At 41.1% G+C, this 57,671-nt stretch carries 50 protein-coding genes, 6 tRNA genes, 4 pseudogenes and 1 riboswitch (1 of these 61 running past the window's edge); of the genes and pseudogenes, 30 read left to right on the plus strand and 30 right to left on the minus strand.

Features of this window, described 5'->3' with window-relative positions; genetic code table 11:
- Window positions 1-117: 117 nt before the first annotated feature.
- A pseudogene (locus FTV09_RS00005) lies at window positions 118-1,457 on the minus strand (histidine kinase dimerization/phospho-acceptor domain-containing protein); the annotation flags it as partial.
- Between the two features lie 42 nt (window positions 1,458-1,499).
- A complete protein-coding gene (locus FTV09_RS00010; RefSeq protein WP_067763139.1) occupies window positions 1,500-2,135 on the minus strand; it encodes a response regulator in 636 nt (211 codons plus the stop codon).
- A 211-nt stretch (window positions 2,136-2,346) separates the two neighbouring features.
- Here FTV09_RS00010 and FTV09_RS00015 point away from each other — a divergent pair, with 211 nt between their 5' ends.
- Window positions 2,347-3,399 carry a serine hydrolase gene (locus FTV09_RS00015; protein ID WP_167348720.1) on the plus strand — a complete coding sequence of 351 codons (1,053 nt, stop codon included), beginning with the start codon at window positions 2,347-2,349 and terminating at the stop codon, window positions 3,397-3,399.
- Window positions 3,400-3,511: 112 nt separating this feature from the next.
- On the opposite strand, the gene thrC is transcribed toward FTV09_RS00015, so the two are convergent.
- The 4 genes from thrC to xerD form a co-directional block, all read right to left on the minus strand.
- The gene (gene thrC, locus FTV09_RS00020; protein ID WP_180056187.1) at window positions 3,512-4,651 is read right to left on the minus strand and encodes a threonine synthase; all 1,140 of its coding nucleotides are present in this window, start codon (window positions 4,649-4,651) and stop codon (window positions 3,512-3,514) included.
- Window positions 4,652-4,708: 57 nt separating this feature from the next.
- Window positions 4,709-6,013, minus strand: coding sequence for a homoserine dehydrogenase (locus tag FTV09_RS00025; RefSeq protein WP_067763268.1), 1,305 nt, complete (start codon window positions 6,011-6,013; stop codon window positions 4,709-4,711).
- A 130-nt stretch (window positions 6,014-6,143) separates the two neighbouring features.
- Entirely contained in the window at window positions 6,144-6,956 is an 813-nt protein-coding gene (locus FTV09_RS00030) for a DsbC family protein (RefSeq protein WP_180056188.1), read from the minus strand.
- Window positions 6,957-7,052: 96 nt separating this feature from the next.
- A complete protein-coding gene (xerD, locus tag FTV09_RS00035; protein ID WP_180056189.1) occupies window positions 7,053-7,970 on the minus strand; it encodes a site-specific tyrosine recombinase XerD in 918 nt (305 codons plus the stop codon).
- Between the two features lie 173 nt (window positions 7,971-8,143).
- On the opposite strand from xerD, the gene FTV09_RS00040 reads away from it, so the two are divergent.
- The 5 genes from FTV09_RS00040 (at window position 8,144) to ftsW (ending at window position 13,297) form a co-directional block, all read left to right on the plus strand.
- A complete protein-coding gene (locus FTV09_RS00040; RefSeq protein ID WP_180056190.1) occupies window positions 8,144-8,407 on the plus strand; it encodes a FeoA family protein in 264 nt (87 codons plus the stop codon).
- Window positions 8,404-10,266, plus strand: coding sequence for a ferrous iron transporter B (locus tag FTV09_RS00045; protein WP_067763126.1), 1,863 nt, complete (start codon window positions 8,404-8,406; stop codon window positions 10,264-10,266). Before FTV09_RS00040 ends, FTV09_RS00045 begins: the two co-directional genes overlap by 4 nt.
- Before the next feature lie 42 nt (window positions 10,267-10,308).
- Window positions 10,309-10,560, plus strand: coding sequence for a DUF6587 family protein (locus tag FTV09_RS00050; protein ID WP_180056191.1), 252 nt, complete (start codon window positions 10,309-10,311; stop codon window positions 10,558-10,560).
- Between the two features lie 173 nt (window positions 10,561-10,733).
- Window positions 10,734-12,080: a UDP-N-acetylmuramoyl-L-alanine--D-glutamate ligase gene (murD, locus tag FTV09_RS00055; RefSeq protein WP_180056192.1), complete on the plus strand. Its 1,347-nt coding sequence runs from the start codon at window positions 10,734-10,736 to the stop codon at window positions 12,078-12,080.
- Between the two features lie 20 nt (window positions 12,081-12,100).
- Window positions 12,101-13,297 carry a putative lipid II flippase FtsW gene (gene ftsW / locus FTV09_RS00060; RefSeq protein ID WP_067763122.1) on the plus strand — a complete coding sequence of 399 codons (1,197 nt, stop codon included), beginning with the start codon at window positions 12,101-12,103 and terminating at the stop codon, window positions 13,295-13,297.
- Here the strand turns inward: ftsW and FTV09_RS00065 are convergent.
- The 7 genes from FTV09_RS00065 to FTV09_RS00095 form a co-directional block, all read right to left on the minus strand.
- Entirely contained in the window at window positions 13,286-13,546 is a 261-nt protein-coding gene (locus tag FTV09_RS00065) for a zinc ribbon domain-containing protein (protein WP_180056193.1), read from the minus strand. The genes ftsW and FTV09_RS00065 overlap by 12 nt on opposite strands.
- Before the next feature lie 91 nt (window positions 13,547-13,637).
- Window positions 13,638-14,570 carry a tRNA glutamyl-Q(34) synthetase GluQRS gene (gluQRS, locus tag FTV09_RS00070; RefSeq protein ID WP_180056194.1) on the minus strand — a complete coding sequence of 311 codons (933 nt, stop codon included), beginning with the start codon at window positions 14,568-14,570 and terminating at the stop codon, window positions 13,638-13,640.
- Window positions 14,571-14,572: 2 nt separating this feature from the next.
- On the minus strand, window positions 14,573-15,100 hold the full coding sequence (dksA, locus tag FTV09_RS00075; protein WP_067763116.1) for an RNA polymerase-binding protein DksA: 528 nt from the start codon (window positions 15,098-15,100) through the stop codon (window positions 14,573-14,575).
- A gap of 209 nt (window positions 15,101-15,309) precedes the next feature.
- Complete coding sequence (cpdA, locus tag FTV09_RS00080; protein WP_067763114.1) at window positions 15,310-16,113, minus strand: 3',5'-cyclic-AMP phosphodiesterase; 804 nt, start codon at window positions 16,111-16,113, stop codon at window positions 15,310-15,312.
- A 10-nt stretch (window positions 16,114-16,123) separates the two neighbouring features.
- Window positions 16,124-16,744 (minus strand): NUDIX domain-containing protein, encoded by a 621-nt coding sequence (locus FTV09_RS00085; RefSeq protein ID WP_180056195.1) that lies wholly within the window; start codon window positions 16,742-16,744, stop codon window positions 16,124-16,126.
- A gap of 76 nt (window positions 16,745-16,820) precedes the next feature.
- Window positions 16,821-18,716: a phosphomethylpyrimidine synthase ThiC gene (gene thiC / locus FTV09_RS00090; protein ID WP_180056196.1), complete on the minus strand. Its 1,896-nt coding sequence runs from the start codon at window positions 18,714-18,716 to the stop codon at window positions 16,821-16,823.
- Window positions 18,717-18,810: 94 nt separating this feature from the next.
- Window positions 18,811-18,937, minus strand: a riboswitch (TPP riboswitch).
- A 173-nt stretch (window positions 18,938-19,110) separates the two neighbouring features.
- Window positions 19,111-20,064 (minus strand): hypothetical protein, encoded by a 954-nt coding sequence (locus FTV09_RS00095; RefSeq protein ID WP_180056240.1) that lies wholly within the window; start codon window positions 20,062-20,064, stop codon window positions 19,111-19,113.
- Window positions 20,065-20,396: 332 nt separating this feature from the next.
- On the opposite strand from FTV09_RS00095, the gene FTV09_RS00100 reads away from it, so the two are divergent.
- Both FTV09_RS00100 and phoU read left to right on the plus strand, forming a co-directional pair.
- Window positions 20,397-21,752 carry a TolC family outer membrane protein gene (locus tag FTV09_RS00100; RefSeq protein ID WP_180056197.1) on the plus strand — a complete coding sequence of 452 codons (1,356 nt, stop codon included), beginning with the start codon at window positions 20,397-20,399 and terminating at the stop codon, window positions 21,750-21,752.
- Window positions 21,753-21,835: 83 nt separating this feature from the next.
- Window positions 21,836-22,552 (plus strand): phosphate signaling complex protein PhoU, encoded by a 717-nt coding sequence (phoU, locus tag FTV09_RS00105; protein ID WP_067763104.1) that lies wholly within the window; start codon window positions 21,836-21,838, stop codon window positions 22,550-22,552.
- Between the two features lie 73 nt (window positions 22,553-22,625).
- On the opposite strand, the gene FTV09_RS00110 is transcribed toward phoU, so the two are convergent.
- Complete coding sequence (locus FTV09_RS00110; protein ID WP_180056198.1) at window positions 22,626-24,422, minus strand: ABC transporter ATP-binding protein; 1,797 nt, start codon at window positions 24,420-24,422, stop codon at window positions 22,626-22,628.
- Window positions 24,423-24,580: 158 nt separating this feature from the next.
- Between FTV09_RS00110 and FTV09_RS00115 the strand changes: the two genes are divergently transcribed.
- A complete protein-coding gene (locus tag FTV09_RS00115; protein ID WP_180056199.1) occupies window positions 24,581-25,201 on the plus strand; it encodes an alpha-ketoglutarate-dependent dioxygenase AlkB in 621 nt (206 codons plus the stop codon).
- A 250-nt stretch (window positions 25,202-25,451) separates the two neighbouring features.
- Here the strand turns inward: FTV09_RS00115 and FTV09_RS00120 are convergent, their stop codons facing one another.
- On the minus strand, window positions 25,452-26,228 hold the full coding sequence (locus FTV09_RS00120) for an IclR family transcriptional regulator (RefSeq protein WP_067763097.1): 777 nt from the start codon (window positions 26,226-26,228) through the stop codon (window positions 25,452-25,454).
- A 457-nt stretch (window positions 26,229-26,685) separates the two neighbouring features.
- Here FTV09_RS00120 and FTV09_RS00125 point away from each other — a divergent pair, with 457 nt between their 5' ends.
- The 3 genes from FTV09_RS00125 to FTV09_RS00135 are packed head-to-tail and all read left to right on the plus strand — an operon-like array spanning window position 26,686 to window position 30,018.
- Window positions 26,686-28,776, plus strand: a complete 2,091-nt coding sequence (locus FTV09_RS00125) for an FUSC family protein (protein ID WP_180056200.1) — start codon at window positions 26,686-26,688, stop codon at window positions 28,774-28,776.
- Entirely contained in the window at window positions 28,776-28,982 is a 207-nt protein-coding gene (locus FTV09_RS00130; protein ID WP_180056201.1) for a DUF1656 domain-containing protein, read from the plus strand. The genes FTV09_RS00125 and FTV09_RS00130 overlap by 1 nt, the downstream gene beginning before the upstream one ends.
- Before the next feature lie 31 nt (window positions 28,983-29,013).
- Window positions 29,014-30,018, plus strand: a complete 1,005-nt coding sequence (locus FTV09_RS00135; protein ID WP_180056202.1) for an HlyD family secretion protein — start codon at window positions 29,014-29,016, stop codon at window positions 30,016-30,018.
- Between the two features lie 111 nt (window positions 30,019-30,129).
- On the opposite strand, the gene ruvX is transcribed toward FTV09_RS00135, so the two are convergent.
- Window positions 30,130-30,573: a Holliday junction resolvase RuvX gene (ruvX, locus tag FTV09_RS00140; RefSeq protein WP_067763090.1), complete on the minus strand. Its 444-nt coding sequence runs from the start codon at window positions 30,571-30,573 to the stop codon at window positions 30,130-30,132.
- Window positions 30,566-31,120: a YqgE/AlgH family protein gene (locus FTV09_RS00145; RefSeq protein WP_067763263.1), complete on the minus strand. Its 555-nt coding sequence runs from the start codon at window positions 31,118-31,120 to the stop codon at window positions 30,566-30,568. The genes ruvX and FTV09_RS00145 overlap by 8 nt, the downstream gene beginning before the upstream one ends.
- Before the next feature lie 281 nt (window positions 31,121-31,401).
- Between FTV09_RS00145 and FTV09_RS00150 the strand changes: the two genes are divergently transcribed.
- On the plus strand, window positions 31,402-32,127 hold the full coding sequence (locus FTV09_RS00150; protein WP_180056203.1) for a hypothetical protein: 726 nt from the start codon (window positions 31,402-31,404) through the stop codon (window positions 32,125-32,127).
- An 86-nt stretch (window positions 32,128-32,213) separates the two neighbouring features.
- Here FTV09_RS00150 and recN read toward each other — a convergent pair whose 3' ends face one another.
- Window positions 32,214-33,875, minus strand: a complete 1,662-nt coding sequence (gene recN, locus FTV09_RS00155; RefSeq protein WP_180056204.1) for a DNA repair protein RecN — start codon at window positions 33,873-33,875, stop codon at window positions 32,214-32,216.
- A 698-nt stretch (window positions 33,876-34,573) separates the two neighbouring features.
- On the opposite strand from recN, the gene FTV09_RS00160 reads away from it, so the two are divergent.
- The 3 genes from FTV09_RS00160 (at window position 34,574) to FTV09_RS00170 (ending at window position 36,766) form a co-directional block, all read left to right on the plus strand.
- Window positions 34,574-34,897: a pyrimidine/purine nucleoside phosphorylase gene (locus FTV09_RS00160; RefSeq protein WP_067763086.1), complete on the plus strand. Its 324-nt coding sequence runs from the start codon at window positions 34,574-34,576 to the stop codon at window positions 34,895-34,897.
- Window positions 34,898-35,072: 175 nt separating this feature from the next.
- A complete protein-coding gene (gene rlmB / locus FTV09_RS00165; protein ID WP_067763084.1) occupies window positions 35,073-35,822 on the plus strand; it encodes a 23S rRNA (guanosine(2251)-2'-O)-methyltransferase RlmB in 750 nt (249 codons plus the stop codon).
- A gap of 23 nt (window positions 35,823-35,845) precedes the next feature.
- Complete coding sequence (locus tag FTV09_RS00170; RefSeq protein WP_180056205.1) at window positions 35,846-36,766, plus strand: DMT family transporter; 921 nt, start codon at window positions 35,846-35,848, stop codon at window positions 36,764-36,766.
- 15 nt (window positions 36,767-36,781) lie between these two features.
- On the opposite strand, the gene coaE is transcribed toward FTV09_RS00170, so the two are convergent.
- The 4 genes and pseudogenes from coaE to pilB all read right to left on the minus strand — a co-directional run.
- Window positions 36,782-37,384, minus strand: coding sequence for a dephospho-CoA kinase (coaE, locus tag FTV09_RS00175; protein ID WP_180056206.1), 603 nt, complete (start codon window positions 37,382-37,384; stop codon window positions 36,782-36,784).
- Between the two features lie 9 nt (window positions 37,385-37,393).
- On the minus strand, window positions 37,394-38,254 hold the full coding sequence (locus tag FTV09_RS00180; RefSeq protein WP_180056207.1) for an A24 family peptidase: 861 nt from the start codon (window positions 38,252-38,254) through the stop codon (window positions 37,394-37,396).
- Window positions 38,254-39,480 (minus strand): type II secretion system F family protein, encoded by a 1,227-nt coding sequence (locus FTV09_RS00185; protein WP_180056208.1) that lies wholly within the window; start codon window positions 39,478-39,480, stop codon window positions 38,254-38,256. The genes FTV09_RS00180 and FTV09_RS00185 overlap by 1 nt, the downstream gene beginning before the upstream one ends.
- 32 nt (window positions 39,481-39,512) lie before the next feature.
- Window positions 39,513-40,958, minus strand: a pseudogene (gene pilB, locus FTV09_RS00190) (type IV-A pilus assembly ATPase PilB); the annotation flags it as partial.
- An 88-nt stretch (window positions 40,959-41,046) separates the two neighbouring features.
- Between pilB and FTV09_RS00195 the strand changes: the two are divergent.
- On the plus strand, window positions 41,047-41,451 hold the full coding sequence (locus FTV09_RS00195) for a transposase family protein (RefSeq protein WP_180056209.1): 405 nt from the start codon (window positions 41,047-41,049) through the stop codon (window positions 41,449-41,451).
- A gap of 37 nt (window positions 41,452-41,488) precedes the next feature.
- Window positions 41,489-41,899, plus strand: a pseudogene (locus tag FTV09_RS00200) (transposase family protein); the annotation flags it as partial.
- Here FTV09_RS00200 and FTV09_RS18230 read toward each other — a convergent pair.
- Window positions 41,893-42,174: pseudogene (locus tag FTV09_RS18230) on the minus strand (type IV-A pilus assembly ATPase PilB); the annotation flags it as partial. The pseudogenes FTV09_RS00200 and FTV09_RS18230 overlap by 7 nt on opposite strands.
- Window positions 42,175-42,449: 275 nt before the next feature.
- Between FTV09_RS18230 and tpiA the strand changes: the two are divergent.
- From tpiA to FTV09_RS00260, 12 genes are all read left to right on the plus strand, one after another.
- Complete coding sequence (tpiA, locus tag FTV09_RS00205) at window positions 42,450-43,241, plus strand: triose-phosphate isomerase (protein ID WP_180056210.1); 792 nt, start codon at window positions 42,450-42,452, stop codon at window positions 43,239-43,241.
- 13 nt (window positions 43,242-43,254) lie between these two features.
- Entirely contained in the window at window positions 43,255-43,584 is a 330-nt protein-coding gene (gene secG / locus FTV09_RS00210) for a preprotein translocase subunit SecG (RefSeq protein WP_067763070.1), read from the plus strand.
- Between the two features lie 52 nt (window positions 43,585-43,636).
- A tRNA-Leu gene (locus FTV09_RS00215) sits at window positions 43,637-43,721 on the plus strand.
- A 48-nt stretch (window positions 43,722-43,769) separates the two neighbouring features.
- Window positions 43,770-43,846: transfer RNA gene (locus FTV09_RS00220), tRNA-Met, on the plus strand.
- 75 nt (window positions 43,847-43,921) lie between these two features.
- A tRNA-Met gene (locus tag FTV09_RS00225) sits at window positions 43,922-43,998 on the plus strand.
- Between the two features lie 59 nt (window positions 43,999-44,057).
- Window positions 44,058-44,134 (plus strand) — tRNA-Met (locus FTV09_RS00230).
- Window positions 44,135-44,194: 60 nt separating this feature from the next.
- Window positions 44,195-44,271 (plus strand) — tRNA-Met (locus FTV09_RS00235).
- A 90-nt stretch (window positions 44,272-44,361) separates the two neighbouring features.
- Window positions 44,362-44,438, plus strand: a tRNA-Met gene (locus tag FTV09_RS00240).
- Window positions 44,439-44,653: 215 nt separating this feature from the next.
- Window positions 44,654-45,178, plus strand: coding sequence for a ribosome maturation factor RimP (rimP, locus tag FTV09_RS00245; RefSeq protein ID WP_180056211.1), 525 nt, complete (start codon window positions 44,654-44,656; stop codon window positions 45,176-45,178).
- Between the two features lie 35 nt (window positions 45,179-45,213).
- On the plus strand, window positions 45,214-46,698 hold the full coding sequence (gene nusA / locus FTV09_RS00250) for a transcription termination factor NusA (protein ID WP_180056212.1): 1,485 nt from the start codon (window positions 45,214-45,216) through the stop codon (window positions 46,696-46,698).
- A 10-nt stretch (window positions 46,699-46,708) separates the two neighbouring features.
- Window positions 46,709-49,402 carry a translation initiation factor IF-2 gene (gene infB, locus FTV09_RS00255; RefSeq protein ID WP_067763061.1) on the plus strand — a complete coding sequence of 898 codons (2,694 nt, stop codon included), beginning with the start codon at window positions 46,709-46,711 and terminating at the stop codon, window positions 49,400-49,402.
- A complete protein-coding gene (locus FTV09_RS00260) occupies window positions 49,402-49,809 on the plus strand; it encodes a ribosome-binding factor A (RefSeq protein ID WP_067763059.1) in 408 nt (135 codons plus the stop codon). Before infB ends, FTV09_RS00260 begins: the two co-directional genes overlap by 1 nt.
- Before the next feature lie 228 nt (window positions 49,810-50,037).
- Here the strand turns inward: FTV09_RS00260 and FTV09_RS00265 are convergent, their stop codons facing one another.
- The 7 genes from FTV09_RS00265 to FTV09_RS00295 form a co-directional block, all read right to left on the minus strand.
- A complete protein-coding gene (locus FTV09_RS00265) occupies window positions 50,038-50,439 on the minus strand; it encodes a Na+/H+ antiporter subunit G (protein ID WP_067763057.1) in 402 nt (133 codons plus the stop codon).
- A 12-nt stretch (window positions 50,440-50,451) separates the two neighbouring features.
- Window positions 50,452-50,727: a monovalent cation/H+ antiporter subunit F gene (locus FTV09_RS00270; RefSeq protein ID WP_067763056.1), complete on the minus strand. Its 276-nt coding sequence runs from the start codon at window positions 50,725-50,727 to the stop codon at window positions 50,452-50,454.
- Window positions 50,724-51,245, minus strand: a complete 522-nt coding sequence (locus tag FTV09_RS00275) for a Na+/H+ antiporter subunit E (RefSeq protein ID WP_180056213.1) — start codon at window positions 51,243-51,245, stop codon at window positions 50,724-50,726. The genes FTV09_RS00270 and FTV09_RS00275 overlap by 4 nt, the downstream gene beginning before the upstream one ends.
- Before the next feature lies 1 nt (window position 51,246).
- Window positions 51,247-53,055: a monovalent cation/H+ antiporter subunit D gene (locus FTV09_RS00280; protein ID WP_180056214.1), complete on the minus strand. Its 1,809-nt coding sequence runs from the start codon at window positions 53,053-53,055 to the stop codon at window positions 51,247-51,249.
- On the minus strand, window positions 53,055-53,420 hold the full coding sequence (locus tag FTV09_RS00285; protein ID WP_067763051.1) for a Na+/H+ antiporter subunit C: 366 nt from the start codon (window positions 53,418-53,420) through the stop codon (window positions 53,055-53,057). The genes FTV09_RS00280 and FTV09_RS00285 overlap by 1 nt, the downstream gene beginning before the upstream one ends.
- A gap of 1 nt (window position 53,421) precedes the next feature.
- On the minus strand, window positions 53,422-56,262 hold the full coding sequence (locus tag FTV09_RS00290) for a monovalent cation/H+ antiporter subunit A (RefSeq protein WP_180056241.1): 2,841 nt from the start codon (window positions 56,260-56,262) through the stop codon (window positions 53,422-53,424).
- Between the two features lie 349 nt (window positions 56,263-56,611).
- Window positions 56,612-57,671: the 3' portion of an AAA family ATPase gene (locus FTV09_RS00295; RefSeq protein ID WP_180056215.1), read on the minus strand. Its footprint extends 353 nt past the window's final position; only the last 1,060 of its 1,413 coding nucleotides appear in the window; its start codon lies beyond the right edge, outside the window; its stop codon occupies window positions 56,612-56,614.

Consider the following 57,671-nt stretch of genomic DNA (forward strand, 5'->3'; position numbering starts at 1 on the left):
TGTGTATATAGAAATCGTCGTAAAAGATTAAACCTGCGGTTTAATTTACTTGCTGGCATATACAATTTAGATTGGGTGAAAGATAAACAATTAAATTGATTGAAAAATGATTTATGAAGGAAGTCTATTGATTTCAATATAAGGGTGTGTTGGATCATTATGCCGAATGGCATTACGCACTAAATTAATTAAGATTTGGCGAAGCTGGGCTTCATCAAATCGAATACTGAGTTCAGGCTGGATATTCAAACGAATTTGATTTTGAATATCAGATAGATCTTCTTGAATAAATAATGGAATAAATTGTTCTAATTTCAGTACTGCTGGATGTGTTTCTTTGTTACGCACCATGTTTAGCGTATCTTGAATAATACGATCAATTCGTACGGTTTGACGTGAAATCATGCCGCTGAGCATTTTTTGTTGTTCAGTATCACTGCCGGGTAATAAATCATTCGCATGTACAATTGCGGCTAAAGGGTTGCGGATTTCATGGGCAATACTGGCAGAAAGTTGCCCGAGTGCAGCCAGTTTTAATTGTTGAACCTGTTGGTTAAGTTTCTGTGCATCTTCTAGAACCAATAAGGTTAGAACTTGATGTGGTGCAATTAATTTTTGTACTACGACTTGAATGTGATAACGGCTTTGTTGGGATTGGAATTGAAATTTTTCACCACTTTTTAATTCTTCGAATTTAAGTAATTCAAATAAGTCAGGTTGTGTGGTGTAAAGCGGATATTTATCGCTGTGGTATGAGGTTGGCATCCCGAGTAGGTAACAGGCAGCAGGGTTACTCAATACCACATGGCAATTTTCATCGAGGACTAAATAGCCTGTATCAATCTGCTCCAAGATATAGCGGTTAATATTTTGCAGGCGATGTAATTCGAGAGATTGTGAAAATTTAAATTTTCCATCAACTGGAAGCGGCGAACAGCGACTTGTGCACTGCCGTACACTACGCAAAATAAAAAGGCCAATATGGCGCTATTGGTTAAATTTTTAAGTGACGTAAATTCAAGAATTGAACCTAAAAATAGCTGATAGACCACACAGATCACGGCAACTAAGGTCACAATCAGGGCTTTTTTAGCATCTAGTAGTAAAGAGGCAGCAAAAATGGTGATCACAAATAACAAGCTAAGGTGCAGGTTGGGCCCATCTGTTGCTAAGGTCAAAAGACTTAAGGAAATGACATCGACCACAAACAACATAAGCAGTTGATTGGCAATGTAGACTTTTAAGGTCTTGAGCGACATAAACTGAATACTAGTAAGTACTAAGTATGCAGTTAAGACATAAAGATAAAGCCGTGGATAGGCATATTCGGCATTGAGCTGAGGGTAAGTCAGTAAAAAAACCAGCAGCAAACAAGCACTGATGATAAAGCGATATGCGCTGTACCAAAGCCCCAAATGATACTGGTTCAATTCAGTATGAATTGAACGCTCTGTCATGAAATTAACTACGTGTTATTAGAATGTACGTGTGAGTAGCAATTAAGGTTTGATTAAACCGTAGCGGATAGCCAAGTGAGTGAGTTTGACATCACTATCAATATTCAGTTTTTCAAAAATACGATAACGATATGTATTGACGGTTTTTACACTGACAAAAAGTTTGTCTGAAATTTCCTGTGCACTGATACAGTTGACCACCATCATCGCCACTTGCATTTCACGTTCCGACAAAGCATCAAAAGGGGATTGCTGGGTATCGGATAAATATGAACTAGCCAATTGCTCTGCAATATCGGCACTAAAGTATTTCCCACCTTGCATTACTTTATTTATGGCACGAACCATCTCAGTAACTGGAGCACCTTTGGTGATATAGCCTTTTGCACCCGCTTTTAATAATAATGAAGGGTAGGGTTCTTCCGCTAAGCCGCTCACCGCAACGACTTTGGTTTCAGGTGCTGTTTGTAATAAACGACGCGTGGTTTCTACACCGCCAATGCCAGGCATGTTGACATCTAACAGAACAACATTCGGATGATGTTGACGCACCAAAGTGATGGCATCTTCACCAGATTCAGCTTGTCCAATGACTTGTACTTCAGTGTGGTCTTCGAGCATACGGCAAATACCGGTACGTACCAATTCGTGGTCATCCACCACTAAAACTGTGATCACCTATACTCTCCCTTCAATATAAAACTGTTTTTTTGTTACATAAAGCAAAATAAGCTTGCAATGAAACGACAAAATTAGCAATGCTATTCTTATATGTAATGAAAAACTTCATCCACAATATGTGAGCAAAATATGTTCTTGATTGTGGTAAATGTACGGCATATTGTGGGTAATACGCAAATGTTTAGCATCTTGAGTTGAGTGAGTAATGGTGAAGAAAACAAATAAGTTCCTAATGCACATGTTAGGCATGTCAATTGTATTGGGTATGAGCAGCATCAGCTCTGCTGAAATTGTCATGAATAATGCTGCAAGTCAGCAGTCTAGCCTGAGTTGGTCTTCGGAAGATGCCGAGCAACTTTTAAATGGTGATGTGTCTTCGAGTATTGATGAGCCATCTCCTCAGGGATCAACAAAAGTTACGACATCCGTCCGTAGTAGTAACGGTGTGGTAGCACAATCTGCGCCTTCAAAAACGGTGCGTATTGTTGATACTAATCAATATGCTGGTCAGCCATCAGTTAATGCGCGTGCTGCATTGGTCATGGATGGTCAAACAGGTGAAGTGCTTTACAGTAAAAATAGCAATACGGCACTTCCAATTGCGTCAATTACCAAATTAATGACGGCTGTTGTCATTTCTGACGCACGCTTGAACATGTCTGAGAAAATTACACTACAACAAGCGGATTTTTCTTGCTCTGGTTGTAAAAGTTCGAGTTCAACTTTACGTGCTGGTGACAGCATGAATCGTGCAGAAGCACTGTTATTTGCTTTAATGAAGTCTGAAAATCCAGCTGCATCTGCATTAGCAAGAACCTTCCCAGGTGGCCGTTCTGCCTTTATTTCTGCAATGAATGCGAAAGCACGGTCATTGGGGATGAACTCGACACATTATATGGAATCAACTGGTTTGCATCCTGGCAATGTCGCTTCGGCACGTGATTTAGGTATTTTAGTGAATACTGCATCTCAATATGGCTTGATTCGTCAGTTCTCAACAACACCAAGTTATGACTTTAATTTGGGTTATCGTGTATTAAAATCTAATAATACCAATGCTTTAGTGCGTAATGGTGGTTGGAATATCAATATTTCTAAAACTGGATTTATTAATGAAGCTGGGCGCTGTGTGGTGATGCATACCACTTTAAATAACCGCCCAGCAGTTGTGGTGCTATTGGGAGCAGATTCTTCTGCTGCACGTACTAGTGATGCAACACGTTTAATGAATTGGGCAAGCCAGCTACCAAAACGTATCTAACATGACTTAAGTTTCATAGCAGGATTTGGATTTACTCAACGTCTAAATCTTGTAGTGAAACAAAGCAAATAAAAAGCCCTGCATTTGCAGGGCTTTTTATTTCAATCAAATATTACATATTTGAAAGAATAGAATCACGAACTTGATCCAATGTTGCATCAATTGATAGCATTACTGCATCAGAACATTGTTTGATTGCAGTATCAGGGTCTTTCAAACCATTACCTGTCACAGTACATACAATCACAGAACCTTCAGTAATTTTACCTGCTTTGATATCACGGATTGCACCACCAACAGACGCTGCAGAAGCAGGCTCAACAAATACACCTTCGTACATCGAAAGTAGACGTTGTGCTTCTAAGATTTCAGCATCAGTTAGTTCATCGAACCAACCTTTTGAATCACGTACAACAGCTTTTGCGTGGTTCCAGCTTTGTGGATTACCAATACGGATTGCAGTTGCTACAGTCTCAGGATTTTCAACTGGTGCGCCACGTAAGAACGGTGCAGCACCAGAAGCTTGGTAACCCGCCATGATCGGCAAGCCAGCAGGTTTTGGACCAGTAAAGGCATCAGTTGCAGGGTCATAAACCACTTGCTCAAATTCTTCTTTTGATTGGTTCGCAACTGCTTCGGTATACCCCATCCAGTGAGCAGTGATGTTACCTGCGTTACCTACTGGTAAGCAGTGGTAGTCTGGTGCACGGCCCAATTCATCCACGATTTCGTAAGCAATGGTTTTTTGACCTTGCAAACGGTACGGGTTAATTGAGTTTACAATCGTTACCGGTGCTTTATCTGCAATTTCTTTCACGAGGCGCATACCATCGTCAAAGTTACCGCGAATTTGCATCGTGATCGCACCATACATCATCGCTTGCGCCATTTTACCCATTGCAATTTTGCCTTCAGGGATTAAAACGAACGCTTTCATACCTGCACGTGCAGCATAAGCTGCTGCAGCAGCTGAAGTGTTACCAGTAGATGCACAGATAATGGCTTTAGAGCCTTCTTCAGCAGCTTTTGTTACTGCCATGGTCATACCACGGTCTTTAAATGAACCAGTCGGGTTTAAGCCCTCGTACTTCACATAAATTTCAACATTTTTGCCAATAATGCGCGGAATATTCGCAAGCTTAATCAGTGGGGTATTACCTTCGCCTAAAGAGATTGCTTTAGTGGTGGCAGACACTGGTAAACGGTCGCGATAGCGGTCAACTAAACCAGTATAACGATTGGCATTCGACATGATGATGTTCCAATTGTGTGTAGAGCTTGGCAAGGGGAGAGTGTCCCCTTGACCCGATTAATTATCAAGCGATTCTAAACGAATTCGTACAATTTCGCCATGAATGACGGGCAATGCTTGAATTTGTTGAAGGGCTTCATCCATTTTTGATTCTTTAACTGGATCAGTCAGAATCACGATAGGAATAAGGTCTTTTAAGCGTGGCTGTTGCATGATGGCATCAATACTGATTCCCGCACGGCTTAAAATAGTCGTCACATCAGCAAGAACGCCTGTTTGATCTTCAGCATTAATGCGGATGTAGTATCCAGTGGTCATTTCTTCACGTGGAAGAATGGTCAAATCACTTAAGCTTTCAAAAGCTAATTGCGGAATTGTACCTGAACCATCTTCGGTATAAGAAATGTCACGAACAATATCAACAACGTCAGCAACGACAGCAGATGCTGTTGGTCCAGCACCAGCACCAGCACCGTAATACAGCGTTGGACCAACTGCATTGGCCTGTACTAGTACGGCATTTTTCACACCATTAACATTAGCAATCAGTTGTTCTTCTGGAATCAATGTTGGGTGAACACGAAGCTCAATTCCTGTTGCGGCACGACGAGCAATACCTAGATGCTTAATACGGAAGCCAAGGTCTTCTGCATATTTTACATCTTGTGCTGTGACTTTGCTGATGCCTTCAGTGAACACCTTGTCAAACTGCAATGGAATACCAAATGCAATCGAAGCCAGCAATGTAAGTTTGTGAGCTGCGTCGATGCCTTCAACATCAAAAGTCGGGTCAGCTTCGGCATAACCGAGTTCCTGTGCTTCTTTCAGCACATCGGCAAAGGCACGACCTTTTTCACGCATTTCAGTCAAAATGAAGTTGCCTGTGCCGTTGATGATGCCAGCTAGCCAATCAATTTTGTTTGCAGCCAAACCTTCACGCATGACTTTAATAATTGGAATACCACCAGCAACAGCTGCTTCATAGGCAATTTGTACGTGATGATCATCAGCCAATTTGAACAATTCATTACCGTGTTCAGCTAAAAGTGCTTTGTTGGCAGTCACCACTTGTTTGCCATGAATAATCGCTTCGCGAATCACTTCATAGGCAGGGTGGATGCCACCCATGACTTCAACCACAACATCAACGTCAGGTTGACGAACAATATCTAATAAATCAGCACTTTGTTTTACAGAAGCAGGAAGATCTAAATCAGGACGAGGGCGACGCGTGCCCACATGGGTAATTTCAATTTCACGACCGGTGCGACGTTTAATCTCAGCAGCATTTTCTTTTAGTAGTTTAAGGGCACCACCACCCACAGTACCAAGACCGAGGATTGCCAGACGAACTGGTTTCACGTCACACTCCATTTAATTCATCAATTTCTTAAGTGAGTTTAGATCATAGCTAAAAAAACGCTTGGACTCTAGGGTAGAAATAACTTTATTCCCACCCATAAAAAACATTCATTTAGCCTATAAAAATTAGTTATTTAAGTGCGCTTTCTAGTTCCGCTGCAGACATGTAAGCACCGATATGAACACCTTCAGCATTGTAGATTGCTGGTGTGCCATTTACCCCAATATTTAGCCCCATTTCATACATGCTACGCACAGGGTTTTTGCATGAAGCAGGTGCAATTTGTTGACCAGCAATCGCTTGATCAAATGCAGCATGGCGGTCTTTGCTACACCAAATTGCTTCCATCATTGGCATGTGTTGTTCGCCACGAGGCCAAGCGATGTAACGTACTTCAATACCACGGGCATTGATATCATCCATTTGCTCATGCAATTTGTGGCAATACGGACAGCTCACATCGGTGAATACATAAACCACATGTTTAGTTTTACCTTTGGCTTTATAAACCAGTAAATCTTCAGATTTTAAGTTGTCGAATAATTTTTTATTGGTTTCAGCTTGTAAGTTGTCACCGACATTAAAAAGTTTTTTATCACCTAAACGAACCAAGTCACCTTGGAAGATGTATTTGCCATCGGCTGTGGCATATACCGCAGGCATACCTTCGAAGCTTACCCAAAAAATATTAGGAACTTCTGTAGCTTTCACGCCGATTACTTTGGCATTGATATTGGCTTTTTGAATATTTGACTGCAATGTGTCGATGAGACGTTGTTGAGCATTACGTTCAGACAAGGTTGATGCTTCACCAGTCGCTGGTGTGCTCGCCGTTAATGTTGAGTCTTTCTTTTCGTCGTTATTTGAGTTGGAGCAAGCCATAAGTGCCATGCTTGCAGCAAGTGTAGATGCGAGAAAAAATTTTGAACGGGTAAATAACATAAACAACCCTTTTCTTTTAGCTATATCAAACAGGTGAGTAAGCATAGCAAAAAATAAAGGGCGCGATAGAACTTCTTGGTCTGATATTTACAGCCGTTAAGCTCTTGGATGGAAACTTGCGTGAAGTTGTTGCATGCGAACTTGTGCTACATGGGTATAAATTTGCGTGGTCGATAAATCGCTATGGCCCAGCAGCATTTGTACTACACGCAGATCAGCGCCATGATTCAGCAGATGGGTTGCAAAAGCATGTCTAAGTGTATGTGGTGAGAGTTCAGTTTGTACACCGGCTTGTAAGGCATAACGTTTGATAGCGTACCAAAAATTTTGTCGGCTCATCATACCGCCATGTTGGGTGAGGAAAAGGGCATCGGTTGAACTTTTATATAACTGTGGTCGCGCTTGGGCCAAATATTTTTCCACCCAGTCACAAGCGACTTGACCTAAAGGGACGAGACGTTCTTTATTTCCTTTACCAGTAATACGTAAATAGCCTTGTTTTAGATTAATCAATTCCAAACGTAAATTGAGTAGCTCACTGACACGTAATCCGCATGCATATAAGACTTCAAGCATCGCGCGATCACGTAAGCCAAGTGCGCTGTTGATATCGGGTGCATTAATTAATGCTTCAACATCAGCTTCAGATAAATCTTTGGGCAGGGCACGACCCAGTTTAGGTGTTTTATGTGTTGCAACTGGATTGTCGCTGCGCAATTTTTGTTCACGTAGAAATTTAAAGAATGAACGTAGTGCAGAAAGTGAACGAGCGATAGATCTTGGACTTTTTCCCTGTTTTGTGAGGTTCAACAGCACATCGGCTACATCATCACTGCTCCAGTCTGTCATGCTGTGGTGATGACACTCACTGCATTGAATTAAATCAGATAAATAGGCATTTCTAGTGTGTGGGCTGACTGTCTGAGCCACCAAATAATCACGATATCCTTGTAAGAAACTTAAATTTTCTGGAATGGTTACAGGGGCAGGGATACGTGGTTTTTTATTTAACATGTAAAGCTCATTTGGGTGAATTAAACCAATAAATCACAAGGGTTTAATGCAATGTAATTTAAATTTTCTATACTGTCGATCTTTGAAAGCGAAATGCGAATTGAAATCGAATCCGATTTGTTAATTATTCTCATTTGTTTGTATAATGTTCAAAATTTTTTAGGGTTAGTTGCGTGCGATTATCTGATTTGAAAGTGAAACAAAGCGCGGTCATTCATAAGGTACATCGTAACCAGAATGGCAACGGATCTCATACTGATATGGTGGCGAGCCGTTTGGAAACATTAGGTTTTGTTCCCGGAACCAAGGTACAGGTGATTACCAAAGGTATTTTTGGTGGTGATCCTATTTTAATTCAGGTCGGGTTTACCCGTTTCGCACTCCGTAAGATAGAAGCTGAAAAAGTGGAAATAGCAATGGAAGGGGCATCGGTATGAGTGATGCTTTACGTATTGCCCTTGTTGGTAATCCAAACTGTGGTAAAACCTCATTATTTAACCATTTAACTGGTACACGTCAAAAAGTTGCCAACTATGCAGGGGTAACGGTTGAGCGTAAAGTGGGGCAATTTACTTTACCTTCGGGCAAAGCTGTCCGTGTTTTGGACTTGCCAGGTACATATAGTTTAGACGCCACCAGTCCGGATGAAGAAATTACCCGTGATGTGGTGCAAGGTAAAATTGCAGAAGAAGGTCATCAAGACGCATTTCTATGTGTAGTCGATGCGACCAACTTGAAATTGCACCTCGGTTTGGTCATGGAGATGATTGAGCTTGGTCGTCCTGTTTTACTTGTGCTGAACATGATGGATGAAGCACGTCGTCGTGGCATGCAAATTAATACGCAGAAATTATCGCAACGTTTGGGTATTCCTGTTGTGGAAACGGTTGCTGTGCGTAATGCAGGCATCGAAAACCTGATGGGCGCTTTAGATGCACAAACCTACCGAACACCTAATGTTGAACTGAGTGACATTAATCTGTCAGGCAGCAACCATGAAAAAATCGAACAAATTTTAAAAGATGTCGTCGTGTTTGTTGAACACGAAGACAAACGTTCTGACTTCCTCGATAAAATTTTCTTACATCCTGTGTTGGGTCTAATCAGCCTTGCAGTGATGATGTTTATTATTTTCCAAGCGGTATTTGCTTGGGCTGCGCCATTCATGGATGGAATTGAAACCTTCTTTGGCTGGCTAGGCGAAGTGGTGGGTGAGCATATTGCCCATCCATTGCTGAATAGTTTGGTGGTAGACGGGATTATTGCTGGTGCGGGTGGTGTTGTGGTGTTCTTGCCGCAAATTATTATCCTATTCTTCTTCATTTTAGTGCTTGAAGAATCAGGCTATTTACCACGTGCGGCATTCTTGCTTGATAAGTTGATGTTTAAAGCAGGTTTAAGTGGCCGTGCTTTCATTCCATTACTTTCAAGTTTTGCCTGTGCCATTCCGGGCATTATGGCAACGCGTAGTATTAGTGATCCACGCGATCGTTTAACCACAATTTTGGTTGCACCATTAATGACGTGTTCAGCACGTTTACCCGTGTATGCGTTATTAATTTCAGCATTCATTCCAGAACAAACAGTTTGGGGTGTCTTGAATCTACAAGGGCTTGTGCTGTTTGGCCTGTATATGGCTGGTATTGTGAGCGCATTGGCAGTTGCTACTGTAATTAAAATCTTCCAAAAAGATAAATCGCAACATGCTTTATTGATGGAATTACCAAGTTACCGTTTCCCTGACTTGAAGAGTGTTTGGATTGGTTTATTAGACCGTGCCAAAATCTTCTTAAAACGTGTGGGTGGCATCATCTTCGCGTTGTCTATTTTGCTTTGGTTCTTATGTACTTTCCCACAACCACCAGAAGGTGCGACCTTACCTGACATTGATTATTCATTGGCGGGGATGTTGGGTCATTTAATGCAACCAATCTTTGCACCATTAGGCTTTAACTGGCAGATTTGTATTGCATTGATTCCTGCAATGGCTGCACGTGAAGTTGTGGTTGCTGCACTAGGAACGGTATATGCCTTGTCTGCAACAGATGAAGATGCAATGTCGCAAGGCTTAGCAAGCTTAATCAGTAGTGATGGTTCATTAGGTTGGTCATTGGCAACGGGCTTGTCATTGTTAGTGTGGTTTATTTATGCACCGCATTGTTTGGCAACGCTCGCAACAGTAAAACGTGAAACGGGTTCAATGAAAACAGTTGGGTTCATGACCATCTATTTATTTGGTCTGGCTTATCTGATGTCATTCCTGACGTATCAAATTGCTTCACATTACTTTGGATAATTCAATTTGGGCATGTGGCCTAAATTGTCAGAGGAGATTGAAATGATTGAAATTCTAATAGTCGCTGCTCTCGTGATTTGGAGTGCTGTCGTGGTGTTTAAGAAAGTATTTCCTAAAACATCGAACTCAGTTTTCAACTCCTTGTCCTTATGGTGTGAACGCCAAGGTTGGCATGCACTGGCAAAACGTTTGAAGCCTAAAATGGCGATCGGTTGCGCCGGTGGATGTGGTTGCTCAGAATCTGAGGAACCTGTAGCTAAAAAAGTTGAAGTACAAGCTGTGAAGTGGAAATAATCCTGCGTTGAACTGCTCGTACTAGATTGTTTAAAAACCGTCATTTTAATGGCGGTTTTTTTACGAGCGGACACAAAAAAAATGTGAGAAAGTGAAAACATAAAAAGCATTCAAAACAGCAAAGTGCTAACATTTTGTCAGTTTTAAAAACCGACCAAAATAATGGGGCAGAAATGTTAATACAGCGTGGTGGATTGAAGGTTGTTGCCGGATTGGGTATCTCTGGTGTTGCCGCAGTTAATTTTTTACATAGCCATGGCTACCGCGTTGCAGTCACCGATTCACGAGCAAATCCGCCGGGTCATGATCAGATTCCAAGCGATGTACAAACGAGTTTTGGTCAGCTTGACCAAGAATTATTGCTCCAAGCAGAAGAAATTATTATTAGCCCCGGACTTGATCCTAAACTGCCAGAAATTCAAGCAGCTGTAGCAGCGAATATTCCTGTTGTTTCAGAAATTCAAATTTTACGTCGCGCTACAGACAAGCCCATTGTGGCCATTACAGGTTCAAATGCCAAAAGTACCGTAACCACTTTATTTGGTCTTATGGCTGCAGATGCTGGTAAAAAAGTAGCGGTCGGTGGCAACTTAGGTCGTCCTGCACTGGACTTAACCAAAGACGATCCTGAACTTTATGTGCTTGAATTATCGAGTTTTCAATTAGAAACCACTTCAAATTTAGCGGCTGAAGTTGCTGTTGTATTGAATATGAGTGAAGATCATCTTGATCGCCACGGCGATATGATGGGTTACCACACAGCGAAACATCGTATTTTCCAAGCCGTGAAAAAAGTGGTGTATAACCGTGATGACTCTTTAACTCGTCCCTTGGTTCCAGATGCAACCCCAATGCAAAGTTTTGGTTTAAATGCACCTGATATGAATCAGTTTGGTATTTTAAAAGATCAAGACGGTACGATTTGGTTGGCACGTGGACGTGAGCGTTTACTAAAAAGTGCAGATATGTACATTCAAGGTACGCATAATGTGGCGAATGCCTTAGCATGTCTTGCTTTAGGTGAGGCGATAGGTTTACCACTTGAAAGCATGTTAGACACCTTAAAAACCTTTAAAGGTTTAGAGCACCGCTGTGAATTTGTTAAAGAATTACATGGTGTTCGTTATTATAACGACTCTAAAGGTACAAATATTGGCGCAACACTTGCCGCTATTGATGGTCTCGGTGCTGCAATTGAAGCCAAAGGCGGTAAAGTGGCGATTATTTTAGGTGGTCAAGGTAAAGGGCAGGACTTTACAGCATTGCGTGATGCGCTTTCAAAATATGCCAAAGTTGCTGTTTTGATTGGTGAGGATCGTCCTATTATTGAAAATGCGATTTTAGATACAACGACTTTAATTCACGCTGAAAGTTTGCAGCAAGCGGTTGAGTTATGTCAGCAAAATTCTATTGAAAATGACGTGGTGTTACTTTCACCTGCATGTGCAAGTTTTGATATGTTTAAAGGTTATAGTGAGCGTGGACACCAATTTGTTGATTGTGTGAATGCACTCGTTTAAAAAACGATAAGGAAAGTTGTATGGCTGGGTTAGCTCAGACGACCATAAATAGAATAAATGAAGTTGTAGAACGTTGGATTCCTCGGCTACCTGCCGAGGTCAACGTACGCAATGTTTTAATCTTTTGTGTCTTGGCATTGTTATGTATTGGTTCAATCATGGTGGCATCCGCGTCGATGCCGTATGCAGAACGGATGCATGAAAATGCTTTCCATTACATCACGCGACACGGCATTTCAATTGCCGCCGCAGCTGCAGCAGCTTACATTGCCTACAAAGTGCCGTTAAATGTATGGTTTAACAATACCTTTTTCTTGTGGATTGTGACCATCGTACTGCTGGCGGCAGTTTTGGCAGTCGGTACGGAGGTAAATGGTTCGAAACGTTGGATTCGTATTGCCGGTTTTACCTTACAGGCATCCGAAGTCGCCAAGGTGATGATGGCCATTTTTACTGCTGATTATGTGGTTCGACGTGCAGAAGAAGTGCGTAATAACATTAAAGGTCTGGTGCGTCTTGCGATTATTATGGCTGCAACAGTTGGCCTAGTCATGGCTGAACCCGATTTGGGTGCCACCGTGGTGATTGCATTAACCATGCTTGGCGTGTTCTTCCTTGCAGGTGCGCCATTGATTCAGTTCGCGATTGCTTTTGGTGCCATCATCATGGCTTTTGTGTTCTTGATTTTATTCGAACCTTACCGTTTAGAACGTTTGATGTCATTCTCTAATCCATGGAATGATCCATTGGGAGCGGGCTATCAGTTATCCAATGCCTTAATGGCGTTTGGTCGCGGTGAATGGGTTGGCGTTGGTTTAGGTCACAGTATCCAAAAAATGTCTTATTTACCTGAGGCACATACGGACTTTATGTTGGCTGTATTGGGTGAAGAATTTGGTTTTTTAGGAATTTTTACCGTATTAACATTGTCATTTGTGATGTTGGTGAGCTGTATTCGTATTGGTCATCGAGCGCTACGCCATCAATACTTACGTGCAGGTTATTTGGCCTATGGCATCAGTATTATTTTCTTATTACAAATCTTGGTGAATGCTGGGATGAATATGGGGATGTTGCCAACCAAAGGTTTGACCTTACCATTTATTAGTTATGGTGGTTCATCACTGATTATCTGTGCGGTCATGGTCAGTCTTATTTTGAAAATCGATGCGACCACGAAAGAAGTGAATCCAAGTAAAGAAGAATCAAGCTTCTAAGTTGGAATTGCGTTGTGGATCAGGCTTTGAATGTTCAAGGACTTGAGCGGGCATTTCTGTTCCACAATGCAAACATTTTACAAAGCTGGCCTTAGCTTTAGACAGTGGAATGAGTGGAATAAAAAATAAAGAAAAGTAATTTCGTTGCTGTTTTAGCTCGTAACTACTTCGGTTGCGGCACACAGGGCAATTGAATTGGCTTTTTTCAATGACTTTGGTTTTTGGCCCCAATCCAAATATAAAAAACATTGCACACTCCAATAACACTTAATGATATAGCCATTAAAGCATATTTCTGGTTTGAAGCTATATATTAGAATGCAGGCCAAATAGTATGCGTTTATTGATACATCTGTGGCAGTTCCATGCAATGCGGGATCTTGTCGACGCTCCATTGTGCAATGGCTTGTTTGAGCATGATGTGTGGCATATCTAAGTCGACAGGTGCTTGGTGTAAGGCTTGCAGTGCCTGTTGTAACAGTTGAGGTGCTTGTTTGAGATCTAAGGCCTGCGCCATGTTTTGCTTAGACAGTTTTTGCCCTTGATCATTCATGGCTAAAGGCAAATGCATATATTCTAATCGTGGATAATTTAGTTTTTGCCCCAACCAAATTTGACGTTCCGTATTATCTAAAAGGTCCGCGCCACGAACCACATGGGTCATCCCTTGCAGAAAATCATCGACAACCACTGCAAGCTGATAATTAATAATGCCATCACGACGTTTCAGGACAAAATCACCTAAATCATGTAAAAGATTCGAGCAATGTTGGCCTTGCAAACGATCGTTGAAACAAATGGTTTGATCATCAATTTTGATGCGAATGGCTTGATCGATCAAAGGAAGCTTAAGCTCGCGACAAGTTCCTTGATAGATATGATTAGAGCCGAGCACTTTACGTGTGCATTGACAGGCATACACCAGGTCTTGAGCATGTAATTGCTCAATCACTTGCTCATAGATATCGAGGCGATCTTTCTGAAATATGATTTCGGCATCTGGTTCAAACTGAAAGGCATCAATTGAACGTAAGATATGTTCTTCACTGCCGGGAGAAATGCGGGGAATATCGGTGTCTTCAATTCGGACAACCCAACGGCCATCCTGAGCGCGGGCATCGCAGTAACTGGCGACAGCAGTAATTAAGGAACCAAAATGCAAAGGGCCGGTTGGCGATGGTGCAAACCGACCTGAGTAGCGAGTCAGCGAAACATCGTTTCCCTTCTGCGCAAAAGCCAAGCTGAGCTTGGCTGAGGAATCATCAACAGTCACAATTAACCGTTATTTTGCTTCTCTTTGATCTCTGCAAGTGTTTTGCAGTCGATACATAAAGTCGCTGTTGGACGCGCCTCTAAACGACGTAAACCGATTTCGATACCACAAGTTTCGCAGAAACCGTAGTCATCATTTTTGATCGCTTCAATTGATTGTTCAATTTTACGAATCAATTTACGTTCACGGTCACGGGTACGAAGTTCAATCGCAAATTCTTCTTCTTGCGTAGCACGGTCGTTTACGTCAGGAAGTGCAGTATTTTCATCCTGCATGGTATTGAGTGTACGATCAACTTCAGACATCAACTCAGCTTTCCAAGCCAACAGAATTTGGCGGAAATGCTCAAGCTGACCTTCAGACATGTATTCTTCATTTTTTTTAGGCTGATAAGGCTCAATACCAAATAAGCTAGCAGTAGAACCACCTTCAGTCGCCTTTGGCTTTGTTTTGCGCACGCGTTTCGTAGACTTCTCATCTACTACATCAGTTTGTTCGTCTAAGACTTGATTTTGGTTGTCATTCGCCATATAGGGCATTCCTCATCATATGCATATATCTATACGCAAAAAATATGGTGATATGCAAGTTTTTTATCCACCCACCACAGAGATTCCCCCTGCGGGGGTCGTCATCATATAGACTTTTTTTGCTTATTGATAGTCTTTGATGTTTGGATTCTAACTATCACTTTTCCTTTAGATGCCATAAAGTAAAGCAAAAAAATCAAATTGAAAAGTTAATAACCTGAAATTTCGGCATTAATTTGAGCTTGTTTGATTTTGACCCTTAAAACTTCAGTTTTGAACGCGCCAGTATCTTTTAAATGCAGTACCCGATAGCCCGGTAAGCTTTGATCTATGGCAAAATTTTCACTGAACGGCTTAAATTGTACGCTGGTTGATGGCGTTGATAAAAACTGGACACCATGCCATTCATTACATGAATCTTGATGCACATGTCCGCACAAAACAATTTTGACATTAGCGTGTTTAGCAATGACATCCATTAAATGTTCAGCGTTCTTAAGTTTATGCTGATCAATCCAATGTGACTGCATTGCAAACGGATGATGATGGCAGGCAATAATGATGTGCTGTGAAGGATGTTCAGTCAGCAGCTGATCTAATTGTTCAAGTTGTTGAGCAGAGACCCAGCCATCCACCTTTCCTTTGACAGCACTGTTGAGCAAAATCATGCTCCATTTACCCAAATGGATAATATGTGCTTGGTTTTGGTTTTGATGAAAAGGGAAATGCTCCGCATCATCGTGATTGCCAGGAATTTGGTAAAACGCGAGTTTTTGTTGCTGCATAAATTGAGTATAACGAGCATAAGTCGTCTGTACCGGCACTTGCGCAAGATCGCCAGTATGCACGAGAGCATCAACATGATTGTGATGAAGCTGAATATGCTGTATCACATCATGAAAGCTTTGTTCTGGATTCATACGAACAAACTCAAGATCTTCCTGATCCATCAAATGTGTGTCCGAGATCTGAATGATCGTCCAGTCGAATTGTTCTGAGTCCCTTAAAGTCATGTCCTTCCCCTTAGACATTCCTTGTAGTATGTAATTGCTGTTGCAGCCATTGCAAGGCCATAATGACAGGTGCGTTCTTTAGCCGACCATTGGTCAATAAAGTTGGAATATCTGCATAAGCTAAAATATGCAGTTGAATATTTTCACCTTCATCTGGCATGCCAAATACTCCACCTTGTTCTGGTAATTCTGCTTCTGCACTATATAGATGAAATAATTCTGCACAAGCGCCAGCCGATGGATAAAAGCTAAAAAGGTGCTGAAGGGTGTTTAATTCACAGCCTGACTCTTCCAAACTTTCACGGCGGATACAGCTTTCAGGCGATTCATCTCCGTCAAGTACACCTGCAATAATTTCCAGTTGCCATGGTGACTCAGCATCATCAATTGCACCAATACGGAATTGTTCAATTAAGGCAAATTTTTGTTGTTGATGGTTATAAATCAATACACCAGCCGCTTCTGGGCGATGAATTAATTCACGTTGAATGGTTGGAATCATCTCTTGGCGGTTGAATAAGCGATGTCGCAATTGAACTTTTTCGACCTGAATGAAGCCTTTAAATACGTGCTCACGTCCTTCAAGGCAATAGTCTTTATTGTTATAGGTGGCCTGTTTAATAATATTCATAAGCTCTAATCAGGATGAAACGTTTCATTTCATCCTAACCGAGATTTTGTTGAATACAAAAGATTTTTTTTAGACTTTAGACTTTATGGTACAACTTTTGACCTTGGGCATGATAGGCATCTTTCATGCTTTGATAGCCGGTTTCAATCTCTGTACGTTGTTCCGTGGAAGTCTCTGTATTTTGTTGATTTTTTGCATAATCTCTCACATTTTGAGTGATTTTCATCGAGCAAAACTTAGGGCCACACATTGAACAGAAATGCGCAGATTTATGTGCTTCTTTTGGCATGGTTTCATCATGCATATTTCGTGCAGTGTCAGGGTCTAGGCTTAAGTTAAACTGATCTTCCCAGCGGAATTCGAAGCGTGCTTTTGATAAGGCATTGTCACGGGCCTGTGCACCCGGATGGCCTTTAGCAAGGTCTGCGGCATGAGCTGCAATTTTGTAGGTGATAATGCCATCTTTAACATCCTTTTTATCTGGCAGACCTAAATGCTCTTTTGGCGTTACATAGCAGAGCATTGCTGTGCCATACCAGCCAATCATAGCTGCACCAATGGCGGAGGTAATATGGTCATAACCGGGTGCAATATCTGTTGTAAGCGGCCCTAAAGTATAAAAAGGTGCTTCTTGGCAGACTTCAAGTTGAAGATCCATGTTTTCCTTGATCATGTGCATAGGTACATGGCCAGGGCCTTCAATCATGACTTGTACATCATGTTTCCAAGCACGGTGGGTCAGTTCACCTAATGTTCGTAATTCGCTAAATTGGGCTTCATCGTTGGCATCTTGAATACAGCCTGGACGTAAGCCATCTCCTAGACTAAATGAAACGTCATAGGCTTTCATGATTTCGCAGATTTCATCGAAATGCGTATACAAGAAGTTTTCTTTATGATGTGCTAAACACCACTGCGCCATGATTGAGCCGCCACGCGATACAATTCCAGTGAGTCGATTGGCTGTTAGAGGGACATAACGCAGTAGTACACCTGCATGGATGGTGAAGTAATCGACCCCTTGTTCTGCTTGCTCAATTAAGGTGTCTTTAAAGATGTCCCAAGTCAGGTCTTCAGCAACACCATCAACTTTTTCTAAAGCTTGGTAGATGGGTACGGTGCCAATCGGTACCGGAGAGTTTCGTATAATCCATTCACGGGTTTCGTGAATATTTTTACCCGTTGACAGGTCCATGATGGTGTCTGCGCCCCAACGCGTTGCCCAAGTCATTTTTGACACTTCTTCATCAATGCTCGAACCGAGTGCTGAGTTACCAATGTTGGCATTGATTTTCACTAAGAAATTACGGCCAATGATCATTGGCTCACACTCAGGATGGTTGATGTTGGCAGGAATAATGGCACGACCTTCAGCCACTTCCTGACGCACAAATTCAGGGGTAATTTCAGTTAAGTTTTTTGCCCCGAAGTTTTGTCCGGCATGTTGACGTGCATCGACACCGTCACGTTGACGCTGATTTTCACGAATCGCGATGTATTCCATTTCAGGAGTGATGATACCTTGTTTGGCATAATGCATTTGTGTGACATTGTGTCCGCGCTTCGCTCGGCGTGGTTTTGAAATATGAGCAAAACGGATGTTGGCCGTACGAATATCGCGTAAGCGTTCTTGACCAAATGTTGAGGTTAGGGTGTCAAGGATTTCAGTATCGTTACGCGATTCAATCCAGTTTTCACGGACATTCGGTAAACCTTGATTCAGATCAATCTGTACCGCTGGGTCGGTATAAACGCCAGAAGTGTCATAGACCATAATCGGCAAGTTTTTTTCGCCGCCTAGACCTGTTGGCGTGTCCGTTAATGCAATTTCACGCATTGGTACCTGAATATCAGGGCGTGAACCTTCAATATAGACTTTACGAGATGCGGGTAAAATTCGTGTCAGATCTTTGGCATCTTGCTCATGTTGAGCAGCGCGATCAGCAGCGGTGAGATTCGTTAATTGGTTCATTGCAATGATCCTTATGAAATGACATCAACGAATCAAGCACGACCAAAAACGTGGCGGTTTTTCCCTGGCAGTACAGGTTAAAATTGTGGCTTCAGTTTTCAGATGGCTTGATTCCTACGCAGGTATTAACCTGATCAGGTTCAACGGTACTCATCCTCAAATTTGGCAAGCCAAATTTAGATGATCTCAGCAGGAAATTACCTGCGCTCCGTCAAGCTTTGGGCGGATATTAGCATGAAGAATCGGCAAATACAGTGTCATTTTTAACAGTTCTTAAAGAACACGACAGTTGCCCAGATAATTTAATGCTGGCAGCAAGGCAGGCTTAATAACAAAATGGCCTTAAGGTGATATGAATATTGTCTGAAGTATTGTCTGATGAGATGAGATGAGATTAAGAAGATGAACTGAGGCACAGCGCATCTTTAAAGCAATCTTTTTTGTAATTCGGGGATGGATTTTTTAGCCCAATCGCTGCCTGTACTTGTTGAGCACTATGAGTGGTATTTTGCTCAAGTAGTTTCAGGAATTGGCGTGATTGATCCGCTATACGTGATTGATTCAGTTTAGCCAGCTTTTCGATTTCTTCTAAGGAGCTGGCTTGGATACTGAGGCGATCTGAAAAATCGTTTGATACCGGTGTATCTTGCATACCAGTAAACAAAAATTGGCTGTACAGGTACAACAATTGTTGAGCATCTTTTTGATAAGGACTTTCTGGATACTGCTTGAGATAGTCTTCCCAAAATAAAGCACGTGTTGCAATTTCTTGCGGTTCAATCATGAGGGTTTGTTGTAAAAAGACGGGTTGTAGGTTTTGTTCCGCCAGTTTTTCAATAAAGGCTTGCTCGGCATCACTCATATAAGGTGCAAAGACTTTGGCCAAATATTCAGGGCTGCGACGATACTGTAATTGTCCTGCACCGGCATCGAATAATTCCACATAGGCTTGACCTTTATGTTTGAGAAGGTATTGATCGCGAAGAGTCAATTGCTCGTAATGGCTTTGCTGAATGGTCGGGTGCTGTGCCATATCAAAAGCAAATTGTTCAAAAGCCATTTGCTGCTGTGCAGTGCGTTCAACGTGTAAAAAATTACGATACATTTGGTTAGATAAAACTAATAATTTTTTTTGTTGATCAGCTTCTAATAAAGGTAAACAAACTTTTAAATCTTGGTTAATTTGTTCAAGTGCAAAAGTGGTGCGTTGATCGTCAATTTCTTGCATATTCTTTTCAAGCTTCTGACACAGTAAAGACAAATCCACTGCTTCATTTTGAACAGTTTTTTTGTTCGGAAATTCTTGTGCAGGCTGGGGTTCAGGCTGTTGTTGGCATCCAAGCAACATGCTGAAAGACAGGCAGAGTACGCTGAATTTTACTGGCAGATTAAAAAGTTTTGACACAATGACCCGATGCGATAGAGATGAAGTTTGTCCGATGGAATGCCGACTATTTTATAGATGAAACGGGCGCATTATGTGTACTATTATGCAGTTGTTTGTTACAGCGTTGTGAGTAATGTCGAAAAACACCTAAAAACGCGATAAATTGTCTAAGTTGATGTAAAAAATTAATAAAAATCATACGCAAGTTTGCAGATTTATGATTAGTATCTGCTTAGTTTTAAATTTAAATATTCAGCCTTGGGTATTTGAATGTTAGGAATTTACGAAAAAAAATGAACAAAAAATTGGTTTTAAGTGCCTGTTTACTTTTGACGAGTCCATGGAGTTTTGCATTGGATCTTGTCGAGGCTTACGAACGTGCAAAACAAGCAGATCCCAATTGGCAGGCCAATAAACTGCAATATGAAGCAGATAAACTCAATTTAGGTATTGCGAACGGCAACTTACTGCCGACGGTCACAGTCTCAGGTAATGTTACACGTAAAAATCAAAATGCCAATCAAAGTGGAGCTCAAGCCGACTTGTTCATGCCTGATAGTACGACGTCCAAACAAATCGCGTTGACTGCGCGCCAACCTTTGTTTCGTTGGGATGCGTGGGAAGGTTTAAAACAGGTTAAAACATCAATCAATCTCAGTGAAATTAATTTAAAAATTCAAAAACAACAGCATTTATTAAATGTTTCAGAAGCGTATTTTAATGTGTTGCGACAACAAGCGCTTACAGTTGCAAATTTACAAGAAGAACAAGCGCTGTCTGAACAATTGCGTATGATGAATGCGAAGTTGAAAGAAGGTTTGGTGGCAAAAAGTGATGTCAGTGAAGCCAATGCACAGTATCAAAATGCGCGTGCCAATCGTATGGCGACCAATGTTCAATTGGTTTTGGCGCAGGAGCAACTACAACAGTTTATTGGGCCATATCGTGAAAATTTAGCCGTATTACGTGAAGATTTTGAATTTCAAAAACCTGTACCAAATAATGTGCAAGCATGGGAAGAATTAGCGCAAGGCCAGAATCTTGGCATTTTACAAGCGCATTTGCAAAAGCGTTATGCTGAAGATGGCAAACGCGTGGAAAAGGCTGCACTTTACCCACAGATTGAAGCGGTGGGGACTTATGGCTATAACAAGCAAAGTCCTGAATCGATCATGTCGCAAGACGGTCAATTTGATCAAATTGGCATTGAAATGAATTGGAATGTGTTTAATGGTGGCCGTACACAAAAATCCATACGGCAAGCGGCAGTCAACGTTGAGAAAAGCCAAGCACAAGTCGATGCTGCAATACGTAATGCAGAAACGGATGTAAAAAAAGCATATATGCAGGTTGAAACAGATCAGGCCAAGCTACAAGCTCGTAAAGCTGCAATGCAGTCTTCATCTCAAGTGTCTTTGGCTTCACAAGCGCAGTATCAAGAAGGTTTAAAAACTATGGTGGATGTGTTGTTGGCTCAGCGCAATGCATTTTCAGCTCGACAAGACTATTTAAACTCTAAGTATGATTATTTGCTACATGTACTTGAATTGAAAGCATCTGTAGGGAAATTGACCGAAGCTGATTTAGTTGAAATGAATGCATGGCTAGTTGATCAATCCAATCAACCTTCAATTTTGTTAAAGAAATGACTTTCGTCATAAAAGTTTCATAATGAATATGCTTTAATATTGCACGCAATTCTGCCGATTCATATTGCTGTGGAGATCATCCTTTGCCAAATAATCCTGTTTTAAATCATCATATTTCTTCACAATTTAATGAAGAGCTACAGGATGTTCATACCAAATTTATGACTATGGGTGGTTTGGTTGAACAGCAAGTGGCAAATGCCATTCATGCACTTTTGGACACAGATGCATCTATGGCAATTGATGTGCAGTTTCAAGACAATGCTGTCAACCGTATGGAAACAGAAATTGATGAAGCATTGACATTGATTTTAGCTCGTCGTCATCCAGCTGCAATTGATTTGCGTATGGTGATCGCTATGTCAAAAGCCAATACCGACTTAGAGCGTATTGGTGATGAAGCTGCAAAAATTGCTCGTATTGCCCAGAGTTTATGTGAAGAGGGTGGTTCACCACGTGGCTACATGGAAACACGCCATATTGGTAACCAAGTCCGTGTCATGATTCATGATGCACTAGATGCGTTTGCTCGTTTAGATGTTGATCAAGCTTTACGTGTGTTACTGGCGGATGCCGATATTGATCGTGAGTATCAGTCTGCGACGCGTACATTAATGACTTATATGATTGAAGATCCACGTCATATTACACGTGTTATGAATGTCTTGTGGGTGTTGCGTTCGCTTGAGCGTATTGGTGACCATGCACGCAATATTTCTGAGCAGGTGATTTATATGGTGAAAGGCTTAGACGTACGCCATACCAGCGTGGAAGAAATTGAACAGAAAGTTCAACGTTAATCACATCTGAACCCCCAGTTCTAAAAAGCCCATCAGTTGATGGGCTTTTTTTTAATGCAGAAGAGAGGCTGGTTTAACTATGTGTATCTTCATCCTCTTCAAAGGTACGGGCAATTTTTTCAATATTTAAACTTTTAGCCATCGCATCAAAGATCTCTTTATACACACCATCTTGGTGATAAAGCGCGTCATGCTCACCATGCTCAGCTATTTCACCCTCTTTCATGACATAGGTGTAATCCGCATCGATAATTTGCGACAAACTATGAGAAATAATAATGACAGTTCGCCCTTGTTTGATCTCGTCTAAACTTTGCTTAATTTGTTCAGTGGCAATCGCATCTAAACTTGCAGTGGGTTCATCTAAGAAAATAATCGGTGGATTTTTTAAGAACATGCGCGCCAAGGCGATACGTTGTTGTTGCCCCCCTGAAAGCATCAGCGCATCGGCATCATAGCCATTCGGCAGTTGTAAAATTTGTTCATGAATTGATGCTTTACGTGCGGCCTGCATCACGTCTTCGGTACTGGCATCGGTTTTGCCGTAGCGGATATTGTCAAAAATGGAGCCTTGGAAAATATGATTTTTTTGTAATACTAAGCCAATATGATCACGAAGATATTGTGTGTCGATATCTTTTAAATCTATGCCGTCAATGGTTATGGTGCCACTTTGCGGTTCAAAAAATTTATCTAACAAACTGATGAGCGTGGATTTTCCTGCACCAGATAAGCCAACTAAAGCAGTAATTTTATTAGGCTGAATGGTCATATTGATATTTTTCAGCGCATGGTGTCCATTCGGATAATAAAACTCGACATTGCTTAAATCGAACTGACCATGAATATTGGGTTTCTGTGTACCTGATTGTTCGATTTCGTCATCAGCCTCTAAAATCTTAAAGAAACTTTCTGAATAAATCATCGCGTCGTTCACTTCGTCATAAATACGATGTAAGGAGCGTATAGGGGCAGAGACGTTATTGAATAACAAGACGTGAAACATAATCATGCCAATACTCATTTGGCCATCAAGTACAAAATAAGCGGTCAAAATGATAATCAACACAATGCCAATTTGCTCGATAAAGGTCTTTAACCCATCAAACAAAAAACTGATTTGACGTGTTTGCATTTGATTGTCTGTGAGTTCTTTTTGTAATTTCAGCTGTTTCTCAGACTCAATACTTTCACGGTTAAATGATTTAATGACGGTGATCGAGTTAATAATACCGAGAATACCCTGACTTTTCTTTTCACGACCATCACGTAAATTACGTCGCCATCCACCTAGTTTTTGTGCTTGTTTGAAGGTGAGCCAGAAATAGATGGGTACAATACAGGTTGCCACCAAGCCAACATAGAAGTTGGCATAGTACATTAAGCCTAAAGCCACAATTGCACTGGTAAATAACGGTAAAATATCAATAAAAAATATTTGTACCAAACGTGTTAAAGAACCAATACCACGGTCGATACGCGTTTGTAATTTGCCAGCTTGATTGTTGTCATCATTAAAAAAAGCAAGGCGATAGGTCAGAAACTTTTCGATAATGCCTTGGGCTAAGTCTTGTGAAACCAAAATCCGCAGTTTTTCACCATAAAATTTTTGTCCAAATTGAACAAAAGCATTGATGATTTCTTTGCCTAATAAGATCACGCTAATGGTGATCAGAATATGCCAACCTTCAGCTAAACCTAAGCCTTGTTCGACTAGGCGATTAATACTATCAACAGCGTATTGCAAGGTGAGTGCATTGACCTGCGCGGTAAAAGAACCAATCAAGGTCATAATTAAAGTTGCAATCACCAAAATGCGATACGGTCTTACAAACGGTCTGAGCTTCTGAAACACATTCCATAAATTCATAAGCGATTATTTTTATTGTGAATAATTAAATTGAGTCTATGCCTGAAAAAATCATGCGACAAGTGATGACTTTGTATTGATTTGTGTCTGCGTTCATTGAGTTAAACTAAGCACTCATCATTATATTTTTGTGTGTGTTCTGAATATAGGTGTTTCAAATGAATTTAGACTTATTCAGTCCGATGCAACAAGACAATATCTTGCCATATGATGGGCAAGTACAAGACTATGGCCTAATTTTGAATACACAGGATAGTAAAAAGTACGCACAGTATTTTTTACAGCATTTGGCCTGGCAACATGATGAAGTAATCTTACATGGTCAATACTATAAAACGGATCGTAAAGTGGTTTGGTATGGCGATGCTAAGTATCAGTACCGTTATTCAGGCATGTTTAAACAGGCACTGATTTGGCAACCCGCCTTGTTGCGTTTAAAACAACATATTGAAAAATTGGTGGGGCACGAATTTAATTCCTGTCTTGCCAACCTGTATGAAAATGGGTTGCAGGCGGTCGGTTGGCATAGTGATGATGAACCATCTTTAGTGTCTCCGGATCAACAAGTGGTTATTGCCTCATTAAGTTTTGGTGCGAGCAGAAAATTTTGTTTTAAACATAAGTCGACTCAAGAAAAAGTTGAGATGATGTTACAGAGTGGTCAGTTGATCGTGATGCGTGGGCAAACTCAACGTCATTGGAAACATGCCATTATGAAGTCGACTAAAATTACAGAACCAAGAGTAAATCTGACTTTTCGTTATTTTTATCCTGAGTAAGGATGTAATGGAAGGTGTAATTTAAGGCATAAAAAAGCCCATACTGTGATGAGCTTTTTTAATTTCTCTGAGGAGAATTAAATTAGGAACGCTGTATTCAATGGTATAAATGAACACAAGAGCTGCTAAAGAACGATAATCATATTATGAGAATTTAAATTAAAAATATAATTATTAAATTCAATTAAATTGATTGATTCCTCAGATTAAACAAATTTAATCTTTACAACGAGACTAAATCTGTACAGATTTATAGGCTCTCATCCTCTTCAGTCATCGCGCTATATTTTTTTTCAATACGCATCGCGCTGTCTTGCATCATTTCCACCAATTTTTGAAAGTTCATAAATTCAAAACGGTTTTTAGATGCTAAAAGTGTCAAAGCTAACGGTGGCTCTTTACTGGAAAATTTGACTGGAATAGACAGGCTCGACATGTTTGGATCAACTTCACCATTAGAAAAATAATAGCCCTGCTTCTTGATCTTCTTCATCAGTAGCATGAACTCTTCTTCACTGTGGGCGAAGCCAACTTGTGCTAATTCATCAGAAAAGCGTTGGTAGTAATCTAAAATCCGCTGTTTAGGTAGTTGTGACAAAATAACTTTTGCAGATGAGCCTTTATACATTGGACGCGGGCTGCCGCGACCATAAGCCAATGCGGTATAGTCTTTGTACAGTTCATGATGCACATCAATGCAAGAATCTAGATTCAGGTGGGTCAACAGGCAACATGATTCTGTACGCTGCACAATTTCTTTCATGAAAGGAATACTGATTTGCACCAAAGGATCGGTGGTGCGAGAGATAAAATCTAGAACAGCAATTTTGGAACCGAGAATGTAATCCCCTGAAGTGCCACTTAAACGTTGTAACAACTCAGCAGACACCAGCTCTTTTAAATAACGGTAGCTCGTTGGTTTAGATAACCCCAATTCTTCACTAATAATGTCCACATTAATGACAGGACGTGAGACGGAGTATAAATCGAGCACGGTGAGAATTTTACCAAAACTGGAGAGCGCCATAAGAACCTGCTTGGTCAAAATAAAAATAAAATCAGTTAAGTTACTTTATAACAAATTGCGCGCGGTGATGCTGTGCTTTTCTACGTAACACATCGATATGGGCATTAAATGATGATTGTATGGTTAAGTTTCATGATAAATCATCAGTCGAACGTAGAATTATTTGTTATAAAAATACATAAATTATCATATTAAGATATTTTAATTGACATATATAATTATATTTGAAAAAATTGGTTCGAAAATATCCTATATTGATTAAGTAATCTGCATTGAGATAATGCGGTGAGATATTTTCTATTATTCCTATTCAAGTGACTGATTCCACTCACGAATAGCTTCTAAATTTTTGAACAAATATTCATCTAAGTCCTGATGGTTTGGGCAATTCATTGTGTGCTTCGCGACACGATGTGATGACTTATTTGCTTTAAAAGATGCCTCATAGAGAATACATATGTTGCTAACGAAACAAATACTCGCTTTTCGGCCCAATCGTTTGGACTGGATATTTGCGTTTAAAACGTTTACAGCAGGGATGTTGGCTTTATATGTGGCATTCGAACTGAATTTAACTTATCCCATCTGGGCGATTGGGACGGTATTTGTTATTGCAAATCCATACTCAGGTATGACGTCATCGAAAAGTATCTATCGCGTTTTAGGGACTTTTTTAGGTGCTGCTGTGTCGGTCGTGGCCATGCCACATCTGATCCACATGCCCGTCTTATTTACCGTATTTCTAGCGGTTTGGGTTGGCTTTTGCTTATATTTATCATTACTTGACCGTACACCCCGTAGTTATGTGTTTTTGCTGGCAGGTTATACCACCGTCATCATTTGCTATAACGTGGTGTACTTCATAGATACCGCTTCTATTTTTGATATGGCGGTAGGCCGCTTTTTAGAGATTACTGTCGGTGTGGTCTGTAGCGCACTGGTGGGCACCACAATTTTTCCAATGCATATTGGCCCAGCAGTAGAAGGCCGAGTTTTAAAAACTTTTCAAGATACCAAAGCGATTTTTGACCGTATTTTGCAAGATGCATCAGAGCTGGATAATTATTCTAAGTCTTTGGGAACAATAGCCCGTGATATTGCCGATATTCATGTTATGGCAGTGCATTTATCCTACGAAAAATCGACTTTGCAAGGGATGACTCGCCCGCTACAGGAAATGCTACATCAACTCAGTTTGTTGGTGTGTAATTTGGTAGCGATGTCGGAGCGCATAAAACAATTGGATGAGGTCGATGGACGCTATCGTCTAAATTTGGCCAAAGCACATGCGCATATTTCTGATTTTTTACAAGATCGGCATGAGATTGATGAAGCTACGCTGAATCAATTACCAGAACATTTTGAAGCAGACTTTGCTGCAATTATGGCGAATTCACATCCGTCTCAACAGATTATGTTGGGTAGCTTAAAAATGGATATCCGCCATTTTATTCAAAATGTGCGCGCGGTGAAATTGTTGTGGCAACGTATTCAATGCGGTGATTCAACCTTGCCCGCAATGTTAATGCCAATGAATACGACGCCTTATCCAACATTACATCGTGATGCTGGCGTGGCGATTCGTGGTGGAATTTCAGCATGTTTAATTGTGTTGATTGCTACGGTTTTTTGGATTGTCAGTGGCTGGAAAGCAGGCTTTATGATGGCTGAAATGGCGGCCATTAGTGCATGTATTTTGACGTCCATGGACAACCCTGTACCTGCTTTGAAAATGTTTATCCGTGCCAATTTATATGCAGGGGTGATGGTGTTTATATATGCCTACGGCATATTTCCGCATGTGACTGTATTTTGGCAGTTAATCGTGGTGCTAGCGCCATTTGTAATGTATTGCCTGATGTTGTTTTTACATCCACCGCTAACAGGAATTGGTTTGCCATTGTTAATGGGAACCATTATGGGGCTGAACTTCCAGAACCGTTATAGCCTCGATCAAGTATTTTTCTTTGATGCTTCGATAGGGACAGTTATTGGTCCCATTATTTCAGTATTTATCATTCATCTGGTTCGTGCGATGTCTCCAGATATTACAGCACAGCGTATTTTAGCCCTGCACTATAAAGCTATACGTCAAGCGTTGTATTTGCCGTATGGGCTGCAATTCCGTATTCATTTACGTAGCATGCTCGACCGTATTGGGGTGTTAAATAGCAAAATTGTGCAATCTGATCCATTAAAACAATACATTCAATTGGCTTTGGTAGAATCCAGTGCAGTGGTTGATTTACCGCGTTTACAAGAGTTGAAAAATAAATTTGATGTAGAGCATCCGATCGTGGTGGCTTTAGAAGACCTGCAACAGGATTTAGATGAATATTTCCGTGCTAAAGAGAATGCTCAACATCATTTGATTGCTGATTTACAGCAGCAAATGATTGAAAAAATACAACAGTTGCATGTCGCAGCTTCTGAACTTGAACAACAAGATATAAGTCTGAGAATTCAATATTCTTTAAATAATATTCAAAGTAGTTTGTGCCATGTTTTGCACAGTTACCCAACCAAAACTGAAATCGGGAGTGTGTAATGGGTGAGCTCAATATCTATGGCGTTTATGTTCCGATTTTATTGATACAAGCCGTGTTGGCGTATGTGTTACTGCGCATTGTCATGTTTGGGGGCGACCGTTTGGTGGAACAGGGGTGGATTGCGCAACCGAATATTTTTTACCTGTGTGTATTTGTCGTTTTGCTGTGGTTGGTGCATTACGCTTGTATTTTGTGCCAAATCTAGGCCAATGTTCTGAAATGATTGAGGTGAATTCATGAATACTGTCAACGTACGTAAATTCGTACGCCCCATTTTATTAATCATTGTGGTCTGCGTGGCATTAATGGCTTTAAAACATATTTGGGATTATTACAATTCTGAACCATGGACACGCGATGGTCGTGTACGTGGAGATGTGATTCAAGTTTCGTCAGATGTTTCAGGCTTGGTTACAGAGGTCTTGGTACAAGATAATCAGCAAGTGAAAAAGGGACAAGTACTGTTTCGTATTGATGTGGCACGCCAAGCTTTAGATGTCGAACAAGCAAAGTCTGATTTAGCAAAAGCCAAAGCTGAACTTGCAGGCGCAGAAGCAGAATTGGCCGCATCTAAAGCCAATTTGGTGAAATCACAGGCCAATATTCATTTGGCAGATAAAAATGCCAACCGCTATGCCAACTTAATGGATGGAGCAATTTCGAAACAAGAGCAAGATCAAATGTTTGCAGCGCGTGATCAATCACATGCTGAACATGAACAAACTGCTGCAGCCATCGAGCAAGCCAAAGCCAATGTGATTCAACAAAAAGCATTAATTGAAGTGGCTAATAGTAATTTGCATTTAGCGCAGTTGAATTTAAAACGCTCTGCTGTGATTGCGCCGAATGATGGCACATTGTCGAATTTTGAATTAAAGGCAGGGAATTACGTCAAAGTTGGGCAGGCGGTTGCAGCATTAATTGATCGTGAGCAAATGTACGTGGTGGGCTATTTTGAAGAAACCAAACTAGATAAAATCAATGTTGGTGCGCCTGCAAGCGTTCAGCTCATGGGGAGTTCAGAGACTTATAAAGGGCATGTACAAGGTGTGGCAAGTGGTATTGAAGATCGTGAACGTACTTCAACAAACGGTCTTTTGGCCAATGTCAATCCAACCTTCAGTTGGGTGCGTTTAGCACAACGTGTTCCTGTGAAAATTGTATTGGATGAAGTGCCGCATGATCAATTGGCCTTTGTGGCGGGACGTACTGCGACTGTGCATATTATCGATAAAAAATAAAATCAAAGACTGTTCATTTTCAATCATTTTATAAATTTCAGCACTCAATCATCATAAAAAAAGCATCCTCAAGAGGATGCTTTTTTTATATCGGTTAATGCTTTTTTCAGCTTAAGGTTTTACCCCAACTGGATTGCGATACCAACTTTCTATAAATAACGCAGCTGCGATACTGTCGGCTGAAATATTTTTACCGCGACCTTGCGCTTGGTAGTGTCCCAATTCGTCCCGTGCTTCACGTGTAGTTAATCGTTCATCTACCATTAGGGTTTCAATATTGGTCTGATGACGTAAACGGCGCGCGAATTTACGTGCCCGCGTTGAAAGTTCAGATTCACTGTCATCCATATTGAGAGGTAGGCCAATAATGAACAAATCGGGTTGATATTGCTTCACAATTTTAAGCAAGTTATCCCAATTAGGAATACCATCTTTCATCGGGAAGAGCGGAAGTGGATTGGCGCTTTCAATCAGTGCTTGTCCTACTGCCATCCCTGTTTTCTGTGTGCCAAAGTCGAAGGCCATAATCATTTGATGCGTTGCTGTTTCAGGCATGTCCAATCTCAGACGATAACCACATACGGTCAACCCCCATTTTTTTATAGGCGGCATCCCAACGGTCGTCATAAGGTAAGTTAAAAATTAAATCCATATCTGAGTCGCAAATGAGCCAATCACCACGAGTGATCTCTTCTTCAAGCTGGTTTTTACCCCAACTGGCATAGCCTAACGCTACTTGATAACGACCAACACCTTCATTGTGGGCAATTGCATCTAAAATATCTTTGGATGTGGTTATACAAACATTTTCACCAATTGCGATCGATGAATGCCAAGTCGGTTGACCGGTGTGAAGAACAAAACCTGCTTCTGGGCGTAAAGGGCCACCTTGCAACACTTCATGAGGTCGCACATTATCCGCCTCAATTTCGAGATCATTCAAGAGTTCTTTAATTTGCAAGCCAGATGGACGGTTAATAATTATACCTTGAGCACCATCTTCGTCATGACGCGCAAGGTAGATCACGGTATTGGCAAAAAAATCGTCGCTCATGTCTGGCGGAGCAATTAGGCAGCGATGCGTCAGGTATTGTTTTGTCACCAGGGGCATTCTCCTTTTATTCTTGGTGGAGCCAAGTATTGTTTTACTTGATGCTTTCAACTTACAAGAGAAATACGTATTCACCAAATGATTTTGCAAAGAAAGATAGAATTTATCACCGGATAGGCTGGTTTTATCTGAGTAAAAATGATGAATTGGGCAGTGAAATGGCGATATTCAGATACGTATTTACATCATAACCCTGCATAATCCATTCGAGCTGAGTTGCTAAAATAGTCTTTAAGCAAACGATATGTATGTTTAGAGATTAGGGTGATTAAATGAAAATAAGTCATAAAATGATCGTTTTATGTTTTTTGGGTTGTATCTCAAATGCATCCTTTGCTGATCTTGCGACACTACAAAAGCAAGAGCCTAAAGTCATTCAACAATTTCAAAAATCTAATTTTTATGAAGTGAATACTGATATTGAACAGGCCGTAGTCAGACTCATTGCCAATGATCCAAGTAGCTTTAAACATAATTTTGCCCAGTTAGAAAAACAAGGCTATGTGCATATCCAGTATTCACCTGACAAAAAACTGAAATTTTATAGTTTTGATGTTTCGGGTGGTGGAACGATGGGTGAGTGGAGTAATTATGTACAATATGCTACCGCTAAAACTCAGCACTTAGATGAATTTGAATCAGGTTATATCAATCAAATACAGCCAGTACGTGTTCAAAATAAAACTGTTTATTTGGTGCGAAGCTACTATAAAGGCGATAGTTGTACCGGTGTACATCATTTAAGAGCAGTAGAAATTGGCCCGAAGCAATTACTCAAATCCTATGTATTCAACACCAAGCAAAAGAATTTGCATGAAATATCCGTTGATTACGATTGTCGTTATGATCAAGAGCGTAATAATCAGCAAAATTATATAAAAGTTGCTGCTAAGCAGGTTGATGTAATGCTGTTAAATCAGAAGCTACAACCACAGCATCGTTATTTGCGCTATAGCTTGGGTTCAAAAGGATTCGTTTATCAAGGTATTGTTAAATAAAAAAGTATTTTTTATTTAATTAGAAAACTTCGTCTATAAAAAGCCTCGTTCATACTTGAACAAGGCTTTTTAAAATCATTAAAATATTAACTGTGTTGAAACTTTAATTGACGTAAGTGCTTGGCGTGTTGCAATGTGGTATCGCTTATTTCGACACCGCCTGTCATGCGTGCTAATTCTAGAATGCGCTGTTCTTCTTCCAAGTCCACAATTGTACTGCTAGCTGGGTCTGTCTGACGTTTTTTCACCAACAGATGTTGATCAGATTGCGCTGCAACTTGGGCCTGGTGAGTAATACATAAAATTTGCACATGTTGAGCAAGATCAGCTAAGAGACGGCCAACGATTTCTGCTGTACCACCACTGATCCCGACATCAATTTCATCAAAGACTAAAACTTCTGAATCGGTTTTCTCAGCATTCATCACTTGCATGACCAATGCAATACGAGACAATTCACCACCTGAGGCAACACGTGCCAAGGGCTGTGCAGGAATCCCTTTGTTGGCAGTAAATAATAATTGTATGAAACTTAGACCTTCACTGGATGCTTGCTCTAAAGGCTCAAATTTAAATTCAAAATGGGCTTCAGGTAGCGCAAGTTGTTTGACTTGCTCAGTGAGTTGTTTCGCGAGCGAAGTTGAACCTTCACGGCGAATATTATCCAAATGCTGTGCTTTGGCTAAAAAGTCTTGATGTGAAACTTCGACTTGTTCTGCAAGGGTTTCAGGATCTTCCAATTGATGTAATTGTTCAAGCTCGGTTTGCCACTGTTCGTACTCGGCTTTTAAATCTTCTGGCTGGGTACGATATTTACGTGCTAGGCGATGGAAACCTTCAAGTTGAGTGTTCAATTCTTCCATACGCTCAGGGTCGAAACTTTGACGATCCATGAATTGACGTAAATTTGCTGTGGCATCTTCCATCTCACTTTGTGCATTCAGCAGTGAAGCATGAATTTCTGAAAGTTGGTCACTTCGTCCTGCATGTGATTCGAGACGACGTAAAATGGAAGAAACTTCCTGATTGATATTTTGTTCTGCTTCATCTAGCGCATTTAAGCTATATGAACAATCTTGCATGATATGTTCATGATGGCTGAGGCGATCAAATTCTTGTTCAATTTCTTTGTAATCTTGCTGAACTGTGTCTTCAAGTTCTTCGAGTTGTAATTCAAGCGTTTCAATGCGCTGTTTACGTGTCGCTTGTGCATCTAAGGCAGCTTGATGCTGACGAATATCTTTTTGCCATTTACTATATGCATCACGCACATTTTGTGCAGGTTCATATAGGTTGTAATAACGGTCTAGCCAATGCTTTGGATAGGGCGGTTCTAGTAACTGCTGCTGACTATGTTGGCTATATAATTGCACCAAAAGACGGCCAATTTCTTTTAATTCAGATAGGCTGCTTGGTCGGCCATTAATCCATGCTTTACTACGTCCTGTAGCAAAAATCACACGGCGTAAATGGATTTCACCTGATTCATCATCCAGTTCATGTTCTTTTAACCAGATCGCCTCAGCACTATTGTCTTGATAGCTAAAAGTAGCTGTGACATCGGCTTTTTCTGATCCGAAACGTACATAATTGGTATCGGTACGTTCACCTAAACATGCTGACAGTGCATCGAGTAGAAGTGATTTACCTGCACCTGTTTCACCGGTTAGAACATTAAAACCTTTTTCGATATCAATGGCTAAATGGTCGGCTAAAGCAAAATTGATCAGAGTTAAGTGTGTCAGCATAAACGCATCCAAGCTGCGAAAAGTGTAGGTTAAAGATAGTCAGAATTTGTTTTTGTCACAAGATCAGTTTTATTTTTTGATGAACTAAAACAGTCATATTCTATCTGAAAATGATGATAAAAATATAACTTCAATGTGCTAGAGCGTCATTCAGTTAAATACAATTTTTTTTTAACGATGTATTTTGTAGCATTTGAGTGATGGACTGCATGGCTAAATTTTTTTTCATATTTTGAAGGAATCGGGCTAAAGCGAATTGGGGATTGGGCTTCGATCCTTTTCATTAAATTGAAATGAGGCTGGATAAAAATAGCCATGTGCTTAATGGTGCTAATTAATTGTTCGTTCAGTATTTATTAAAATGAGATCTGTAAAGATTTTATTGGTTGTTCAATTTTAATATTGGGTAATGATAAAAGGTTTTTTAATGGTTGGTTTTTATTTAAATTTAATACACAAAAATGCTCTGCAACTTTAGTGGATGATCCCTGAAAATGCATTTGTCAGCTAAGGGGGAGTTGATTTAGACTTTCGAAAAATCAATTGCTTTGACCCTGAAATTCATGCTGTTGGTTCAAGGATGAGTTTATAGAAAATATTGATTCACGCTTCATCAAACACAGATTGATTAGTTGTTGCAGCACAATTAAACTACATCCATCAAAATATTATAAATATGCTTTATCTGGAGAAAACGCATGTCAGCTCAGTTTGATCATGTATCGGTAATTAAGAAATCAAATGTTTATTTTGGCGGTCTATGCATCAGCCATACTGTGCAATTTGAAGATGGAACAAAAAAAACACTGGGTGTTTTACTTCCAACTGAACAAGCTTTGACATTTGAAACACATGTGCCTGAACGTATGGAAATCATTTCAGGTGAATGCCGTGTTCAAATTGCGGATAGCGAAGAAAGCGAATTGTTCCGTGCGGGTCAATCTTTCTATGTCCCTGGCAACAGCCGTTTTAAAATTGAAACTGATGAAGTGCTTGATTATGTATGCCATTTAGAAGGTTAATCACTACACTGATTTAGACACAGTTTTTTTAACCTGAATCGGTTAAACTACTGTTCAAGCATAAATCCTGTAAAGCTTGCTTTGCAGGATTTTTCTTTTTGGATATATGTAAGTTCAGAGGGTTATCCACTCTGTAGCTCAGTTAGATTGAAGTTTGCAAATTTAGAGGTCGTTCATGGCAAAACCGGAATATTTTTATGGCGTTCATGCAGTGGAGTCATTACTGGAACTCGAGCCAGAACGTGTTTTAACTTTGTTTGCTTTAAAAGGTCGTGAAGATCAGCGTTTACAACGTATTTTTGAATTGGCTGAACCTTTTGGCGTATCTATTCAAAAAGCCAGTCGTGACAGCTTAGAAAAATTAGCAGGTCAACCCTTTCATCAAGGCGTAGTGGCTGCGGTTCGCCCGCATCCTGTATTAAATGAAAAGGATTTAGATAGCTTACTTCAAGCCAAACCAAATGCTTTACTTCTGGCATTGGATCATATTACCGACCCACATAACTTAGGTGCGTGTATTCGTACAGCAGCGGCAATGGGTGTGGAAGCAGTGATTGCGCCTCGTGATCGCTCAGCAACTTTAACGCCGACTGCACGTAAAGTTGCTGCAGGTGGCGCTGAGAAAGTGAAGTTCATTCAGGTTACGAATTTGGCACGTACTTTAGGACACATGAAAGAAGAATTTAATGTGCGTGTTGTTGGTACGATGTTGGATGAAAAAGCACTCCCAATTCAACAGTTTGATTTTAAAGACACAGGTATTTGTGTGGTAATGGGCGCGGAAGATACTGGACTACGTCCAATTACCCAAAGCCAATGTGATCAAACTGTTTACATTCCAATGGCGGGCAATCTACAAAGTTTGAATGTGAGTGTCGCAACCGGTATGGCATTGTACGAAGCATGTCGCCAACGAAATCTTTAATGAATACTCGATAGAAACTTAATATGTCTCCCCAAAAGCAAGGTTACCTGTATGTCCTGATTACGATGTGTATTTGGGGTGGGTTTACCTTAACGGCACGTTTAAGTGCCAATTGGGGCATTAGTGCTTGGGATATTACCGCGCTGCGGTTTGCTCTAGCCTTTTGCATCCTGATGCCGATATTAATTTATAAAAAAGATACGGCTTTTTTATGGAAAAAAGAGCCGTTTATCTTGGCAATGATTGGCGGGGTGACATATTGTTTGACTGCCTATAGCGCATTTCATTATGCACCAGCTGCACATGCTGCCATTTTTCTCAATGGTTGTATTCCATTATGTACAGCCTTTGCGGCTTTTCTTATCTTTAGACAGCCACTAGATAAACATACTTGGATCAGCGTCTCGATTATGCTGAGTTCCATTGGTGTTATGAGTTATCTGATGTATATGGAATCAGGTGTAGCTTTTGGTTTAGGTGATTTGCTATTTTTCATCAGTGCAATCTGGTGGGGGATATTTACCGTACTGTTAAAGCAGTGGAAACTATCGGCATGGCATGCAATGTCTGGTGTGGCGATCTGGTCCGCTATTATTTTTGTGCCCATCTATTTGCTATTTTTCCCGAAACATTGGTCTGATCCTGAGCCGATGCAACTGATTGGTCAGGTCGTTTTCCACGGTATTTTTGTGGTAATCATCGCAACATTAACTTATGTCGAAGCGATTAAGCGATTGGGTGCATTTAAGGCAGGAAGTATTGTGACTTTGGCGCCTTTTATCGCAGCAGTTTTGGCAGTGCCTTTACTGGATGAGCCTTTGAGCGTGGCTATTATTTGTGGTTTGCTCGGGATGGGTATTGGTGCAATACAACCATGGAAATGGTTGGGCCGGCAAGATACTTTAGAGAAGCAACTACAGCAACAAAAAAAGCAGTCTGATTGAGACTGCTTTTTTATATCAGTGGATTTCAGCCTGAGCTAAATACTTAAGATGTAATGGTCGCAGTTGAGCATAGAGATGCTCTAAATGACCATCATTCAATACCACGTCATTGGCATGCTGAATTTTTTGCTCGCGTGGCATTTGAACTTGAATAATTTTTTTAATCTGTTCAACACTTTGTCCATCACGATTGGACGCGCGCTGAATTTGTAATTCTTCAGTGGCATCAATGAGCAGTATGTGATCAGTTAATTCATGTTGATTTGTTTCAAACAGGAGTGGCGATACCAAAATCACATACGCACTTTGTGCTGCTGCTAATTGTTCAATAATTGCAGTGCGAATTGCAGGATGGGTAATTTCCTCAAGTTTTTGCCGGGCAGACGGATCTTTAAAGATATGCTCGCGTAATGCAGAACGATTCAGTGCTCCATTTTCAAGAATTACCCAATCACCAAAGATGTGTCGAATTTGGACTAGAGCAGGCTGTCCGACTTCAACAACTTCACGTGCCACTATATCTGCATCTACAACAACAATATTCTGGGCTTCGAACCATTGGCTGGCAGCTGACTTACCGCTGCCAATCCCACCTGTTAATCCCAGAATAAAAGTCATCGTTTTACCTTATTGGCCTAAATAGATTTTCATAATTTGATCACCCCAAAGAAAAGCAATCCAACCCGCAATGGCAATATAGGGGCCAAAGGCGAATGGCTGATTTTCTTTACGGACTTTCAAGAGAATGATCCCGATAATGGCACCAACAAGCGAGGAGAGCAAGACAATCAGTGGAAGTAAAAACGGTCCCATCCATGCCCCAAGAGCTGCTAGCAACTTAAAATCACCGTAGCCCATGCCTTCTTTACCAGTAATAATTTTAAACAGGTAGTAAACAATCCAAAGACATAAAAAGCCAATAATATAGCCCCAAATTGATGAAGTTGGAGAGGTATAGATTGCGTAGCTATTAATACCTAAACCGAGTGCAGCAAGTGGTAGTGTATAACGGTCAGGGAGTAATTGAGTGTCAAAATCGATAAATGTGAGTGCAATTAGAACATACGTTAATACTAGACCAAATAACATCTGTAAGGTTGGTCCAAATACAGCGACAACAGTGATACCACAAATGGCTGTTAATAACTCAATGAGTGGATAGCGGATGCTAATTGGATTATGACAATCACCGCATTTTCCACGAAGGACGAGCCAACTAATGACAGGAATATTTTGATACCAATGAATCGGTGTCTGACATTTTGGACAAGTCGAATTGGGCTTACTTAGCGTGATTTTATTTTCATCAATGATTGGTTGTTCTGGGTGAAGGAAAAGTTGGCAATCAGTACGCCACTCTTGTTCCATCATTTTAGGTGTACGGTAGATCACTACATTGAGGAAACTACCAATACAAAGACTAAAAAGCCCAACCGCGATATACAGCGCAATTGGGGTGTTGATGAGGTAAGTTATTAATTCTTGCATTAAACCACAGAACCCATTTGGAAGATTGGAAGATACATTGCAATCACAAGGCCACCAACAAGCACACCGAGTACCGCCATAATTAATGGTTCCATCATTGATGTAAGACCATCAACGGCGTTATCTACTTCATTTTCATAATGCGTTGCAACTTTATCGAGCATAGCATCGAGAGCACCAGATTCCTCACCAATTGCGACCATTTGAATGGCCATTGATGGAAATTTATCCGTAACACGCATGGCAAATTGAAGTTGTTGGCCAGTTGCGACATCTTCACGAATTTTCATGACTGCAGTCTCGTATACGACATTGTTAGTTGCACCTGCTGTAGATTCCAGCGCATCAATGAGTGGTACACCTGCAGCAAAAGTAGTCGCTAATGTACGGCTATAACGAGCGATAATCGCCTTATAAACTAAATCACCAAAAATAGGGGCTTTGAGTGCTGCTTTATCTAAGAAGTCACGGAAGGCTTTGCTGCGTTTTTTTGTTTCCATAAAGCCCGCGATGACCGCACCAATACCGATGATCAGAAAGAACCAATATTTCTGCATCCATTCTGACATGTTGACGACCATTTTGGTAAAAGCAGGAAGATCTGCACCAAATGAACTAAAAAGATCTTGGAATACTGGTACAACCTTAACCATCAAAATGATAGTGACAATCACTGCTACAACAATGACTGCAGCAGGATATTTCATGGCTTTCTTAATTTTTTGCTTGAGCAATTCACTTTTTTCTTTATAAATCGCTACACGATCTAACATGGTTTCTAAAGCACCCGATTGTTCACCGGATTCAACCAAAGAGCAAAATAAATTGTCAAAATATTGAGGATATTTTCGCAGCGCACCCGCAAAGGTATTCCCCCCCTCGACCTCACCTTTGATGCCGAGCACAACTTCACGCATTGCTGGATTTTCTAAGCCTTCCGCAACAATTTCAAAACCTTGAACCAGTGGAACACCTGCTTTCATCATGGTCGCAAGTTGGCGAGTGAAGACGGTAATATCTAAAGTTGAGACTTTTTTCTTCATCAAACCTTCAAGAATGTTTTTACGCTTTTCCCGAATGGTTCGAATGGTAATACCTTGCTTACGTAAGGTCACTTTAGCCAAAGCCATGTTGCGAGAAGGCAATTCCCCTTTAATTTTTGCCCCTTTGCGATCTACACCTTCATAACTGAAGGTTGGCATCATCTGCGCTTTTTTTACAGCCATGAATTTATCCTTATTTTTAAATACTAATTCACTTACTCACTGGTTACACGATTGACTTCTTGAAGTGAAGTCACCCCCTGCATAACCTTAATTAAGCCTGAACGGCGTAAATTGTTAAAACCGGCTTTGTTAGAAGCTTCGGAAATTTGCAATGCATTTCCGTCTTCCATAATAATTTTTGAAATTTCAGGTGTGACCTTCATCACTTCATAAATACCGACTCGACCTTTATAGCCTTCGCGGCATTCAGAGCAACCAACGGGTTGATAAATTTTTAAATCTGGATTCGCTAAATCATCTTCAGTAAAGCCAAGTTCTAATAAACTTTGCTTTGGAATATCTACGGGTACTTTACATTGGCTACAAAGGCGTCGTGCAAGACGCTGTGCAATCACCAAATTGACAGATGTTGCAATATTAAATGACGGCACACCCATATTTCTAAGGCGTGTCAGTGTCTCTGGAGCACTATTGGTATGTAGCGTAGACATCACCATATGGCCGGTTTGTGCTGCTTTAATGGCAATTTCGGCAGTTTCTAAGTCACGAATCTCACCGACCATCACAATATCTGGATCCTGACGCAGGAATGACTTTAATGCGGCAGAGAACGTTAGCCCGACTTTATTGTTGACGTTAACTTGGTTAATACCTTCTAAGTTAATTTCGACAGGGTCTTCGGCAGTTGAAATATTGGTATCTTCACGGTTTAAAATATTTAAGCCGGTATAAAGTGAAACGGTTTTACCGGAACCTGTTGGGCCGGTGATCAGCAACATCCCTTGCGGTTTATCCAGTGCCTGCATAAACAATTCTTTTTGATCCGGTTCATAACCCAGTGCATCAATGCCGAGCATGGCGCTGGATGGATCTAAAATACGTAATACGAGTTTTTCACCAAATAGAGTCGGTAGTGAGTTAACACGGAAGTCAATTGCTTTACTTTTTGATAGTTTGAGTTTAATACGACCATCTTGCGGGACACGCTTTTCTGAAATGTCCATTTGCGACATCACTTTTAAACGTGATGCCAAGCGTGTTGCAAGTTGAAGAGGGGGATTGGTGATGGTACGAAGTACCCCGTCGACACGATAACGTACCCGATAGGTTTTTTCATACGGTTCGAAATGCAAATCTGATGCGCCCATACGAATCGCATCAACCAATAGTTTATTAATGTATTTAACAATTGGCGCTTCATCACCTGTTGCTTCTTCTTCATTTGATTCAGATGGATCAGCCATGTCTTGTTCTAAATCAAGATCAAAATCATCATCAAAATCAAAGGTACTTTCTTCAGCAAAATTTTGCTCGATTAACTTTTCGAGTTTGTCATGCTCAACAATAATGGTTTCAGTATTCAGCTTGCTGCCGAAGCGAATAGCATCTACTGCTTCTACATTGGTTGGATTGCTGATTGCAACAAATAGCAGGTTGCCATGTTTGAAAATCGGTAAAATACGATGCTTGGTAATCAGTAGACTTCCGTCATAAATCAAAAAACGTACAATTTATTTGATCTTAAAGTAATCAGCAAAATTATTTAATTCAAGGGATAATCCTTGGATGAAATTCAAAGATATTCAAAAATTATCAGACGTTAAGTTTCGTAGGCTTACCGGTGTTAGTTGGGCTACATTTAACCTCATGTTGGCCGAGCTAAATAAGCAGTTACCTTATCATATTGGTAAAGGACGACCGCATAAATTACCGTTGGAAGATCGTTTGCTCTTATGTATAGAATATTGGAGAGAATATCGAACATTTTTCCATCTTGGTATGAGTTACGGTGTATCTGAAACGAGTGCAATTCGTATCACACGTGTTATTGAAGATACCTTAATCCGTTCTGGAAAATTCAACTTGCCAAAACAACTTCCTAATCGAGATGAAGTGGATTGGGAAGTTGTTGTGATTGATGCCACTGAAATATTAGTTCAACGTCCAAAAAAAACAGAAGAAATGGTATAGCGGTAAAAAAAAGCGACATACCTTTAAATTTCAGCTATCTATGCACTATACAACAGGTGAAATACTGAGTGTATGTGGAAGTCATGGAAGCATGCATGATTTTAAAATATTTAAAAAAAGCATGAGGAAATTAAAATTTAAGCCCTTTTTTATCGTTGATAAGGGGTATTTAGGGATAAAGAAATTGGGTTTTGGATGCCTCATGCCATCTAAAGCAAAGAAAACTGAAAAACTAGATTCTGAATTAAAAAAGTTAAATAAAGAGATTGGTCGTAGACGAATTCAAGTAGAGCATGTATTTGGAAGGATGAAATGTTTTAAGATTTTATCTTGTGTATATAGAAATCGTCGTAAACGATTAAACCTGCGGTTTAATTTACTTGCTGGCATATACAATTTAGATTGGGTGAAAGATAAACAATTAAATTGGTTAAAAAATGATTTATGAAGGAAGTCTAGTTTGTCTTCAAACTCATCACGAATAATCAAAGCGGTGTCATAGGTTGAAATATCAAAAACAGGTTCACCGAACTCCATTGAAATGGTTTCGGCGATTGTGCGGGGAGAAAGCTGATATTCATGAATCAAATGTGGCACGATATCTTGCTTGGCTTTTTTTGCATTTTGCAATGCAGCCTGCATTTTTTCAGCCGATAGATGTCCCTCATCAACTAAGCGACGAACAAACCCCGTAAATCTTGGTGAACCTTGAACTGCAGTCATGCTTTTGTGTGCCTATGCGTCAGTCTGTTTATAATTGGTATAGTAAAATTATACTTTTGTTGCATAAAAATACCATATCTGAAAGTGTTGTCACTAGCTAAGAATTGGTTAAAAGCATGAACCAGTCCTTAAATCAGCCTAATTATTTTACAGAAATGATGAATGGCTTAAGTCACTTAGCGCAAATGTGACGCTAAAAATATGGAAAATTATCTTCAAAAAAATGATTTACGTGTAGAATGTGCCCGATTTCATCTTTGTTATGTGGGATAGATATGTCGGGTTCGACGATTACGCCTTGGGTTGTTGGTAACTGGAAAATGAACCCAATGCAGGCCGATGCCAGCGCGCTTCTTCAAAATTTTAAACAATTATTGAATAATCAAAATATTGCAGAAGAAAATTGTCATATTGGTATTGCACCAGTGGCGATTGCATTGACGGCTGTGCGTGATTCGCTGCAACAGGCAAATCGTACTATTTTGACAGTTGCGCAAGATGTTTCACGGGTTGCAGGCACAGGCGCATATACAGGCGAGATCAGTGCTGAATTGTTAAAAGACAATGCGATTGACTTTGTACTGGTAGGTCATTCTGAGCGCCGTGAAATATTCGCTGAACAACCGCAAATATTGAATGAAAAAGTAAAAAATGCTTTAAATGCAGGGCTAACTGTCATTTACTGCGTGGGTGAAAGTCTTGAGCAGCGTGAAGCTGGGCAGGCAGAGCAAGTGGTCTTGCAACAAATTTGTGATATTGCTGCAGTAGTAAATGCAGAGCAATGGAAAAATATTGTGGTTGCTTATGAGCCTATTTGGGCGATTGGAACGGGGAAGACAGCTTCTCCTGAAGATGCTCAAGCAATGCACGCAAAAATTCGTCAAGGTTTAAGCCAAATCACCGCAGAAGGCCAAAATATGGCAATTTTATACGGTGGTAGTGTTAAGCCTGAAAATGCAGTAGAGTTGGCAGCCTGTCCAGATATCAATGGTGCACTGGTCGGCGGTGCATCACTCAATGCTGAGTCTTTTTATAAAATTGCTCAAGCATTTGCAAATACAAAATAATTAGGAGTTCAGCATGCATACGTTTGTGCTGGTGGTACATATTATCTTAGCTGTATTAATGATCGTGCTGATTTTAGTTCAGCATGGTAAAGGCGCAGATGCAGGTGCATCTTTTGGTGGTGGCGGTGCTGCGACTGTGTTTGGTGCATCAGGTTCGGGTAATTTTATGACCCGTTTGACTGCGATTTTGACGGCACTTTTCTTTGTGACCAGTCTAACGCTTGCGGTGTTTGCAAAAAAACAAACCACCGATGCATATAGCTTAAATGCGATTTCTTCAGCACCAACTGCGCCTGCAAAAGTGGCTGAAACTTCGCCAACTGCACCAAAAAGTTCTGAATAATTTATTTAGACCTTTCTTTTTTGACGTGTTGCGACTAGAATGCGTCACAGCTGCGGTGGTGGTGGAATTGGTAGACACGCTACCTTGAGGTGGTAGTGCTTTCGGGCGTGGGGGTTCAAGTCCCCCCTTCCGCACCAACTTATGAATCCAGAATATAAGTTGGTGTATGCAGCGAACTCTGTTGATGCGGGATGGAGCAGTCTGGTAGCTCGTCGGGCTCATAACCCGAAGGTCGTTGGTTCAAATCCAGCTCCCGCTACCAATCAATTCTATTTTAAAGACGCAAACTTTTTAATGGGCAGCTTTTAAAGCTGAGAGAACTATTTGTTTTTGTTGTTGCGGGGTGGAGCAGTCTGGTAGCTCGTCGGGCTCATAACCCGAAGGTCGTTGGTTCAAATCCAGCCCCCGCTACCAATCTTATATAGTCACAATCTATATAAGCAGTTTTTAACTGAAGATTATTGTGATGTTGTTGCGGGATGGAGCAGTCTGGTAGCTCGTCGGGCTCATAACCCGAAGGTCGTTGGTTCAAATCCAGCTCCCGCTACCATTCTTATATAGTCACAATCTATATAAGCAGTTTTTAAACTGAAAATTATTGTGATATTGATGCGGGATGGAGCAGTCTGGTAGCTCGTCGGGCTCATAACCCGAAGGTCGTTGGTTCAAATCCAGCTCCCGCTACCAATCCTCTGAGATGCAACTCAGTGGAGCAATCATTTAGCTTGTTTTAGATTGAAAATGGCGAATGAATTGTATATAATTTTTGCATGTTGATGCGGGATGGAGCAGTCTGGTAGCTCGTCGGGCTCATAACCCGAAGGTCGTTGGTTCAAATCCAGCTCCCGCTACCAAGTTTCTAAAAAGAGGCTCACAACTAGGTGGGCCTTTTTGCACAGTGGGCTTTGGTTTTCTGTGTAATAATGGGGCGATTACGCCCTTTTTTATTGGCTATCGTGTAGTGTCGACAGTATTTTGGTCAAACCGTCATGTTTCACTACTACTATAGTTTTCATCGGTCAGTAGTGGTCATCTCGACCATCGAATCGCGCAAATTTGACGAGAGTAAATGAAGCTATCAAATAAAACTCAAGCACTTCAGGACTTAATTGCCCCAGCTGTGCAAGCATGTAATGTGGATCTTTGGGGGATTGATTTTCAGCCTCAAGGTAAACGTTCTCTATTACGTATTTACATCGACCGCGAAGATGCTGAAACCACTGAGCCTGTCTTAAATGAAGACGGTGAAGTGGAGCAGGGTCGTGGTATTGGTGTGCAAGACTGTGTACGTGTAACTCAGCAAGTGGGTGCAATGCTTGATGTGCATGACCCAATTTCGGGTGAATATGCACTTGAAGTGTCTTCACCTGGCTGGGATCGTCAATTTTTCAAATTGGAACAAATGACAGCGTATATTGGTCAACAAGTTGCGCTTCGTCTGATTAGTGCAGTGGAAAATCGTCGTAAATTCCAAGCAAAACTTGTATCTGTCGATCTTGAAAATGAAATGATTCAAGTGGAAGTAGAAAAAGAGCAAGTATTGGAAATCGACAGTCACAACATCGATAAAGCAAATTTGATCTACCAAGATTAATTCAATAAAAAAGAATCTGAACGAATAGGTGACTTATGGCTCGTGAAATTCTTACCGTAGTAGAAACGGTTAGTAACGAAAAAGGTGTAAGTCGTGATGCAATTTTTGAAGCACTTGAACAAGCTTTAGTTGCAGCGACTAAGAAGAAATTCTACGAGGGTACTCACTCGGAAGAAGCTCGTCTACGTGTAGAAATCGATCGTAAAACTGGTGATTACAGTACTTTCCGTCAATGGGAAGTGGTTGCCGATGAAGATCACGAAATGCCAGCATGCCAAGATGCGATCTCTGATGTAGATCCTGCAAAATGGGCAATTGGTGATATTCGTGAACTTGAAGTTGAGTCAATTGACTTCGGTCGTATTGCTGCACAAATTGCAAAACAAGTAATCGTTCAAAAAATTCGTGAAGCAGAACGTGCGTTAATTGCTGATGCTTACGAATCTAAAGTGGGCGAATTAATTTACGGTGAAGTGAAAAAGCAAACTAAAGACGGTTTCATTATCGACTTAGGTGACAATGCTGAAGCTTATCTTGCGCGTGAAGAAATGATCGCAAAAGAAATTTTACGCCCTAAACAACGTGTAAATGCGATTTTGTTTAACGTAAACCGTGAAGGCCGTGGCGCTCAGCTATTACTTTCTCGTTCTAAACCAGAAATGCTAATTGCATTGATGAAGAAAGAAATTCCTGAAATTGCTGAAGAAATCATTGAGATTAAGGCTGCTGCACGCCAACCTGGCGTTCGTGCTAAAATCGCTGTGAAAACAAACGATCACCGTATTGATCCTGTAGGTGCATGTATTGGTATGCGTGGTACACGTATCCAAGCTGTTCAATCAGAGTTAAATGGTGAGCGTATTGATGTTGTTGTATGGTCTGATGATCCAGCTCAATATATCGCAAGTGCTTTAGAGCCAGCAGATGTATCAGGCATTGTGATCGATGAAGAAGAGCGTACAGCTGATATTATCTTCGCAACGAGTGATCAGCTTGCTCGTGCGATTGGCTCACAAGGTCAAAACGTACGTTTAGCGTCTGAGTTGACTGGTTATAAGCTCAATATGATGCTTGAAGATGAGTATCACGCACGTCAACAAAACGAAGCACAACAATATTTAGATATGTTTGTGTCTCGTCTTGATATTGCGGAAGACTTGGCGATTGCATTGGTTGAAATGGGCTTCACATCACTTGAAGAAATTGCTTATGTTCCTGCGGAAACATTCGACGAAATCGAGTTAGATGCTGAAACTGTTGAAATGCTTCAAGGTCGTGCGAAAGAAATTGCATTGGCTGATGCACTACAACAACAGGAAAACATCCAAGAGCCAAGCGCTGAGCTTGCTGCGATGGAAGGTGTGACAAAAGAAATCGCATATGCGCTAGCCGCTCGTGGTGTGATAACTGTAGATGATCTTGCAGATCAGGCAACTGACGATATCTCTGATATTGAAGGTTTGGGTGCTGAGAAAGCAGGTCAACTCATTATGAAAGCGCGCGAATCATGGTTTAACTAGGAGGTAATATATGACGGACAAGTCGATAAATGAGTTAGCTCTTAGCGTGGGTCGTCCAGTTGAGAAGCTACTGGAACAGGTTCGTGATGCAGGTTTACCGCAAAGTAAACCTGACGATATTATCTCCACTGAACAACAAAATGCCCTCGTTAACCATTTGAAAAAAGTTCATGGTCAGGATGCGGGCAATGCAGGACAAATCACGTTGAAACGTAAAACTACCAGTACTGCTAAAGTTGCGAGTACATCGGGTAAGGCAAAAACGATTAATGTAGAAGTGCGTAAAAAGCATACATTCGTTAAGCCAGATCCTGAACAGATCAAAGCTGAAGCATTAGCGAAAGCACAAGCTGAACAAACTGCCCGTGCACAAGTTGAGCAAAAACCTGCTGCGAAAGCTGAAGAAGTGAAACAACCTGTATCTAAAGCTAAACAAGCTTTAGAAGCAATGCGTGCTGCTGCGAAGCAAGAACACGCGAAACAGGAAACGCCTAAAGCTGCAGTTGTTGTTAAACGTAAGTCAAACAACAAACCAATTACCAAGCCTGTTGAAACTTTAGAGCAGAAAAAAGCACGTGAAGCGCAAGCTGCTCAGTTAAAAGCTGTAGAAGAAGCTGCACGTCGTAAATCTGCTGAAGAAGCACAGCAACGTACGCTTGAGCAAATGCGTCAAATGGCATCTAAGTATTCTTCTGAAGATTCAACTGCAACCATTCGTGTTGTAGATGATTCTCCGCTTGCTGCAGGCCTTGTAGGTCAGGCATATGAAGATTCATTTGCGAAAGAAGACCGTGAAATTAAACGTGGTACAAACACTAACAATTCACGCTCACCGAAAAAAGGCAGTCGTCGTGGTGAAGAGCAATCTTTCCGTGATAACTCACATAAACGTGGTTTGAAAACAAGTCAAGCGAACAAGCATGGCTTTGAAAAACCAGTTAAAAAACAAGTTTATGATGTTGAAATTGGTGAAACAATTGTTGTTGCTGACTTAGCTGCGAAAATGGCGGTTAAAGTTCGTGAAGTTATCAAATCACTGATGAAAATGGGTGAATTGGTTACTCAGAACCAAGCGATTGACCAAGAAATTGCTGCATTAATCGTAGAAGAAATGGGTCATAACCCAGTTCTTGTATCTGATACACAAGCAGAAGATAACTTACTTGAAGCTGCTGAAGAAGCGCGTGGTGCTCAATCTACACGTGCGCCAGTGGTTACAATCATGGGTCACGTTGACCATGGTAAGACATCGCTTCTTGACCGTATTCGTCGTGCTAAAGTGGCACAAGGCGAAGCAGGTGGTATTACACAGCATATCGGTGCTTACCACGTTACAACGGACAAAGGTATCATTACTTTCCTAGATACTCCGGGACACGCAGCATTTACTGCAATGCGTTCACGTGGTGCGAAAGCAACTGATATCGTTGTTCTAGTTGTTGCAGCGGATGATGGTGTAATGCCACAGACTGCTGAAGCAATTGATCATGCGCGTGCAGCGGGTACACCTATCATTGTTGCTATCAACAAGATGGATAAAGAATCTGCTGATCCAGATCGCGTATTGAACGAATTGACTGCTAAGCAAATCGTACCTGAAGAATGGGGTGGTGACGTTCCTGTAGCGAAAGTTTCTGCTCACTCTGGTCAAGGTATTGATGAACTTCTTGATTTGATTTCAATCCAAGCTGAAATGCTTGAGTTGAAAGCATCTGAAGAAGGTGCAGCACAAGGTGTTGTTATTGAAGCACGTGTTGATAACAGTCGTGGTGCGGTTACATCAATCCTTGTACAAAACGGTACATTGAAAGTGGGTGATTTAGTCCTTGCTGGTGCATCTTATGGTCGCGTTCGTGCGATGACAGATGAAAACGGTCAACGTATTAAATCTGCAGGTCCTTCGATTCCAGTAGAAATCTTAGGTCTTCCAGAAGCACCTATGGCTGGTGACGAAGTTCTTGTTGTAAGCGACGAGAAAAAAGCACGTGAAGTTGCCGATGCGCGTATGGATCGTGAACGTCAAAAACGTCTTGAGCGTCAATCTGCAATGCGTCTTGAAAATATCATGGCGTCTATGGGCAAGAAAGATGTGCCTATTGTGAACGTGGTTCTGAAGACTGACGTACGCGGTACATTAGAAGCACTACACGTGGCACTTGCTGAACTTGCGACTGACGAAGTTAAAGTACGTATTATTGGTTCAGGCGTAGGTGCAATCACTGAGTCTGATGTAACACTTGCTGAATCTTCTGAAGCAGTTCTGCTTGGTTTTAACGTTCGTGCGGACAACGCTGCGCGTCAAAAAGCAGATGCAGATAGCATTGACATTCGTTACTACTCAATCATCTATCAATTGATTGATGACGTGAAAGCCGCGATGAGTGGTAAATTAGCACCAGAACATCGTGAAACGATTCTGGGTGTTGCTGAAGTACGTGAAGTGTTCCACTCAAGTAAATTCGGCGCTGCTGCTGGTTGTATGGTACTTGAAGGTACATTACACCGTAATAAACCGATTCGCGTATTACGTGATGACGTGGTTGTATTCCAAGGTGAGCTTGAATCTCTTCGTCGCTATAAAGAAGTGGTTGAAGAAGTTCGTGCCGGTATGGAATGTGGTCTTGCGGTGAAAGGTTATAAAGACATCAAAGCACAAGATAAGATCGAAGTGTACGATGTTCAATTAATTAAACGGAGTCTTTAATGGCGGGTAGTCAACGTCTGAAGCGTATGGCGGATACAGTACAACGTGAGTTGTCAGAACTGATCCGTCAGGAGCTGAAAGATCCACGCTTAGGTGGTCTTGTGACCATCTCTGCTGTGAAGGTGAGCCCAGACTTAGGATATGCCGAAGTTTATGTAACCGTGATGGGTCGTGAATTAGGTGATGAACAAAGTGAAACGGCAAACAAAGAAACTTTAGATGTTTTGAATAAAGCATCTGGTTTCTTACGCCATGAACTTGGTCATCGCATTAAGACACGTATTACGCCGCGTTTGCGTTTCCATTACGACAAAACAAATGCTTATGGCAACTACATGTTTGGTCTAATTGCTGAAGCTGTGAAGGATCTACCTCCAGCTGAAGACGCAAAAAAAGATGATGAATAATTCAGATTTCTGAATGTTAAAAAAGCCACCTTCGGGTGGCTTTTTTGTTGCTGTATTCGTTTTAAAATGTATAAGCTAGGACATTGATGTTGAAGATCATCATTTAAAATAGGTGACTGAATTATTCAATTTATCAAGAAACTTAGAGCGCATGTAAAAGAATAAGCTGTTCAAATCTTCATCACGAAGATTAATGAATTTATTTATCAAAAAAAATATGATCTGGTCTTATGCTAGATCATCAGGTTTTGAGTTGGCTTTTTGATGGAAAGCGCGTCGTCGTGTACGTTGCCATGGTAAAGGACGATTTAAGGCTTCAGGTGCATCACCACTTAAAGAACGTAAACGTAAATGCAACGCTGCTTGTGCTATAAGATTTGCAGATACTGGTGCAGTGATAAATGCAAAAAGAGTAATCAACAGTTCAGCAAAGCCGAAACGTCCTTGAAACGCAGCATAAATAATTGCAGCAATTAAGAAGCTACCTAGTCCAAGCGTACTCGACTTAGTGGGTGCATGTAGACGCATGAATAAGTCGGGCAAACGAACCATACCAATACCGCCGACTAACATAAAGAACGCACCAATAATCAAAAAGATAGATACGATAATTTCCATAATCAATTGCATATTCGCGTGCTCCTAGTCGATGACATGGCCAGTGGTAAAGTAACGAGCCAACGCAGCAGTTGAAACGAAACCAAGCATAGCTACAAGTAATGCACCTTCAAACATAGATGTGCTGGCCCAGTAAATACCGAGGATGACAATTAAACAGGTTGCATTTAAAAAGAGAGTATCCAATGCCAAAAGACGGTCGACGATAGAGGGACCCATCACCAGTCGAATTAAGCACAGCAACATAGAGATCGTTATTGCAACCATACAGATGCCGAGAGCATAAGGTAAAAAGGTCATGCGGATTCTCCGGTGTCGACACCAAAAATTTGGATCAAAGGTTGCTCATAACGGGCTTTAATGGTTTGAATTTCAGCATCAGGATCATCGGTACTCAAAGCGTGGACAAGGATGTCACCACGGTCTTGGTCAATCCCCGCAGAAACAGTGCCAGGTGTAGTGGTAATAATCATCGCTAGTAAAGAGTTGACTTCTTCGTGTTGGGTATCTAAAGGAACGCGAAACCATTTTGGATGAAGTTTATTTGTCGGCCCAAGCACCAATTTCGCTACATGAATATTGCTGACAATAATATCCCACAACACCACAAAAAATAATTTGCTGGCAGCCAACCAATTAATATTTGGTGTGTGATCAATGAAAGGGCGCACTAAACGTGGAATAACCACAGCTAAGAGTAAAGCCATACATATTGTAGCGGCATCTAAGCTATGCGCTAACATGACCCAGCTCGCACCAACCATCACTGAAACCAAGGGATGGGGGAACCATCGATTCAGCACAGAAATTTTAGCCATATTAAGGTGCCTCCATTGGTTTTAGTTGAGTATCGTCAGGTTGTTGTTCTTCCGCATCTTGTTCCAAAATCTGACGTTGTTTGTACTCAGAAAGATGTTCACCTTTTAATGTTTCTGGTGAGATTAACACAGGGATTAAGTGCGCATTTGGATCCGCTGATTCACCGCCATACTTGGTTTCAGGTAAATTTTCAGGATCATAAGGTTGAACACTAATGACTTCGCCTTGTTCATCTTTTTTCAATAACAAATCTTCATACAATGCATTGTTTTGAATTTGCTGTGCGGTCTTTTGGGTGTAGTCATAAATCGGTGTAGCAAAGACCATATAGGCAATCAGACCAGCTAAGAGTAAATAAATGGTCTTATCATTACGTAACGGTGCTCGATTTGGTAAAGCTTGGTAGCGTTGATATTCCTCAGTATTTTCATCTTCTTCGGGGCGGGTTGCGCGCCAAAATAAAACGAAACCAACACGTGTGAAAGCCATAATGCTTAATAGGCTTACCAATAAAATACACAGAATAATGATGATTTGGTACGGTGAATTTGCTGTTGCTTGCAAGATAAATACTTTGCCTAGGAAGCCACTAAATGGCGGTAGGCCCGCCATCATCAGAGCAATAATGAAATAGCACATTGCAACAGCATTATGTTGTTTCATTCGTGGTGCAATTTTAAAGTGATCTTTAAATTCACCGCGTTGCGAGGTAATCCAGCCGGATAAAATATAAAATGCCGCAGCAATCACGGTACTGTGAATTAAATAATATAGACCGGCAGCCCATGCATCCGTATTGAATAGTGATACCGCCACTAAAATAGTACCGACTGAAGACAAAATCATAAAGCCGACAAAGCGACGTAAACGATCTGTACCGATGGCGCCATAAGCACCATACAGTGATGTAATTAAACCAATTGGTAATAACCATCGCTGTAAAATTTCACGACTTAAAGCATCATCGAACACAGTACCGTTAACACGAATAATGGCGTAAATGCCGACTTTGGTCATGATGGTAAACAGTGCGGCTACAGGGGTTGTAGCAACAGCATAAGTTTTTGGTAACCACAGACCGACAGGAAGCATGGCTGCTTTAATACCGAATACGATAAATAGCAGCAGTGCGCCTGCTACGGCCAATCGATGTTGATCTGATTCAAGCAGCGGCATTAATCGTGCAACATCGGCCATATTCAAACTGCCAACACTGCCATAAATCATGCCGAGGCCAATCAAGAACAGGGCAGAAGCAAATAAGTTAATGGTGACGTAATGAATGCCTAACTGAAAGCGTGCTTTGCCTTGTCCATGCAGCAAAAGGACATAGGAAGCCATCAGTAAAATTTCAAAAAATACAAACAGGTTAAATAAATCGCCTGTTAAGAATGCACCGCAGAGACCCATCAAAAGAAAATGGCACATGGCATGGAAATAACGTCCACGTTCATCCCATTCTTTGCTGGCAAACCACATCACTGGTACAGCCAGTGTGTAGGTTAGTACCAACATAAATGCCGATAATCGATCTAGTACCAGTACAATGCCAAATGGTGCAGCCCATTCACTCAGGTTATAAACCAAAACTTGATCCGACTCAGCAATAACGAGATAACTAATAGCCGTGATCAGACCGAGTAATCCAGAAACATAGCTAATACCACGACGCCAAGGTTGACGCCAATCATGTGCCAAAGAGCCGGAACCTGGATTGCCTAACAACACCAAAATAAATGCAGTGAAGGCAGGAATTAGAATACTAAAAATGGGGCTATGTGTAGTCCAAAATTGGATGAGATTAGTCATTAAGGCTCATCCTCCCGTGGGTCGATCTGCGGTATTTCTTCTTTTGAATCAACGTGGTCTGTTCCAGTTTCATAACGACTGCGTAACGCAAGCTGTACAATAAAGGCGGTAGTGGCAAAACCAATTACGATTGCGGTTAATACCAATGCTTGTGGTAAAGGGTCGGTTGCTTTGGTTGTTTCGGTCAAAACGGCTGGCGCATTCACGGTGATTCGTCCCATCACAAATAAGAACAAATTTACAGCATAGCCAATCATGGCAAGTCCGAGCACCACGGGAAATGTACGCGCACGAAGAATAAGATATACGCCTGTTGCAGTTAAAAGCCCAATGGCAGAGGCAAGTAAAAATTCTAAACTAATCATTTTATTCCCCTCTTGGTACTGGACCAGACATGCTCGAGTGACGCGAGTCGCCTAATACTGAGATCATTAACATGGTCGCACCGACCACTGTAATGTAAACACCTGTATCGAATAGTGCGGCAGATGCTAAATGCATTTCACCCAAAATAGGCGGTGAGACATAGATATGTGCACTGGTCAGGAATGGACGTCCCCATAGCCATGCGGCGATCCCTGTTAGTCCCGCAACTGTTAGGCCAATGCCAATCCAAACTTCATATAAGCGACCAGACTTGGCACCAATCAGCTGCTCTGCACGGTCTTGACCGAGCGCGATATATTGAATGACCAATGCCAATGAGGTGATTAAGCCAGCAATAAAACCCCCGCCGGGTAAGTTATGGCCGCGTAGGAAAATATATAAACTTACCACCAAAGCCAGAGGTAAAATCCATGATGAGGTGATACGAAACATCAGTGGCGAAGGATTAAATCGGAAAGTTAAACCTTGAGTAATCGTTGTGCCATGGGCACGCATACCATCCATCATGCACAATGTTCCAATTGCAGCGATGCCAAGTACGGTAATTTCTCCGAAGGTATCGAAGCCACGGAAATCGACCAAAATAACGTTAACTACGTTGGTACCACCACCCAGTGGAATCGATTGTTGCATGAAGAACCACGAAATTGAATTGTGGTCACGGGTCATAATTAACCATGAAATCCATGCAATCCCTAAACCAGCAATGATTGCAATGATGGCATCTCGCCAACGACGAGAGACACTCGACTCATACGGGGTGAGTTGTGGTAATAAAGACAAACTCATCAACAACAACACAGTGGTGACCACATCAACGGTAATTTGTGTCAAAGCCAAATCAGGCGCAGAGAAACAAATAAAGACCATGGTCACGACAAGGCCAACCGCACCACTAATCAGTACGGCTTTAATGCGTTCATGGTGGAACCACAACATCATCCAGCATGCAGAGAAGAGTAATAACCAGAGTACGATTGCTATAGCAGAGGCATGGGTTTGTTCACGTGTTCCTGTGCCGATGCCTTGCATCCAAAATGGCACGGTAACTAATGCGACAGTAAAAATCACGATCCACAATAAATAGCTTTGTAATTTGCCATTTTCCGTAAAACGACGGAATTTACGTGAGGTCAGCAATAAGTGCTTAAGGAACAGTTCGAATAAGACTTTGCCTTGGAGCTTTCCAAGCGAAGGGTCTAAATCAATTTTGCGTAATTTGCCATTTTTTGCGAGTGAGAAATAGAAAATCAATCCACCAATAAGGGCAATTGCGCTCATCAATAAAGGAGTATTAAAGCCATGCCAAATCGCTAAATGTGTACCTTCAAAGGCAGCATTTTGAATGCTCGCACGGGTACTGCTATTGACAATATTTTCAAGTAATAGGGCAGGGGCTAAACCAACTAAAATGCAGAGTATTGCGAGCAGCGTTGCAGGTGCACGCATGCCAAAAGGTGGCTCATGTGCATCTTTATTTGGAACTTCTTTACCCAAAGGGCCATCGAAGAATACGCCATGGACAAGGCGCACTGAATATGCCACAGCAAAAATACCGGCAAATGTCGCAACGATGGCAGAAATGACCATTACTGGGCCAGAAAGATTAGCCAAAAGTTCCGTAAAGAACATTTCTTTAGAAAGAAAGCCGTTGGTGAGCGGGACACCTGCCATTGATGCAGCGGTAATCATGGTTAAGGTTGCTGTAAACGGGAGCAGTTGCCATAAGCCTGAAAGCTTACGTAAATCGCGTGTGCCTGACTCATGGTCAATGATCCCTGCAATCATAAACAAGGCAGCTTTAAACGTTGCATGGTTAATGATGTGGAATATCGCGGCAGCAACGGCTAGCGGTGATCCAATACCGAGCAAGCAAACAATTAAACCTAAATGACTAATCGTTGAATAAGCGAGTAAGCCTTTTAAATCTTCTTTAAAAATAGCAAAGAAGGCTGCCATACACAGCGTAAATAAACCAATAAAGGTGACGATGTTGTGGTAAAGCGCTGCACCTGCAAAAATAGGGAGCAATCGCGCTAATAAAAAGATACCGGCTTTGACCATCGTTGCAGAGTGTAAATAGGCAGATACTGGCGTTGGTGCAGCCATGGCATTCGGTAGCCAAAAATGGAATGGGAACTGCGCACTTTTGGTGAATGCACCCATTAAAATCAGCAATAAGGTCGGTACAAATAAAGCATGTTGTTGGATTTCAGCGCCCATCGTTAAGATTTGGTCGATTTGATAAGTGCCTGTGATTTGTGCCAAAAGCACAAAGCCACCCAACATACATAAGCCGCCCATGCCTGTGATAGTTAATGCCATGCGCGAGCCGCGCTGTGCGGCTTCGTAGTTGCTCCAATACCCCACCAATAGGAAGGATGAAATACTGGTCAGTTCCCAGAAAATAAGTAATAAAATTAAATTATTAGACAATGAAATGCCGAGCATGGCTGCCATAAACAGCATGAGCAAAACATAAAGTTTACTGAGTGAATTTTTGGGGCTTAAATAATAGTAGGCATAAATAAAAATAAGCGTGCCGATGCCAGTAATCAACAGTGAAAATAGTAAACCTAAAGCATCGAGTCGAAAGCTAAAATCAATCCCAGCTTGGCTTAACCATGGCCAAGTTTGAATGATCGTTTGCCCATTAAATACGTCTTTGGCTTGGGTCAGAAGTAAAATAAGACTGCTGAGGCTAACGCCAATCGCCCCGAAAGCGACTACCCCGCGAGAGAATTGCTTCAACCACGAGACAAGTGTTGTGCCCAGTATTAACGGTAACAATATAATAATCGGTAGCACACTCGTATCCATTGTCATGATTAGGTTGTGAAACCTAGGTGAATCTCATCTTTCAAGGATTACAGGACAGCAAGGAGCAGTCCAAAAATTCAATCTTGAAAGCCATGTGTGTCAAAAAAATTAAAAGCAAGCTGTGTTGCGCAGCTTGTGAAACGATAGCAAATTCCGATGTTACTATGAAATTTGCAAATAAAACCGATCATATTACATGCGTAAAACAACATCAATCTTTTTATGATGCACATGACGATTATACGCCTACGAAAAATGTCTGGGGCTTAGCCTTGGACATATTGTTTATTTAGGCGGCAATTAGTTTAACTGTTTTGTTGGGGTTGAAATAATGTCATTGTGTTATTGATCAGAGCGTTTGGGGAGTGGTTTGGTCCCCAGCTTGCGTTAATAATCGAATGAGTTCTTGTTGCTGAGATTCAGATAATTGAGTTTGAATTTGTTGCAGTATATTTTGCAGATTTTCAGTTGAATGTTGCGGTTCTTTTAATTCGACACTCGCAGCTTTGTCATCATTTTCTTTGGCTTCAATGTGATCCACTTGGTCGAGCTTTAATTGTTGATAAATTAGCTCATAGGTTTCCTGCATTTTCTCAGGTTTAATGCGATTGAGTTTTTTATTGACCAAATGCAGACATTGAAAGCGAGAAGCTTGTTCCAATAATTCAGGTCGATTACCAGTGGCAATGATTTGTAAGCGTGGGAAAGCCTCATTCAATCGTGTCAGAATACTTTGCGCCATATTTTGGTCGAGCTGATGATCAATCGCATCAATCAATAAAATACCGTCACCTTCTTGGCAAGGATATAGACTGTGTGGATTGAGCAAACACATACGGCGGACGATATCACCAACTAATGCGACTAGGTTACGAATGCTATTTGAAAGTTGTTGGAACAACATTTCTTTACCTTGATAAGTCACCATCATCTGCAATTTGGGATGATATTGCAGATAAATATTACTGATTTCGGGCAATACCATTTGCAGGGCTTGTTTCAGTGAACGTAAAGCAGGGGCGTGCAATTCAGCTTGCGCTTGCTTGAGCTTTTGGCTAAAGAAACCAGTGGTTTCATTGCTTTGTTCTTGTACGGCACTTTTATGATTGAGAAGGTCTTGAATGAGTTGTGCACTTTGTGCATTTTCAATATCAGAAATTTCACGAAACCACTCGAAAAAACGAATAAATGTGGTAAACGGAATCGCAGATATCTCATAAGCATGTGCAGCTTGAAAAATGGCTGGGTTATTTTTATTGAGAATATTGATGTCATTTACAAATCGCTCAGCAGGATAGTAGGCAATTAATGGTAGTCCAAGCAATGGGTCTGCCTTTAATGCCTTTTGATATAAACTCACCATACTTTCGAGTTGCTGTGTTTCGACTTTACTGATGCCAACCGCTTGG

Origin of the sequence: Acinetobacter sp. YH12227 (assembly GCF_013417785.1) — a bacterium.
In the GTDB taxonomy this organism is placed as follows: domain Bacteria; phylum Pseudomonadota; class Gammaproteobacteria; order Pseudomonadales; family Moraxellaceae; genus Acinetobacter; species Acinetobacter gandensis.

What these genes read in the sequence shown, in the direction of transcription:
- thrC (WP_180056187.1), bottom strand. Translation starts at nt 4,651, where the DNA reads ATGTCGAATGCCAATCGTTATACTGGTTTAGTTGACCGCTATCGCGAC.
- FTV09_RS00030 (WP_180056188.1), bottom strand. Translation starts at nt 6,956, where the DNA reads ATGTTATTTACCCGTTCAAAATTTTTTCTCGCATCTACACTTGCTGCA.
- xerD (WP_180056189.1), bottom strand. Translation starts at nt 7,970, where the DNA reads ATGTTAAATAAAAAACCACGTATCCCTGCCCCTGTAACCATTCCAGAA.
- FTV09_RS00045 (WP_067763126.1), top strand. Translation starts at nt 8,404, where the DNA reads ATGAGTGATGCTTTACGTATTGCCCTTGTTGGTAATCCAAACTGTGGT.
- FTV09_RS00050 (WP_180056191.1), top strand. Translation starts at nt 10,309, where the DNA reads ATGATTGAAATTCTAATAGTCGCTGCTCTCGTGATTTGGAGTGCTGTC.
- murD (WP_180056192.1), top strand. Translation starts at nt 10,734, where the DNA reads ATGTTAATACAGCGTGGTGGATTGAAGGTTGTTGCCGGATTGGGTATC.
- ftsW (WP_067763122.1), top strand. Translation starts at nt 12,101, where the DNA reads ATGGCTGGGTTAGCTCAGACGACCATAAATAGAATAAATGAAGTTGTA.
- FTV09_RS00065 (WP_180056193.1), bottom strand. Translation starts at nt 13,546, where the DNA reads ATGTTTTTTATATTTGGATTGGGGCCAAAAACCAAAGTCATTGAAAAA.
- dksA (WP_067763116.1), bottom strand. Translation starts at nt 15,100, where the DNA reads ATGGCGAATGACAACCAAAATCAAGTCTTAGACGAACAAACTGATGTA.
- cpdA (WP_067763114.1), bottom strand. Translation starts at nt 16,113, where the DNA reads ATGACTTTAAGGGACTCAGAACAATTCGACTGGACGATCATTCAGATC.
- FTV09_RS00085 (WP_180056195.1), bottom strand. Translation starts at nt 16,744, where the DNA reads ATGAATATTATTAAACAGGCCACCTATAACAATAAAGACTATTGCCTT.
- thiC (WP_180056196.1), bottom strand. Translation starts at nt 18,716, where the DNA reads ATGAACCAATTAACGAATCTCACCGCTGCTGATCGCGCTGCTCAACAT.
- FTV09_RS00095 (WP_180056240.1), bottom strand. Translation starts at nt 20,064, where the DNA reads ATGTTGCTTGGATGCCAACAACAGCCTGAACCCCAGCCTGCACAAGAA.
- FTV09_RS00100 (WP_180056197.1), top strand. Translation starts at nt 20,397, where the DNA reads ATGAACAAAAAATTGGTTTTAAGTGCCTGTTTACTTTTGACGAGTCCA.
- FTV09_RS00110 (WP_180056198.1), bottom strand. Translation starts at nt 24,422, where the DNA reads ATGAATTTATGGAATGTGTTTCAGAAGCTCAGACCGTTTGTAAGACCG.
- FTV09_RS00115 (WP_180056199.1), top strand. Translation starts at nt 24,581, where the DNA reads ATGAATTTAGACTTATTCAGTCCGATGCAACAAGACAATATCTTGCCA.
- FTV09_RS00120 (WP_067763097.1), bottom strand. Translation starts at nt 26,228, where the DNA reads ATGGCGCTCTCCAGTTTTGGTAAAATTCTCACCGTGCTCGATTTATAC.
- FTV09_RS00125 (WP_180056200.1), top strand. Translation starts at nt 26,686, where the DNA reads ATGTTGCTAACGAAACAAATACTCGCTTTTCGGCCCAATCGTTTGGAC.
- FTV09_RS00130 (WP_180056201.1), top strand. Translation starts at nt 28,776, where the DNA reads ATGGGTGAGCTCAATATCTATGGCGTTTATGTTCCGATTTTATTGATA.
- FTV09_RS00135 (WP_180056202.1), top strand. Translation starts at nt 29,014, where the DNA reads ATGAATACTGTCAACGTACGTAAATTCGTACGCCCCATTTTATTAATC.
- ruvX (WP_067763090.1), bottom strand. Translation starts at nt 30,573, where the DNA reads ATGCCTGAAACAGCAACGCATCAAATGATTATGGCCTTCGACTTTGGC.
- FTV09_RS00150 (WP_180056203.1), top strand. Translation starts at nt 31,402, where the DNA reads ATGAAAATAAGTCATAAAATGATCGTTTTATGTTTTTTGGGTTGTATC.
- recN (WP_180056204.1), bottom strand. Translation starts at nt 33,875, where the DNA reads ATGCTGACACACTTAACTCTGATCAATTTTGCTTTAGCCGACCATTTA.
- FTV09_RS00160 (WP_067763086.1), top strand. Translation starts at nt 34,574, where the DNA reads ATGTCAGCTCAGTTTGATCATGTATCGGTAATTAAGAAATCAAATGTT.
- rlmB (WP_067763084.1), top strand. Translation starts at nt 35,073, where the DNA reads ATGGCAAAACCGGAATATTTTTATGGCGTTCATGCAGTGGAGTCATTA.
- FTV09_RS00170 (WP_180056205.1), top strand. Translation starts at nt 35,846, where the DNA reads ATGTCTCCCCAAAAGCAAGGTTACCTGTATGTCCTGATTACGATGTGT.
- coaE (WP_180056206.1), bottom strand. Translation starts at nt 37,384, where the DNA reads ATGACTTTTATTCTGGGATTAACAGGTGGGATTGGCAGCGGTAAGTCA.
- FTV09_RS00180 (WP_180056207.1), bottom strand. Translation starts at nt 38,254, where the DNA reads ATGCAAGAATTAATAACTTACCTCATCAACACCCCAATTGCGCTGTAT.
- FTV09_RS00185 (WP_180056208.1), bottom strand. Translation starts at nt 39,480, where the DNA reads ATGGCTGTAAAAAAAGCGCAGATGATGCCAACCTTCAGTTATGAAGGT.
- FTV09_RS00195 (WP_180056209.1), top strand. Translation starts at nt 41,047, where the DNA reads ATGAAATTCAAAGATATTCAAAAATTATCAGACGTTAAGTTTCGTAGG.
- tpiA (WP_180056210.1), top strand. Translation starts at nt 42,450, where the DNA reads ATGTCGGGTTCGACGATTACGCCTTGGGTTGTTGGTAACTGGAAAATG.
- secG (WP_067763070.1), top strand. Translation starts at nt 43,255, where the DNA reads ATGCATACGTTTGTGCTGGTGGTACATATTATCTTAGCTGTATTAATG.
- rimP (WP_180056211.1), top strand. Translation starts at nt 44,654, where the DNA reads ATGAAGCTATCAAATAAAACTCAAGCACTTCAGGACTTAATTGCCCCA.
- nusA (WP_180056212.1), top strand. Translation starts at nt 45,214, where the DNA reads ATGGCTCGTGAAATTCTTACCGTAGTAGAAACGGTTAGTAACGAAAAA.
- infB (WP_067763061.1), top strand. Translation starts at nt 46,709, where the DNA reads ATGACGGACAAGTCGATAAATGAGTTAGCTCTTAGCGTGGGTCGTCCA.
- FTV09_RS00260 (WP_067763059.1), top strand. Translation starts at nt 49,402, where the DNA reads ATGGCGGGTAGTCAACGTCTGAAGCGTATGGCGGATACAGTACAACGT.
- FTV09_RS00265 (WP_067763057.1), bottom strand. Translation starts at nt 50,439, where the DNA reads ATGCAATTGATTATGGAAATTATCGTATCTATCTTTTTGATTATTGGT.
- FTV09_RS00270 (WP_067763056.1), bottom strand. Translation starts at nt 50,727, where the DNA reads ATGACCTTTTTACCTTATGCTCTCGGCATCTGTATGGTTGCAATAACG.
- FTV09_RS00275 (WP_180056213.1), bottom strand. Translation starts at nt 51,245, where the DNA reads ATGGCTAAAATTTCTGTGCTGAATCGATGGTTCCCCCATCCCTTGGTT.
- FTV09_RS00280 (WP_180056214.1), bottom strand. Translation starts at nt 53,055, where the DNA reads ATGACTAATCTCATCCAATTTTGGACTACACATAGCCCCATTTTTAGT.
- FTV09_RS00285 (WP_067763051.1), bottom strand. Translation starts at nt 53,420, where the DNA reads ATGATTAGTTTAGAATTTTTACTTGCCTCTGCCATTGGGCTTTTAACT.
- FTV09_RS00290 (WP_180056241.1), bottom strand. Translation starts at nt 56,262, where the DNA reads ATGGATACGAGTGTGCTACCGATTATTATATTGTTACCGTTAATACTG.